Here is a 55,874-nt window from a genome sequence, read left to right as displayed (position 1 = left end):
AGCTTTCACGACCTGGCGGCCTGCACCGCGCCGCTGCCCGACACGCCGCTGCAAAGCACCGACCTGCTGCAGATCGTCTACACCAGCGGCACCGAGTCGAGCCCGAAAGGCGCCATGCTGACGCACGACGCCGTGCTGTGGCAGTACGTCAGCTGCTGCATCAACGCTGAGGTCGCCGAAAAAGACGTGGCCCTGCACGCGCTGCCGCTGTACCACTGCGCGCAGCTCGACGTGTTCTTCGGCCCCGCCATCTACATCGGCAGCGAGAACCACATCACCGCCAAACCCACGCCCGACAACCTGCTGGCCATGATGGCGGCGCACGGCATCACCAGCTTCTTCGCCCCGCCCACGGTGTGGATCGCCCTGCTGCGCTCGCCGCTGTTCGACCAGACCGATCTGTCGAAGCTGGCCAAGGGCTACTACGGCGCCTCCATCATGCCGGTGGAGGTGATGAAGGAGATCGCCCGCCGCCTGCCGAATGTGCGCCTGTGGAACCTGTACGGCCAGACCGAAATCGCCCCGCTGGCGACGATGCTCGGCCCCGAGGATCAGCTGCGCAAACCCGGCTCGGCCGGCCGCGCGGTCATCAACGTCGAGACGCGCGTGGTCGACGACCAGATGCGCGACGTGGCCGTGGGCGAAGTCGGCGAGATCGTGCACCGCTCGCCGCACCTGATGCAGGGCTACTTCCACGACGACGAGCGGACGAAGGCCGCCTTCGAGGGCGACTGGTTCCACTCGGGCGACCTCGGCACCATCGACGACGAGGGCTACATCAGCGTGGTCGACCGCAAGAAGGACATGATCAAGTCCGGCGGCGAGAACGTCGCCAGCCGCGAGGTCGAGGAAATGATCTACCGCCTGCCCCAGGTCAGCGAAGTCGCGGTGATCGGCCTGCCCGATCCGAAGTGGGTGGAGGCGGTGACGGCGGTGATCGTGGTCAAGCAGGGGCAGGACTTGACTGAAGCGCAGGTCATCGAGCACTGCAACGCGCACATGGCGCATTTCAAGAGCCCGAAGCGCGTGGTGTTTGTCGATGCGCTGCCGAAAAATCCGAGTGGGAAGCTGTTGAAGCGGGAGTTGCGGAAAACGATTGGGGTGGATTGAGGCGCGGAGATTTTCATCCGACCTATTTATCCTCCATTTACACTTTTATTCACCACGGAAAATGTTCAAAATAATTAAAATTATTTCTTTATCACTTACTCTGGGCGCAAGCATTCCTGAAGGATACTGCTCGGTGCCTGACGAAATTCAATTACAGTGGCCACGAGTTCCTAGTCCGTACTACTCAGTTTCACAGAACGGCCAGACATTTGGCATCTTGCGGCAAGGAGGCGGAAAAACATTTGTCAGATTTCAAGATCAAACTGTGGAGCTACCAGCAATCCCCGAAGCCGAGACGAGTAATGCCCACCCAGCTCAAGATTGGGAGCACGTACATATCAATCCAGATGGGAAATACATCATAAACATAATTAAGGGTGAGCTTGTTATTCGCAACCTTCCAACAGGAGAAACCATATGGCGCGGAGTGCTTGAGGGCATTGAACGTCCATCCTATGGAATTGCTTACAGCTTCGATTCCGCAGCCAAGCAGTTTTTATTGGTTCTCGGCCACAGATTGTTTAAATTCAAGATTGACAACAATGGGATGGCAAAAAAGTCGAGTGACACGCCGATCTCTTTCGTCCCTGAAGGGCACAGCAAATGGGGCAACTTCGTTCATTCGGCAACGTTTTCCGCGGATGGCCGATTTTTGTTCATCGGCAACATGGATGGAGAAGTTCTCTCCATACGTTTAGACAGTGAGCCACCAACATTGCAATGGCGAGTACCGGTCTTCGGCCAAATCAAGGCTGGCGGTTTTGACGACGAGGCCAGTCGCTACGTTAAAAATCTTGCTTGTGCAGACAGTTGCGGTACCCTGTTGGCAACCGCCACCAGAGGGCATCAAGTGGCTCTACTTGATGCTGCAACGGGAAAAATAATCACCAAGAAAAGTGGCAATGAAAGATATCGTGTATTTAGCGTTGGCCAAGGGCATTTTTTTATGTCAGTTATTAGCGCCGATCGTCGTACAGAAACACGCACCATTGCTGACTCAGCGTTTCGTCCCGTGATGCCCATACCCCTTAGCAGCATGAGCGATGCTGTGATTTTTGGCTTTAAAGATGGTTTCGCTTCGATCGCAAAAGTGGCAAAACAAGAAAAGCAGTCAATACGGTTTACATACGTAGCGGAGCTGCTGGACAAGCATAGACAGAGGTTGGCAGCACAGCAACGTCTCCAAGCCCAATTGCCAGATTTTCGCCGCAAGCTACGTAGCGGCGATGACAGCCATTGTGGTCTTGTCATCGAGCGCAAAGGTAATATCGCCCTAGTCGAAACCATCATCGGGCAAAAATGGCTGAAAATTTCCCAGCTTCATCAACCCGGTGCCAGATCTTGCACCTTCTTCAATAACGTGCTGCAAGACTGATGGGAGGAATCGAGAGGCCGGGAATTGGCACAGGGAAATCGGAGCGAAATCGGGGTCAGGGGAAATCGGAGGGAAATCGGAGGGAAATCGGAGGGAAATCGGGGTCAGAGCCTGAGGTTTCCCCACAACTTTCGCTAGGGAATCGGGGTCAGATCACGATTACGCCGCCGCCCGCTCCAGCTTGAAGTCCACGTGGACCGTCGCGAACGGGCAGATCACGCCGCCGCCTTCGGTGCGCTCCAGCAGGCCAAGGTCGGCCAGCACCACCACGTCGTCGTGCACACGACGCACGTCGCGCGCCACCAGCCGCGCCAGTTCGCGCACCGGCAGCACCCCCCGGCCCTGCGCCGCGCGCACCAGTTCCCAGCGCTTTTCGGTGAGCTGGCCGAAGAACTGCGCCGGGCTCTCGAAGTTCAGCACTTCGCCGGCATAACGCCCGCGCGTTGCCGCCTTGCCGGCGGCGCGCAGGCCGGCGCGCCAGTCGGGCGTCTGTGTGATGGTCAATGTCCGTTCGGTCATGTCTTTCTCCTTGCGTCGATGGCGGCAATGAAGTCTTCCACCAGTTGCCCAGGCCCTTTGAACGTGTAGTCCGCCTCGTGCCCGTCGATGTGGCAATGGTCGCCCTTGCCGCGCTCGTTGTCGAAGCCGATCACCCGCTTGCCGCCCACCACGTAGGCCGCCCGGTACTTGTAGCCGTGCGTTGATGGCGGCACCGGCGAGGGCACCTTCCAGACGATCAGCTCGATCACGTCTCCCTCTGGGGTGACATCCTTGAAGTGGGTGATCAGCTGGGCGCGCATGTTGTCAATTCTGACAACAAACCACAGTTGATGTCAATCGCGACAACGGCCACCCACGAGGCAACTTTTGATTGGTATTGATCGAGGGATGGGGAAAACTTTGGGGCCATCAGGGTCAGCAAGACCTTGTCCGCGCCACCGCCTCGGCTGGCCGATACGAGGCGCTGTTTTTTTGTGGGAGCGGGCTTGCCCGCGATGGGGCGCATCGCCCAAAAGTAACGCCCATCGCGGGCAAGCCCGCTCCCACAACCCGGTGTGCCGCGTGCGCCAGTCAGGGGGCGAAGCGAAGTCGTGTTTCACTTCAGGCACAGAGCGCCACCGGTGCCAAGACGGTTGGGGCGCTCTAAATTCGTGGAGCAGGCAGCGCAGCCATCGCGGCCAAGGCCGCTCCTAAACATCCGAATTACCCCCGCAACATGCCATGGCGGCAGGCTCAATGCGCCGGCGCCCGCGTACCACCGCCGCGCAGCTTCTTGATCAGCGTGACCACGCCCACCACGATGGCGCCGGTGACGATGCCGACGACGGCGTTGGCCAGCATGCCGACCAGCCAGCCCAGGCCGCCGGCGGCAGCGCTCCATTGCTCGATGAGCGCGTAGAGCGGCCCGATGCCGTGGGCGATGATGCCGCCACCCACCAAAAACATGGCCGCCGTGCCGGCCACCGACAGGAACTTCATCAGCCACGGCGCCAGCCACAAAATGCCGCGGCCGATGGCCTGGGCGGCGCTGCTGGCCTTCTGGCTCAGCCACAGCCCCAGGTCGTCCAGCTTGACGATGCCGCCGACCAGGCCGTAGACGCCCACGGTCATCAGCAGGGCGATGCCGACCAGCACGGCCAGCTGGGTCCAGAAGTCCTGCCCGGCCACGGTGCCCAGGGTGATGGCGATGATCTCGGCCGAGAGGATGAAGTCGGTGCGGATGGCGCCCTTGACCTTGTCCTTTTCCATCTGCGCCATGTCCACGCCGGGGTCGGCCAGCGCGGCTTCGAGTTCGGCCCGGTGTGTGGCGGCCTCTTCCTTGTGCAGGACCTTGTGCGCCACTTTCTCGAAGCCCTCGAACGCCAGGAAGGCGCCGCCCACCATGAGCAGCGGCGTGACCAGCCAGGGCATGAAGGCGCTGATGGCCAGCGCGGCGGGCACCAGGATGGCCTTGTTGAGCATCGAGCCCTTGGCCACCTGCCATACCACCGGGATTTCGCGGTTGGCCGACACGCCGGTGACCTGCTGCGCGTTCAGCGCCAGGTCGTCGCCCAGCACGCCGGCGGTTTTCTGCGCCGATACCTTGGTGAGCACGGCCACGTCGTCGGCCATGGCCGCGCTTTTGCGCGCGGCCATCTTGGACATGACGGCCACGTCGTCGAGCACGGCGGCGATGTCGTCGAGCAGCAGAAGCAGGCTGGAGGCCACGGTGAATTTCCTTCAGGTAGAACGGTTGTTGATATTTTTCAAGCCTTTTCGGGCTGCAGCGCTGTACTGGCCGGCGCCGGCAGCTCCTGAATTCGAAGCACCCAGGCGCTGATGGCGTCCGGGTCGTTCACGGCGCGCAGGGCGTCGAAGGCCTGCTGGGCCTCGGGGTAGGCCACGCGCAGGTAGTTCAGCCACTGCTTCAGGCGCCCGGCGCGGTGGCGGCGCTCGACGCGGCCGCACACGTCAGCCCAGAAGTCGGCCAGCAGGGGCACGACGCGGCGCCATGGTAGGGCCGCCACGGCGGCGTCGCTGTAGGACGCCGTCATCTCGCGCGGCGCCGCAGCGGGCTGGCCGGCAGCGCGGATGGCCAGCGCCAGGCCGGGGCGGCGCACCATGCCGCGGCCCAGCATCAGGGTGCTGCAGCCGGTCACCTGGCGGCAGCGTTCGGCGTCGTCGGCGCTCCAGATCTCGCCGTTGGCGATGACGGGCAGGCGCACGGCCTCGCGCACGGCGGCGATCGACTCCCAGTAGGCCGGTGGCCGGTAGCCGTGCGCCTTGGTGCGCGCGTGCACGGCCAGCTCGCTGGCGCCGGCGCTGTCGATGGCGTGGGCGCAGTCGAGCAGGCGGGCGTCGTCGGCATTGCCCAGGCGCATCTTGGCCGAGACGGCGATGGGCGCCGGCACGGCGCGGCGCACGGCGGCGACGATGGCGTGGATCAGCTCCGGCTCGTCCAGCAGCACGGCGCCGCCGCGGTGGCGGTTCACGGTCTTGGCCGGGCAGCCGAAGTTCAGGTCGATGCCGGCCGGGGCCAGCTCGGCCAGGCGCGCGGCGTTCTCGGCCAGGCACACCGGGTCGCTGCCCAGCAGTTGCGGGCGCACCGGCACGCCAGCCGGGGTGCGGCTGCCGTGCTTCAGCTCGGGCACCACGCGCACGAAGCTGCGCGAGGGCAGCAACTGGTCGGTGATGCGGATGAACTCCGACACGCAACGGTCGACCCCGCCCACGCGCGTGAGGATGTCGCGCAGGCCGTGGTCGAGCAGGCCTTCCATCGGGGCGAGCACCAGGGTCGGGGTCAAGGGGGTCTTTCGGTCCAAATAGGCCCGTCGCCGGGCGGTGGCAGGGGCCGATTGTCGCTGCGCCGCGGGCGATCCGCGTTAGGATCAAGTGTTCAGGGGCCGCAGGCCCCGTGTGATTTTTCCAACGGAGTTCTCCATGCGCTTCGATATCCACAAGGCTCCGCGCTGGCTGGCGTGCCTGTCGCTGTGCCTGGCCGCGCAGGCCTGGGCGCAGCAGCCGGCCGCGCCGGTTGCCGCACCGGCCCCTGCCCCCGCCCCGGCCGCCATGCCGCAGCCCACGGGCGATGCGCGCGAAGGCACCTTCAAGGCCGTGCAGGGCGAGGTCACCGTGGTGCGCGGCAACGCCCGCAGCGCCGCCGTGGTGGGCGCCGGCGTGCAGACCACCGACCGCATCGTCACCGGGCCGAAGAGCGCCGCCTCGCTGACGCTGAAGGACGGCACCGTGCTGGCCGTGGGCCCCGACAGCGTGATGGACCTGTCCGAATTCGCCTTCAACAGCACCACGCAGGAAGGCAGCATGCTGGTCAATTTGGTGCGCGGCAGCCTGCGCATGGCCACGGGGCTGATCGCCAAGCTGAAGCCCGAGCAGGTGAAGGTGACCACGCCCACCACCGTGATCGGCGTGCGCGGCACCGATTTCATCGTGGAGGAAAACCCATGAGCCGGCGCCTGATCGCCCTGCTGGCACCCGCGCTGCTGGCGCTGGCCGCCTGCGCGCCGGCCACGCGCGTGGTGCTGCTGCCGCAGGAAGGCGTGCCGACCGCAGCCGTGACCGTGCAGGCCCGGCAAGGCCAGGTGGTGCTGGCCCAGCCCTATGCCGTGGCCGAGGTGGCTTCCAGCGGCAGCGTCGACACCGCGCAGACCGATGCGCAGCAGGTTGAAAAGCGCTACGGCCAACTGCTGTCGGTGCAGCCAGCGGCCGAGCAGCGCTTCACGCTGCTGTTCATGCCGGGCGGCGCGCAACTCACGCCCGAATCCAGCGCCGAGCTGGCCGACGTGCTGGCGCGCGCCACCGAGCGGCCGGGCGGCGAGGTCATCATCATCGGCCACACCGACCGCGTGGGCAGCGTCGAATCGAACGACACGCTGTCGCTGCAGCGCGCGCAGGCGGTGCGCCAGCTCGTCATCGATCGTGGCTTCGACCCGAACCGGGTGGAGGCCGTGGGCCGCGGCGAGCGCGAGCCGGTGGTGCAAACCGCCGACGAAGTCGAGGAACCGAAGAACCGCCGTGCCGAAATCGTTGTGCGGTGATCGTTGGCGGCGGCGGCTGGGCGCACTGCTGGGCGCGCTGCTGCTGGCCGGCGCCGCGCAGGCCGCCAGGCCGTTCGAGGACAGCATGGCCCAGCGCACGCTGGCCTGCACCGCCTGCCATGGCGAGCAGGGCCGCGCCGGGCCTGATGGCTATTACCCGCGCCTGGCCGGCAAGCCGGCGGGCTACCTGTACAACCAGCTGCTCAACTTCCGCGACGGCCGGCGCCATTACGGCCTGATGACGCGCATGGTCGACGTGCTGAGCGACGAGTACCTGATGGACATCGCGCGCCACTTCGCCGCCATGCAGGCGCCCTACCCGCCGCCCGCGCCGCTGGCCAGCCCGCCGCCGCCCGCCGTGCTGGCGCGCGGGCGCGATCTGGCGCTGAACGGCGATGCCGCCCAGCGCCTGCCGGCCTGCGTCCAGTGCCATGGCCCGGCGCTGATGGGCGCCCTGCCCGACACGCCCGGCCTGCTGGGCCTGCCGGCGGACTATCTGATGGCGCAGCTGGGCGGCTGGCGCACCGGGCAGCGCCGCGCGCACGCGCCCGACTGCATGGCCAGCATCGTGCAGCGCCTGTCCGATCGCGACGCCTACGCCGTCGTCAGCTGGCTGGCCAGCCAGCCGGTGCCGGCCGATGCGCGCCCCGCCGCCGCTCGCGGCGCCCTGCCCGGCGACGCCGCCGACCTGAAGTGCGGCACCGCGCCCGCGCCGGGAGCCGCGCGTTGAGGCTGCTTCGCCGCGCCCTGCTTGCGCTGGTGCTGCTGGCGGGGTTGGCCACGGGCGTGCTCTGGCACCTGAACTACAACGACGGCGTGGACATCGACGCCGCCGAGCCCATGGCCGCCGATGCCGCGGTGCTGGCGCGCGGCGCCTACCTGGCGCGCGCCGGCAATTGCCTGGCCTGCCACACCGCGCGTGGCGGCGTTCCAGCGGCCGGCGGCAAGCCCATCGCCACGCCCTTCGGCACGCTGTACGCCGGCAATCTGACGCCCGACCCCGACACCGGCATCGGCCGCTGGAGCGCCGCCGCCTTCTGGCGCGCGCTGCACCATGGCCGCTCGGCCGACGGGCGGCTGCTGTACCCGGCCTTCCCGTACACCCACACCACGCTGCTCACGCGCGCCGACAGCGATGCGCTGTTCGCCTACTTCCGCAGCCTGCCGTCGACGCGCACGCAGGTGCCGGCGCACGAACTGCGCTGGCCCTACAGCACGCAGGCGGCGCTGGCGGTGTGGCGGGCGCTGTACTTCCGCCCCGGCGATGCGCCGGCCGACAACGTGCACGCCGATCCGCAGCGCCGCGGCGCCTACCTGGTGCACGCCGTGGCCCACTGCTCGGCCTGTCATGCGCCGCGCGACCGCCTGGGCGGCGCCGACTGGCAGCGGCTGGACGGCGGCCTGATGCCGGCCCAAGGCTGGTATGCGCCCTCGCTCACCGCGCCGCACGAGGCCGGCCTGGGCCAGTGGCCGGTGGAGGACATCGTGCAACTGCTCAAGACCGGCCACTCGGCCCGCGGCCACGCCAGCGGGCCGATGGCGGAAGTGGTGTTCCACGGCACGCAGTACCTGAACGACGCCGACCTGCAGGCCATGGCCGGCTACCTGAAAGCACTGTCGCCGGCCCCATCGGCCCCCGCTGCCGCGCCCGCCGCCACGCCCACGCGCCTGGCCCAGGCGGGCGAAAAGCTGTACGGCCAGCACTGCGCCAGCTGCCATGGCGAACAGGGCGAGGGCGTGCCCGGCGCCTACCCGGCGCTGGCCGGCAACCGCGCCGTCACCATGCCGCACACGCAGAACCTGCTGCAGGTGATGCTGCACGGCGGCTTCGGCCCGGCCACGGCGGGGCGCCCGCGCCCCTATGGCATGCCGCCGTTCACGCTGACGCTGAACGACACCGAGATCGCCGCCGTCATCAGCCACATCCGCAACGCCTGGGGCCAGCACGCGCCCGAGGTGACGCCGCTGGAAGTGCTGCAGATGCGCCAGGCCAGCAGCAGCAGCCTGCGGCCCTGAGCGCCTGCACCGGCACCCATACCCCCGCCCCCACCCGACGACCGGCGGCGCGCGGCGCCCCGGCGGTCACGCGCTGCCTATGTGGCGCCCCTATACTGTTTTGCACGCGCCTGCCCTGGCAGCCACGCCGGGCCGCGCCACCGAAACAACAGCAAGCACGGGAGCGGCACATGGCTTTCAACTGGTTCACCCCCAAACCGGGCGCGCGCCGCCGCGAGGCGGGTGACACGGCATCCGCCGACCACGCGGCGGCGCCCCTTGCGGGCGGCGGCGGCAACCTGTCCTGGCCCGACGTGGTGCGCCAGCTGGGCCAGGAAGTGGCCATGTCGCTCAACGCCGCCAGCGAGCAGCTCGAGCGCCTGAACCGCATGGAGCCCAGCCTGGTGCGCAGCCTGATCCCCGTGACCGAATCGGTCGAGCGCGCGCGCCAGGCCGGCATGGCCGCGCAGCACGTGCTGCGGCTGTGCGAAGACCCGCCACCGCAGCAGCGCGAAGTGCTCAACCTGGCCGACGTGGTGCGCGCCGTGCTGACGGCCCGCGCCGACTGGCTGGCGCGCCGCCAGATCGGCGTGCGCCAGGGCCTGGCCCACACCCGCGTGTACGCCGACTCCAGCATGCTCTACATGCTGGTCGACGAACTGGTGCAGTGGGCCGGCCAGATGGCGGCCAGCGTCACCATCACCGTCGACAAATCCGGCCGCACCAGCCGCCCGCGCCTGCGCGTGGCCGCCTGGTGCAACCCGGCCGAGGTGCCCGAGCCGGTGTGGCGCAGCATCCGCTGGACGCTGTGGCACCAGCTGGCGCACGCGGTGGGCGCGGTGTCGCAACTCGACACGCGCGATGACCACGTGCGCGTCACGCTCGACCTGGCGCAGGTGTCGGAGGACCAGCTGGCCAGCGCCGTCGAGACCTCGGTCGGCCCGTCCAGCGTGTCGGCCGTCATCCAGGGCTGCCGCGTGCTGCTGGTCACCGGCCACGCGCAGCGGCGCGCGCAGTGCCTGCAGGCGCTGGCCGGCTACGGGCTGATCCTGGACGCCGCCGAGGACATGCGCCAGGCCGAGCGCCTGGCCACCCAGCACCTGCCGGATGCCGTGATCTACGACGGCTCGGTCCACGCCGGCGCCATCGAGCGCCTGCGCGAAGACCTGCAGCGCCGCGCCGCCACGCCCACCGCCTTCGTCGAGATCCACGACCAGGCGGGCGCGCCCGAATTCCAGGCCTCGACCGTCGGCGCCGTCTCCACCGGCCACGTGGCGGCCGGCGCGCTGAACCAGTCGCTGGGGCCGGCGCTGGTGTTCGAGTTGTGCAAAGTCATGTGAACACCCCCCTGAGCGGCTGACGCCGCTTCCCCCCTCTCCTGCAGGAGGGGGGACGCCGCCAGCGGCCGGCGCAAGTCCGGCCGCGGCGGCCGCTGGCCTGGCCTGCTCCGCGGCCACTCGACATGGCTGAGGCGCTGCTTTTTTGGAAGCCGTGCGACGGATGAACTGGCACGGCTCTTTGTGGGAGCGGGCTTGCCCGCGATGGACGGCCTCGCCGGCAGAGATCGATCAGATACTCCCCAACACCCTATCCGAAAGCGCCCATCAATCAAGCGCTAACGACTCATACTCCCCATACCCCGCCTGCACACTGGGCTTGAAAGCCCGGCGCCGTCGATGCCGCCGCCGGCTCGGCGAATGCTACAGTCCACGCGGCGTTGCGGCCAGCCCGCTTCCCTTCAGCTCCACACCATGACCACCCCGCACCTGCCCCGCCTCGGCCTCGCACTGCGCGCGCTGCTGCAGGCGCGGCGCCACGCGGCGCTGGGCACGCTGGACGCGCAGGGCGGCGGCGCCTTCGTGTCGATGGTGCCCTACGCCATCGACACCGCCACGCAGCAGCTGGTGCTGCACGTCAGCGGGCTGGCGGCGCACACCGCCAACATGGCGGCCGAGCCGCGCGTGTCGCTGCTGGTCACCGCCGCCGATGCCGACGACGCGCCGGTGCACGACCTGGCCCGCGTCACGCTGCAGGGGCTGGCCAGCACGCCGGCGCCCGGCTCGGCCGACTGGGTCACGGCGCGCAGGGCCTACCTGGCGCGCTTTCCGGATGTCGAGCCGATGACGGCGCTACCCGATTTCCGCTTCGTCACGCTGCAGCTCACCGGCGCGCGGCAGGTGGCCGGCTTCGGCGCCGCGCGCAGCGTGGGGCCTGACGAACTGGCGCAGGCGCTGGCCGCTTGAACCCGCCAGACGCTCCTGAAAACGCAGCAGCCGGCGCCCAGCCGGCGGCGCCTGTCGCAGCCGTGGACGATGTCGAGGTGCTGCACGAGGACGCGCACCTGCTGGCCCTGGTCAAGCCGGCTGGCCTGCTGTCGGTGCCGGGCCGCGGGCCGCAGAACGCCGACTGCCTGAGCACCCGCGCGCAACGGCGCTGGCCCGGTGCATTGATCGTGCACCGGCTCGACCAGGCCACCAGCGGCCTGCTGCTGATGGCGCGCAGCGCCGCCGTGCAGCGCGCGCTCAGCAGCGCCTTTGCCGAGCGCCGCGTGCACAAGCGCTACGAGGCGCTGGTGCACGGCCGGCCCAGCGCCGCCACGGATGCGGACGGCTGGGCCGAGATCGACCTGCCCCTGATCGTCGACTGGCCGAACCGCCCGCGCAGCAAGGTCGACCACGCCAGCGGCAAGCCCAGCCGCACGCGCTGGCGCCTGCTGGCGCACAATGCCGCCACCGACACCGCGCGCCTGGCGCTGGAGCCCGTCACCGGCCGTTCGCACCAGCTGCGCGTGCACCTGCTGGCACTCGGCCACCCCATCGTCGGCGATGCGCTGTACGGCGCCCCCGACACGGCCCCACGGCTGATGCTGCACGCCTGCGCCTTGCGGCTTGAGCATCCGGTGAGCGGACACACTCTCGACCTGCGGAGCGACGTGCCTTTCTAAGCGTTTTCGGCCTGCAGCGCAGGCGGGGCAAGCGCCGGCAGCTATCAAAATTGATTTCTCATGACGCGCGCACCGCTTTCGCTGTGTGGGAGCGGGCTTGCCCGCGATGAGGCGCCTCGCCGCTACCAACGCTTGATCGCGGGCAAGCCCGCTCCTAAAACGCTGTTGGAGACTGGGTGCGACGCAAGCAAGACCGCACCCATCAGCCACCGCGCAGGAACTTGCCTGGCGGCGCGCGACTCGCACCCTGCACCGACCGGAAGCCGCCCATGACCACCCACCCGCGCCCGCCCCTCACCCGCCGCCACGCCGCGGCCGCGCTGCTGGCCGCGCCCTGGGTGTGGCGCGGCGCCATCGCCCAGCCGGCCGAGCGCCTGCGCCCCACGCCGCAGCAGACCGAAGGCCCGTTCTACCCCGTCGAGCTGCCCACCGACAGCGACCACGACCTGCTGCGCAACGGCGCGCAGCGGTACACGCAGGGCACGCCGGCGCAGGTCGAAGGGCGCGTGCTGGACGTCGACGGCCGGCCGGTGAGCGGCGCGCAGGTGGAAATCTGGCAGTGCGACCAGCAGGGCCGCTACCACCATCCGCGCGACGGCGGGCGGGCCGACGCGGCGTTCCAGGGCTTTGGCCGCGTCACCGTGGGCGCCGATGGCGCCTGGCGCTTTCGCACCATCCGCCCCGCGCCCTACAGCGGGCGCACGCCGCACATCCACGTGAAGGTGCGGCTGGGCCGGCACGAGCTGCTGACGACGCAGCTGTACGTCGAAGGCGATCCGGGCAACGCGCGCGACTTCCTGTGGCGCCGGCTCGACGAACCGGGCCGCCGCGCCCTCACCCGCCCCTACTCGCCCGGCCCCGACGGCCTGCACGCCGACTACACGCTGGTGGTGCTGGCCTAACGCCGCTGCGCCGCACGCGCTGGCGCGCCCCGCACAACGCCCTGGCGCCGGTTGCCACAAGGTCGCGGGCTGCTGTCCTACGCCTCGGCCGCGGCGCGCGCTCTACAGTTTGCACGTCGTCAATCTGACTCACGAAACAAAGGACACACCTCATGAAAAACTTCAACCTGCGCAGCATCGGCCTGGCCACTGCCCTGGGCCTGGGCAGCATCGCGCTGATCGGCTGCACCACCACCACCAAGGACAGCCAGGCCACCCCGGCCGTCAGCCGCGCGTCGATGGAGACCTCGGTCAACGAAACCCTGTCGCGCCTGTACAGCACCGTGCCGGGCACGCGTGAAATGGTGTCCAAGGCCGCGGGCGTGCTGGTGTTCCCGGCCGTCGTGGGCGGCTCGTTCGTCGTCGGCGCCGAACACGGCCGCGGCGCGCTGCGCGTGGGCGGCCAGACGGTGAACTACTACAGCACCACCAGCGGCTCCATCGGCTTCCAGGCCGGCGGCCAGTCCAAATCGGTCATCTACGTGTTCAACACGGCCGACGCGCTGCAGAAGTTCCGCGCCAGCAAGGGCTGGACGGCTGATGCCGACGCCACCGTCGCCGTGGGCACCGTGGGCGCCAACGGCCACGTCGACACCAAGACCCTGCAGCAGCCCATCACCAGCTTCACGCTGACCAACGTGGGCCTGGAAGCCGGCGTTTCGGTGGGTGGCAGCAAGATCACGCCGATCTCCCTGCCCTGACCCCCGCCACGGCCACGCGGGGCGCTGTGAACACCGCCCCGCCTGACCCGACCCAGGGTGCTGCATAGATTGCAGCACCCTTTTCTTTTTTCCCTGCAAGACTTCAACGCCATGACCGCCGCCACCACCCGCCACCTGTTCATCCTCACCGGCGCCTCGCGCGGCATGGGCCACGCCATGGCCGGGCAGCTGCTGGCGCCCGGCCACACCGTGCTGACGCTGGCGCGCCGGCCCGACGAGGCGCTGGCCAGCCGCGCCGCCGCCGCGGGTGCCACGCTGACGCAATGGTCCGCCGACCTGGCCGACGCCGCCCCCGTGGCCGCGCGCCTGGCCGACTGGCTGGCCGCGCACGACGGCGCCGCCTTCGCCAGCAGCGCGCTGATCAACAACGCCGGCGTCATCCCCGCCATCGTGCCGCTGCGCGACGCCGCGCCGGCCGATCTGGCCAACGCCCTGCGCGTGGGGCTGGAGGCGCCGATGCAGCTGACCGCCGCCTTTCTGCACGCCACGCGCGCCTGGCCGGGCGTGCGCAAGGTGCTCAACATCTCGTCCGGCCTGGGCCGGCGCGCCATGGCCTCGCAGGCCGCCTACTGCGCGGCCAAGGCGGGCATGGACCACTTCACCCGCTGCCTGGCGCTGGACGAGGCGCTGGTGCCCAACGGTGCCAAGGTGTGCTCGCTGGCGCCGGGCGTGATCGACACCGACATGCAGGTGCAATTGCGCGGCGCCGATGCGGCGGCCTTTCCCGATCGCGGCAGCTTCGAGCAGCTGAAGCGCGGCGGCCAGCTCACCAGCGCGGACGACGCGGCGCGGCGCGTGCTGGCCTACCTGGCGCGCGCCGACTTCGGTGCCGAGCCGGTGGCAGATGTCCGCACGGCGTGATGCGGCTTCGAATCACCAGATACTCCCCATATAGTCAGCCTGCAGCGCCCGTCATTCTGGCGCTGACAACCGATACTCCCCATGATCCTGTAGGAGCGGCGGAAGCCGCGAAGCGCCGCAGCCCCGCTGGCAGCGCCGCCCCTTCGCGCCTGCGGGCTCATTCCATGTCCAGATCGAAACCACATGAATCCCGTCATTCCGGCGCAAGCCGGAACCCAGACGACGCACGTGCGGAACGCATGGATCCCGGCTTTCGCCGGGATGACGATGGTTGACGCCTTGAGGTGAAAACGGAATCACCCAGCCAGCCGCAGCACGGCTCAAACCCCCACGGCCGCCAGCGCCGCCAGCGGCCCGGCCGCCTTCAGCGCGGCCAGCTTGTCGGCCTCCTGCGCGTAGAAGGTGCCGCCGAAGGCCAGCGCGTTGACCGAGACGCCCTCGAAATGCTCGCGGCTGCGCGGCACCAGCAGCAGCCAGCCGTCGGCGATCAGCAGGTTGGAGGGCGGCAGCAGGCCGCTGCCGTTGGGCGCCAGCCCGAGCTGCGCCAGCGCCCGCGTGTAGCCGGCGTGCAGGCTGTCGGCCAACGCCTCGACCGACACGCCCGGCCCGCCGGCGATGCGCACGAAGCAGTGCCGCACGGCCAGTTGCGGGTGCTGCGCCGTGGCCAGCGGCGCCGCGTCGGCCGGCAGGCCGGGCCACCACAGGTCGAGGCTGGCGTTGCCTTCGGCGCGCGGAATCCACTGCAGGTGCTTGTGGCGCTGGCTGGCGCCCGCGGCCGTGCCGCCGTTGTGAAAGCCCAGCCCGCCGGCAGCCACCAGCACGCGCGCCAGCGCGGCGAAGTCGCTGCGGTCCAGCGGTTCGAGTTGCTCGCTGAACGTCTTCGTCGCGATGACGAGGTGGCGCGCCGAGATCGGAAACTTGTTCAGGATCGCCGTGTGCGCATCGCCCAGCGGCCCCACGGTGAGCGCCGGATCGGGCGAGAGAAAAGGGTTGAAGTTCGGATCACGCGGGCCGCCGGGAATCAGCGTGCGCTTGCCCGCCAGCGTAGACACCGAGCGCGCCAGAAAGCGCAGGCCGCCATCGACCAGCTCGGTCTGTTCGGTGACCAGGGGTTGCAGGTCGCCCGAGGCCAGGGCGCCCTGGGCGCGTTCGTCGACCTGTTGCAGGAAATCGCTCGTCATGGGGTGCCCTCGGAAATCGGAACCATGAAACACGGCCGCGGCGCCCACGGGTGGTGTGGCGCCCGGCCCCTTCCGGCGCATCCTACCCAAGCCCGGGGCAGGCCTGCAGGCGCGCGGCCAAAGCCGCGCGGTGCGGCGGGTCAGAACACCTGCGGCACGATCATGCTGTCGGGCACCGGGTGGCGCACGTAGTCCTCGTGGCGCACGCGCGGCGGCAGCACGACTTCGGGGCGCTCCACTTCCTGATACGGCAGTTGGCTCAGCAGGTGCGTGATGCAGTTCAGCCGCGCCTTCTTCTTGTCGTCGGCCGGCACCACCCACCACGGCGCCTCGGGGATGTGCGTGCGCTGCAGCATGTCCTCTTTGGCCTTGGTGTAGTCCTCCCAGCGGCGGCGGCTTTCCAGGTCCATGGGGCTGAGCTTCCACTGCTTCAGCGGGTCGTGGATGCGGCCGAGGAAGCGCAGGTTCTGCTCCTCGTCGCTGATGCTGAACCAGTACTTGATCAGCACGATGCCAGAGCGCACCAGCATCTTCTCGAACTCGGGCACGGTGCGGAAGAACTCCTCCAGCTCGTCGTCGGTGCAAAAGCCCATCACGCGCTCGACGCCGGCGCGGTTGTACCAGCTGCGGTCGAACAGCACCAGCTCGCCACCTGCCGGCAGGTGCGGCACGTAGCGCTGGAAGTACCACTGCGTCTTCTCGCGGTCGTTGGGCGCCGGCAGCGCCACCACGCGGGCCACGCGCGGGTTCAGCCGCTGGGTGATGCGCTTGATCACGCCGCCCTTGCCGGCCGCGTCGCGCCCCTCGAACACGATCACCACCTTGCGCTTGGTGGTGGCCACCCAGTCCTGCAGCTTCACCAGTTCGCCCTGCAGGCGGAACAGCTCGCGGAAATACTGCTGGCGCGCCGCCTTGTAGTCGGCCGAATCGGTCAGCACGCCGGCCACCGCGTCGATGTTGCGGTCTTCCAGCTCCATCTCCAGCTCTTCGTCAAAGCCGTCCAGCAGGTCGCCGCGCAGGCGGCGCATCAGTTCTTCTTCGCTCACGGTCGGTGCTCCAGGCGATTCATCGCAACCCTTCACGATATTCTCAGATTGTGATGATTTGATGACTGTCACATTCGGCGCGGCGCTGTCAGCGGCCCGCAGCCGGATGGCGGCATACTGTGGGGGCAAGACCCTTACAACCCCACCCCGAGAACCAACCAGGAGAACCAAGTCATGGCACGTGAAGTCGTCGTCGTCAGCGGTGTGCGCACCGCCATCGGAACCTTTGGCGGCAGCCTGAAGGACACCCCCACCGTCGATCTGGGCGCGCTCGTCGTCAAGGAGGCGCTGGCGCGCGCTGCCGTCGAGGGCAAGGACGTGGGCCACGTGGTCTTCGGCCACGTCGTCAACACCGAACCGCGCGACATGTACCTGTCGCGCGTGGCGGCCATCAACGGCGGCTGCCCCAAGGAGACGCCGGCCATGAACGTGAACCGCCTGTGCGGCTCGGGCCTGCAGGCCATCGTGTCGGCCAGCCAGGGCATCCTGCTGGGCGACTACGACGTCGCCATCGGCGGCGGCGCCGAGAACATGAGCCGCGCGCCCTATGCCAGCCTGGCCACGCGCTTCGGCGCGCGCATGGGCGACACCAAGATGATCGACATGATGGTCGGCGCGCTGCACGACCCGTTCCACACCATCCACATGGGTGTGACGGCCGAGAACGTGGCGGCCGAGCACGGCATCACGCGCGAGGACCAGGACGCGCTGGCACTGGAAAGCCACCAGCGCGCCGAAAAGGCCTGGGCCGAGGGCCGCTTCAAGGACCAGATCGTCCCCGTGGTCAGCAAGGGCCGCAAGGGCGACGTCACCTTCGACAAGGACGAGCATTTCCGCGCCGGCGCCAAGCTGGAGGACTTCCAGAAGATGAAGCCGGTGTTCGTGAAGGAGAACGGCACCGTCACGGCCGCCAACGCCAGCGGCATCAACGACGCCGCCGCCGCCGTGGTGCTGATGGAAGCCGGCGCCGCCAAGGCGCGCGGTGCCAAGCCGCTGGCCCGCCTGGTGGGCTACGCGCACGCCGGCGTCGAGCCCAAGACCATGGGCATCGGCCCCGTGCCGGCCACGCAGATGCTGTTGAAGAAGCTGGGCATGAAGATCGACCAGATGGACGTGATCGAGGCCAACGAGGCCTTCGCCGCGCAGGCCTGCGCCGTCACCAAGGGCCTGGGCGCCGACCCGGCCAAGGTCAACCCCAACGGCTCGGGCATCTCGCTGGGCCACCCCATCGGCGCCACCGGCGCGCTGATCACCGTGAAGGCGCTGTACGAGTTGCAGCGCATCCAGGGCCAATACGCGCTGGTCACCATGTGCATTGGCGGCGGCCAGGGCATTGCGGCGATCTTCGAGCGCATGTAATCCGCTATCCGGCAGATAGCTGCCCACGCCCGCTGGACCGGCGCCAGCGGGCGTTTTTCATGGTCAACCGCCGCGGCAGGGTCAGCGCCTGCGCAAGACCCCGCAGCGCGCTAACATTGCCCATCCAGTTTCACTTCTTACAGAAAGCCCGCCCCAGATGTTCCGCCCAATCGCCTCTGCCCTGGCCATCGGCCTGATCGCCTCCGCCGCCCACGCCCAGACCTACCCGACCAAGAACATCCGCATGGTCATCCCCTTCCCGCCCGGTGGCGGCACCGACATCCTGGGCCGGCTGGTGGCGCAGAAGCTGACCGAGGCCAACCAGTGGACCATCGTGCCCGATAACAAGGCCGGCGCCGGCGGCACGCTGGGCATCACCGAAGCGGCCAAGGGCAAGCCCGACGGCTACGACATGGTGATGGGCCAGAAGGACAACCTGGTCGTCGGCCCCTGGCTGTACAAGAGCCTGCCGTGGAACCCGGTGAAGGACTTCACGCCCGTGGCGCACGTGGCCTGGTCGCCCGTGATCATCGCCACCAGTATGAACAGCAAATACAAGACGCTGGCCGACGTGGTGGCCGCCGCCAAGGCCGCGCCCGACACCGTGACCTACGGCTCGCCCGGCAACGGCACCACCATCCACCTGGCGGGCGACCAGTTCGAGAAGGCCGCGGGCATCAAGCTGCGCCACGTGCCCTACAAGGGCTCCAACCCGGCGCTGATGGACGCGCTGGCCGGCAACGTGGACCTGCTGGTGTCGTCGGTGCCGTCGGCCATGGCGCAGGTCAAGGCGGGCAAGCTGCGCCCGCTGGCCGTCACCTCGGCCAAGCGCAGCACCAGCCTGCCCGACGTGCCCACCGTGGCCGAAAGCGGCTACGCCGGCTTCGACATGAGCACCTGGTACGGCCTGCTGATGCCGGCCGGTGCGCCCGCCCCCATCGTGGCGCAGATGAACGGCGCGGTGAACAAGCTGCTGGCCACGCCCGAGATGCAGAAGGCCATCCACGACCAGGGCGCCGAGCCGCTGGCGATGACGCCCGAAGCCTTCACCCAGCAGTTGCAGCGCGACTACCAGGGCATGGAGAAGATCGTGCGCGATGCGGGCGTAAAGATTGAGTGACACCCCCCTGAGGCGCTGACGCGCCTTCCCCCCTCTGCTGCGCGAGGGGGGACGCAGCCAGTGCCCGGCGCAGGTCCGGGCACGGCTGCCGCTGGCATGGCCTGCTCCGCTGCCTTTCGATGACGCGTGGAGTGGCTGCTTTTGTGCGGGAGCGGGTTCGCCCGCGATGGGGTGCATCCGCCTGATCCATCGCCACATCGCGGCCAAGGCCGCTCCTTCAGTGGAGCTTTTCTTCCTTATACTCTCCCTATAGATACTCGGTAGCGCCCGCCAGACAAGCGCAAAAACCATATACCCCCTATCATTCTTGAGGCAGCCGCGTGAAACGGCTGAAAAAAACGCCCGCATCTGCGGGCGTTTTTCATGGCGCAGACGGCGCCGCTCAGGTCGAGCTGCGGTCCTTGATCGGGCAGGTGTTCATGCCCAGCAGCGTGTACGCGGGGCAGAAGCGGAACAGGCCGGTGGCCAGCGGGATCACGCCCAGCCAGCCCCACCAGCCCACGGTGCCGGTGACGGCCAGGGCGATCAGCACCAGACCGACGACGATGCGCAGGATGCGGTCGATGCCGCCGACGTTGAGTTTCATAACAAGCTCCTTTGGTTTGCAGGACGAAGAATAACCGTCAGACGAGCGACGGGCGCTGGCGCGACTTGCGCAGCCAGGTCAGCAGCGGCCACGCGAACAGCGTGCCGGCGGCAGCCCAGGCCACGGCGATGCCGATCAGGTTGGCCCAGTCGACCCAGTATTTCATTTCGCCCAGGCCAGACTTGCTCCACAGCGGGGTGACGAAGAAGATCACCACGCCCAGCAGCGCGCCCAGGGCCACGGCCTTGGGCAGGCAGGCGCGCCAGTCGGCGCCGCGGCCGCCGCGCGCCATGGCCAGCAGCACCAGCCACAGCACGGCCAGCGCCAGCAGCCAGGGCCAGATGGACAGGGCCAGTTCCCACACGATGTTCAGCATCAGCCAGATTTCATACATGGTTCGTGTCTCCTTGGTTCAGTGCGTGGTCACACGCGGCCCTTCATGACCGCGATGTAGGCGGGCTTGAGCAGGCGGTACTTCATGAACCAGGCCATGAAGCTCTCCTGCAGCGGCTCGATCATCGGCAGCGAGGGCGTGAGCTTGCCCTCGTAGTCGAACTCGATCAGCATGGCCGAGCCTTCGCGCACGATCATCGGGCACGAGGTGTAGCCGTCGAAGATCTGGTCGGCCGGCTGCCCCGCGATCACGCGCGCCAGGTTGTGCGCCACCAGCGGCGCGCTCTTCTTGACGGTGGCCGCCGTCTTGCCGCGCGGCGTGCCGTTGATGTCGCCCACGCCGAACACGTTGGGGTAGCGCAGGTGCTGCAGCGTGTCCTTGCTCACCTCCAGCCAGCCGCCGCCGGCCATGGGGCCCTGCTTGGCCGACAGGTCGCTGTTCTTCACCACGTCGGGCGCGCGCATGGGCGGCACCACGTGCAGGAAGTCGTAGTCGACGCTGGTGCGCTCGCCCTCGGGCGAGGTGAAGACGGCCTTGCGCGCGCCCAGGTCCACCGCCACCAGCTTCTGCAGGTAGTGGGTGTTGATGCCCAGCGCCTTCCAGCGCGCCAGCACGTTGTCGTTGACGGCCTTGACGCCGAACACGGTGTCGTCGGCCAGCGCGCTGTAGAAGTCCACCTTCGACTGGCCCATGGTGCCGGCCTGGCGCAGGCGGTCGGCGATCATGAAGGTCATCTTCAGCGGCGCGCCGGCGCATTTCAGCGCGCCGGGCGGCAGCGTCATCACGGCCTGGCCGCCCTTGGCGCGGTAGGCGTCCATGGCCTGCCAGGTGGCCAGCGCGGCCTGCGGGCTGGCGTAAACGCTGCCCATGCCGTTCTGGCCGATGGCGGCCACGTCCATGCCTTCGATCTGCGCATAGTCGAGGTGCAGGCCGGTGGCGACGACGAGGTAGTCGTAGCCGATCTTCTGGCCGCTGGTGGTGGTCAGGCTGTTGCTGGCGGGGTCGAACGCGGCCACCATCTCCTGCACCCATTCCACGCCGGCAGGGATGAAGTCGGCGTTGCGGTCGCGCACCTTCTCGATCGGCCACACGCCGCTGGCCACCAGGGTGTAGCCGGGCTGGTAGTTGTGCTCCTGCTTGGCGTCGACGATGGTGATCTTCGCCTGCGGCAGCAGCGCGCGCAGGCGGCTGGCCACGGCAATGCCGCCCAGGCCGCTGCCGGCGATCACGATGTGCGCCTTGCTGTTGCTGGTCTGCGCCTGCGCGACAGGGGCGGCCTGCAGGGCGCCGACGGCGATGGGCGCGGCGCCCATGGCGCGCAGCATGTCGCGGCGGGATGGCGGGCGCGTGGGCCCGCGGTGGGAGCGTTCGGTCATGGTGTCTCCTTGGTGGTGGGTTGATTCAAATCGACTGGCACGGCACGGCCTTCATTGGTAGTGCCTCAGGTAGCGCCGCTCGAAGCTGCGCTTGGCCCAGTGCATCAGGCGGTTGGGCGGCAGCACGATCTGCTGCTGCTCGGTGCGGTAGACCAGCGTGCCCTGGTCGATGGCGTCGATGATGCAGACCAGTTCGACCTTGAAGCCGCGCTCGCCCCGCCCGCCCGCCAGCTCGGCCAGCAGGTTGTGCGCCGCGGCCTCGGCCTGCAGATCGGCCATGTGGGCCTGCTTGGGCATCCAGTCGGGGCCGGGAAAGCTGCCGCTGTCGCCGACCACGTAGACGCGCTCGAAGCCGGCCACGCGGCACTGCGCATCGGCCGCCACCATGCCGCCGGGCGAACGCGGCAGCGCGGAGTGCTCCAGCCAGGCCGGCCCGGTGAGCCCCGGCATGAACAGGATCAGATCGGCCGCGAACTCGCCGCCCTCGGTGACCACCTTGTCGGCCTCGAAGCGCAGCATCTTGTGGCCCAGGTGCGTCTCGATGCCCTGGCGCTGCATGCGCGCCAGCAGTTGCGCCACCGTCTTCTCGCCCAGGCGGATGCCGGGCTTGGGCGAGGGGTTGAAGAACACCAGCTTGAACTGCTCGCGCCGGCCCTCGCGGCGCAACTGGCGCTCGATGCCAAACAGGAACTCGAACATCGGCCCACCGCGCACGGCGCTTGGCTCGTGGGGGTTGGCGCCGAAGCCGATGGCGATGGTGCCGCCGTCCATGGCGCGCAAACGGTCGCGCACGCGCTCGGCGGCGTCGATGCCTTCGCAGGGCACGACGGCGTGCTCGATGCCCGGCAGCTTGCGGATGAAGCGCGCACCGCTGGCAATGACCAGCGCGTGGTTGGCCACATCGCCCGCCGTGGTGTGCACCACGCGCCCGTCATCCGACAGGCCGGTGACGCTGGCCTGATGGTGCTGCACGTTCATGCGCTGGAAGAAGTTGCCCAGCGGCACCACCAGGTCGGCGCGCGTGCGCAGGCCGCTGGGAATCCAGATGGTGCCCGGCAGGTAATGCAGTTCTGCACGCGGGCCGATCATCGTGATCGGATCGGTGCAGCCGCCCGCGCGCAGCGCGCGCACGGTGGACAGCGCACCGAAGCCGGTGCCGAGCACGACGATGGGGGCGTGGGTGGCGGCGGTCATTTGCGGTCCTTGCGCGGCGCACGCGCGGGGGTGGCTGCCGGCACGACGGCAGCGGGCGGCGCTGGCGGCGCCGCCGCTGGCACGGGTGCCAGCGCAGCGCTGAGCTTCGCCATCAGGGGCTCGTCCAGCCGGTCGGCCAGCGCGGCCAGGCGCAGGCGCTGCTGCATCTGCCCGGTGCGCGCCTCGGCCAGCGCCAGCGTGGCGCGGGCATGGTCGTTCTCGGCGTTCAGCACGTCCATCAGCGTGCGGTCGCCCAGCTCGCGTCCTGTGCGGGTGGCGTCGAGCCGCGCGGCGCTGGCCTTCAGGCCGTCCTGCAGTGCGGCCACGCGGGCCTCGCCCGCCTGCCAACCCAGCCAGGCAGCGCGCACCTGCTCGGCCACCTGCTCGCGGGCCTGTTCCAGCTGTGCCTGGGCCTTGTCCAGCAGGCGTGCGCCTTCGCTGGCCTGGGCGCGGCTCATGCCGCCGTCGTACAGGGGGATGTTGACCTGCACGCCGACCATGGCATTGGCGTTGCGGTTGCTGGCCGAGCCGAATTCGCCCCGGCCGCCCAGCCGGTCGAAGCCGGCCTGTGCGACCAAGTCCACCGACACGCTGTCGCCTGCGCGGCGCTTGCGCAGTTCCTGCTCGGCCATGCGCACACCATGCGCGGCCAGCTGCACCTGCGGGTTGGCCGCCTGCGCGGCGTCGATCCAGGCTTGCAGCGATTCGCCCAGTGCCTGGGTTTGCGCGGGCAGTTGCGCCACGGGCAGCGGCAGGCCGGTGCTGTCGGCCAGCGACTGGCGCGTCAGGTCGCGCTGCAGGCGCGCCGCCTCGACCTGCGCACGCACGCCGGCGAGAGCCGCATCGGCCTCATGCGTGTCGGTCACGGGCACGTCGCCCAGTTCAAAACGGTCGTGCGCCTCGGTGGTGGCGCGCGCCACCGATTCGGCCTGGCGCTCGGTCACGCGCAACTGCTCCTGCGCCACGGCCAGGGCGAAGTAGCGCTCGGCGGTGCGCAGCAACAGCTCGTTGCGGGCGGCGCGCCAGGCGGTGTCGCCCATCTCGGCGCCCAGTTCCAGCTGTGCGCGGGCAGCCTCGCGGCCACGGTTGACCAGCGGCTGCTGCGCGATCAGGTTGGCGCGCGTGGCCAGCCCGGCATGCACCGAGGTGGCGAAGTCCACGCCCTCGGACGTGCCGAAGCCGGGCGCCGAGAACTGCGCGCCCTTCATGCGCGTGTCGCTGGCGCCCAGGCCGGCGCCCAGGCCCAGCATCACGTTGGGGCGCCACAGCGCCTCGGCCTGTTCGCGCTTGGTCTGCGCCGCCGCGTGCTCGGCACGGGCCACGGCCAGCGTGCGGTCGTGCTGCTCGGCAGCGCGCCACACGGTGAGCAGGTCCTGCGCGGTGGCGGGCAGCGCGCCCAGCCCCAGCAGGCCGATGCCCAGACCATGGCGCAACCAGGCGCGGCGCATGCTCATGTGGCCTTCTCGCCGCCGAACTCCTCGTAGGCGGCAATGGCCGCGGCGGCGTACATCAGCGACGGGCCGCCACCCATGTAGACGCACATACCCAGCATCTCATCCAGTTCGGCGCGTGTGGCGCCCAGCTTGACCAGCGCCTTGGCGTGGTAGCCCACGCACGGGTCGCAGCGCGCGGCCACCGACAGCGCCATGGCGATCAGTTCCTTGGTTTTGGCGTCCAGCACGCCGTCCTTGCCGGCAGCGCCCGCCATGGCGTTGAAGCCCTGCATGACATCGGGGATGCCCTTGCGCAGCTTGGCGGTGTTGGCGGATACGGAAGCGATCAGTTCCTTGTAGTTTTCAACCATGGGTTTCTCCTTGAATCAAGATGCACGGGCGCCGATCTTGCGCATGATGGTTTCCATCAGGCACCAGTTGGTGATGCCACTTTGCAGGAAGTTGGCGCCGACGAAGGCGGTGAACCACAGCCAGTTCGTCGAATGGAAGATGGGGCTGCTGGGCACGCCCAGCGCCAGCGAAAGCAGGATGAAGGTACCGCCGATGAGGCGGGTAAGTTGCCACGATGTCATTCTGTTTGCTCCTTTTCAAGTAGCTGCTTGCGCAGGCGGGACGGGCGCTGGAGCCTGATTTGACTCATGACTCCGGCAGTAGGCGACGTAGTAGAGGATGGGGATGACCACCAGCGTGAGCACGGTGGACACCAGGATGCCGAAGATCAGCGCAATGGCCAGGCCGTTGAAGATCGGGTCGTCGAGGATGAACAGCGCGCCGATCATGGCGGCCAGCGCGGTCAGCGCAATCGGCTGGGCGCGCGTGATGGCGCTCTGCACGATGGCGCGCTTGAAACTTATCCCCCCACGCTCCCCCGCTGCGCGTGGTGCGCTGCCCCCCGAGGGGGCTGCTTCGGCTTGGGAGCGGCCCCGCGCCGAATCGGGCACGCCCTCGGCGAGCTGCAGGTGGATGAAGTCGACCAGCAGGATCGAGTTGCGCACGATGATGCCGGCCAGCGCGATCATGCCGATCATGCTGGTGGCGGTGAACTGCGCGCCCAGCAGCGCGTGCCCCGGCATGACGCCGATGACGGTGAGCGGAATCGGCGCCATGATGATCAGCGGCATGAGGTACGAGCCGAAGTGCGCCACCACCAGCAGGTAGATCAGGATCAGGCCGACGGCGTAGGCGGCGCCCATGTCGCGGAAGGTCTCGTAGGTGATCTGCCACTCGCCGTCCCACTTGAGCGCGTAGCCGGCGTAGGGGTTGGAGGGCTGCTGGATGAAGTACTCGTCGATCGGGCCGCCATCGGGGCCTTGGAGTTCGGCAATCTTCGAGCGCATCTGGAACATGCCGTAGAGCGGGCTGTCCATGTCGCCCTTCTTGGTGCCCGCCATGTCACCGACGACGAAGACGACCGGCAGCAGGTCCTTGCGGTAGATCGGCTGCTCGCGCACCGTGTCGCTCACCGTCACCAGCTCGCGGATTGGCACCGCCGCGCCGCTCTGGCTGCGCACCGTCAGTTGCAGCAGCGCATCCAGGCTGCCATGCAGCTCGGGCGGCAGCTGAATCAGCGCCGGCACGGCGTAGCGGCTGGCATCGTGCAGGTAGGTGGCGGCGTCGCCCGACAGGCCCATGCGCAGCGTGCTGGCGATGGCCTGCTGCGTCACGCCCAGTTGCGCGGCCTTGGTGCGGTCGACCAGCAGCAGCGTCTTGGGCGCGGCGGTGATGGTGGAATCGTCCACATCGACCACGCCCGGCGTGGCCTCGAACACCGCGCGCACGGCCTTGGCCACGTCGCGACGGCCCGCCTCCTCCGGCCCGTAGATTTCGGCCACGATGGGTGCCAGCACCGGCGGGCCGGGCGGCACTTCGACCACCTTCACGTTGGCGCCGAAGCGGCGGCCGATCTCGTGCAGCGCGGGGCGCACGCGCATGGCGATCAGGTGGCTCTGGTCCTTGCGGTGCGCCTTGTCCACCAGGTTGACCTGGATGTCGCCCACTTCGCCGCCGGCGCGCAGGTCGTACTGGCGCACCAGGCCGTTGAAGTTGATGGGCGAGGCGGTACCGGCATAGGCCTGGTAGTTCAATACCTCGGGGACGGTGGCCAGATGAGCGCCAAGCGCTCTCAAAACAGCAGCATTCTTCTCGACCGGCGTGCCCGCGGGCATGTCGACGATGACCTGGAACTCGCTCTTGTTGTCGAACGGCAGCATCTTCAGCACCACCAGCCCGACCACCGGCAGCGCCACCGACAGCGCGATCAGGCCCGCCACCACCAGCCCCAGCAGGCCGCGGTTTCGGCCACCGCGCCGGTCGTCGAGCAGTGGGCGGAAGATGCGCTCGAACAGCGGCGCCAATCGGCCCGCCAATCCGTGCCCAGCCGCCTTGCCGTCGTCGTGCTGGTGCGTCGCCTTCATCCACAGCCGCGCCAGCCAGGGCGTGACGACGAAGGCGATGATCAGCGATAGCACCATGCCCAGGCTGGCGTTGATGGGGATGGGGCTCATGTACGGCCCCATCAGCCCGCTGACGAAGGCCATGGGCAGCAGCGCGGCGATGACGGTGAAGGTGGCCAGAATGGTCGGGCCACCCACTTCATCGACCGCGCCGGGGATGATCTCGCGCAAGCTGCGCCCCGGGAACAGTTGCTGGTGGCGGTGGATGTTCTCGACCACCACGATGGCATCGTCCACCAGGATGCCGATGGAGAAGATCAGCGCGAACAGCGACACCCGGTTGAGCGTGAAGCCCCAGGCCCATGATGCGAACAGCGTCACCGTCAGCGTCAGGATCACCGCCGTGCCGACGATGGCGGCCTCGCGCCGGCCGAGGGCGAAGAACACCAGCGCCACCACCGCGAAGGTGGCGAACAGCAGCTTCTTGATCAGCGTGGTGGCCTTGTCGTTGGCGGTCTCGCCGTAGTTGCGCGTGGTGCTGACCTGCACATCATGGGGAATCACCGTATCGTGCAGCTCGCTCACGCGCTGCATCACCGCATTGGCCACGTCGATGGCGTTCTCGCCCGGCTTCTTGGTGATGGCGAGCGTGACGGCGGGCGTTTCAACCGCGCGCGCTTCACCTTCGCCGCGCTGCACCTGGCCGTGCCACACGTAGCGTTCGGCCGGGGGCGCGCCTTCGCGCACGCTGGCGACTTCGCGCAGATAGACCGGCTTGCGGCCGCGACTGGCCAGCACCAGTTCGGCCACGTCCTGGGCGCTGTGCAGGTAGGGGCCGGTCTCGATGGCGATGGCCTGGTTGCCCTGCAGCACGTCACCCACCGGCAGGCCCATGTTGGCCGACTGCAGAGCGCCGCGCACCTCGTGGAGCGTCAGGCCGACAGCGGCCAGGCGCGTGGGATCGACCTCGACCATCACCGCGCGGCCGGGGCCGCCCACGGTCTTCACCTCGCGCGTGCCGGGCACGCGCTTGATCTCGGCCTCGACGCTGCGCGCCACGCGCTCCAGGTCGAAGGCGCCGGTATCGGCGCGCGTGCTGTGCAGCGTCAGCGCGACGATGGGCACGTCGTCAACGCCCTTCGGCTTGATGATGGGTTGCAGCACGCCCAGGCCCTTGGGCAGCCAGTCGGCGTTGGCGCCCACGGTGTCGTACAGCCGCACCACCGCCGCCTGGCGCGGCACGCCGACCTTGAACTGCACCGTGACCACCGCCACGCCCGGACGCGACATGCTCATCACATGCTCCACGCCCGTCATCTGCGACAGCACCTGCTCGGCCGGCGTGGCCACCATGGCCTCCACGTCCTTCGCGCTCGCGCCGGGGAACGGCACGATCACGTTGGCCATGGTCACGTCGATCTGGGGCTCTTCCTCGCGCGGCGTCACCAACACGGCGAACAGGCCGAGCAGAAAGGCGACCAGCGCCAGCAGCGGCGTGATCTGCGCGCTCTGGAAGTAGGCCGCGATGCGGCCCGAAATGCCCATGCGATGTTCCTGCATGTCAGTAGCCCTCGGCACCGCAAGTCATGACCGTCCCTGACGGCGCACGACCTCGGCCTGCGGCCGTCGATGACGCGCCCTGCGGGCGCATGACCCAAGATGAGTCATGGCGCGCCAGCGCCGTCATCAATGGCGAAGCCGAAATCATTGAGCGAAGCGAAGTCATGGAATCAACGCCCCCCGGCCACAACGCGCGTGGCTGCCTGCGGGTCGGTGATCAGCTGCTCGCCCGCGTCCAGGCCCGACAGCACCTCGACCTGATCGCCCTGCACCGGGCCCAGGCGCAGCTGGCGCAGTTGCGGGCGCTTGTCGGCGCCCATCACGTAGACCGCCGTCACCTCGGCGCGGCGCACCACGGCCGAGGCCGGCACGAACAGGCGCTTGGCCGCCGCCGCATCGACGGCCGCGCCAGCCAGTTGCAGCCTTGCAAACTGGCCCGGCGCCGCCGCCGTGCCCGCCGGCAGATCGACGCGCACCTGCTGCGTCAGCGATTGCGGATCGACCGTGGGCAGCACCTGCACGCGGGCCGGCGCCACCGCGGCATCGCTGCCCGACAGCAGCACCTGCGCGCCGCTGGCGCCGCCCTGGAGGGCACTGGCCGGCACGTGCGCCGTCACGCGCAGCGCGCCGGGGTCGTACACCGTCATCAAGGGGCGGCCCGGCATGGCCATGTCGCCGCGCTCCACGGTGAGCTGCGCCACGATGCCGTCGAACGGCGCGCGCACCACGTGAAAGCCGGTCTGCGTGCGCGCCGCGCTGGCCTGCGCCGACTGCGCGTTGACCTGCGCCTGGGCGGCGCGATACTGGCTCTCGGCCTGTTCCAGCGCGCCCTTGCTGATGTAGTTCTTCTGCGCCAGCGCGCGCTTGCGGGCCAGCTCGGTGGCGGCCACATCCAGCGCGGCGCGGGCCGCGGCCACCTGCGCACTGCTGGCGGCGGCGCTCTGCTCGGCAGCGCGCGCGTCGATGCGCAGCAGCACCTGGCCGGCACGCACCGCATCGCCGGCGCGCACGTTCAACTCCAGCACGCTGCCGGGCACCTGCGCGGCGATGACGGCCTGGCGCAATGCCTCGACTTGGCCGTCGTAGGTGGCCATCTGCGCCCGCTGGGCAGACTGCACCGCCACCACCGGCAACTCGGCCGACTGCGCCTGCCCGGCCAGCACCGACAGGGCGAGCGCCAGGCCCACCGCGCGCAGCGGCGTCGCGGCGGAACGATGACCGAGGGCTAACACGAAGCACTTGCTTTTCAGGTTCATTGCGTTATTATTTGCGCAATCATGCAAATACGCAATAGCGTAACCACAGGTTTCCCTCAGGCACCCGCTAGACTGCCGTCCAGCCCTGCTGTACCGGAGTGCCCGTTCGTGAACACCCTGAACCAACTGCCCCCTGCCGCCCTGGAGCACGTGGCGCGCTATTTCCGCACGCTGTCGGAGCCGACGCGGCTGCGCATCCTCAACGTGCTGGGCACGGGCGAGATGAGCGTGGGCGACATCGCCGTGCAGGTGGATTCGAGCATCGCCAACGTGTCGCGCCACCTGACGCAGATGGCGCAGTACGGCCTGGTGGCGCGCGAGCACCGGGGCAACAGCGTGCTCTACCGCATTGCCGATCCGGCCGTGCACGAGTTGTGCGATCTGGTGTGCGGCAGCATCGGGCGCCGGCTGGAGGCCACGGTGGCCGAGCGCGCCGCCTTCAACCCGGCGCCGGCCAAGGCGGCGGGCGGGCGGCCAGCGCGCCGCTGAACGCGCTGCTCGGCGCCCAGGTCAAAGGGCCGCTGATTTCAAGCCAAATCAGGCTGCAGCGCCCGCCACACAAGCGCTGACAGCTATCTATTCAGAAGCAAGTCCAAGCGCGCCGCTCATTCCATTTCCCATTCAATGCGTCCATCACCGTCATCCCGGCGAAGGCCGGGATCCATGTTTCTCCGCACACGCCGTCTGGATTCCGGCTTGCGCCGGAATGACGAGCTATGGCAGCTTTGATCTGGAATTGGAATCAATCGGCGCCGCGCACCACCAGCGTATTGATCCTGGTGTGCGACAGCACGCTTTGCGCCACGCTGCCCAGCACCAGCTTCTCCAGCCCGCGGCGGCCGTGCGAGCCCATCACGATCAGGTCGGCGCCCGCGGCGTCGGCAGCTTCCAGCACGCCGCGCCACACGGCGTGCGATTCGACCACCTTGGTCTCGGCATCGACGCCCGCCTGCTTCAGGCGCGCGGCGGCATTCTCGATGGCGGCACCGGCCTCGGCCTTGGCAGCGTTCAGGTACTGGTCCTGCCCGTAGGCGAAGTCGGCGCCGACGCCGGTGAACGGGTACGGGTCGATGACGAAGATGGCCGTCACCTGGGCGCCGAACGCCTTGGCCAGGCCGGCCGCCTTGTCGATGGCCGCCAGCGACGTGTCGGAACCGTCGACGGGCACCAGGATGTGCTTGAACATGCGTCGCTCCTTGCGCGTCAGTGAAGATTCATTCTCAGGGGGCACCTTGCCGCGCGGTTTGATGCGCGTCAAGCGCAGGGGTCAAGAAAGCCGCCGGCGCGCAGTGTCACCACCAGCGTGTCGCGGTGGCCGTGGCCGCCTTCCTCGGCGGGCTGGATCGGCGTCGATTCGTGGATCACGCGCGCGTCCTGCAGCAGCAGCACCGACCAGGGTTCTTCCAGCGTGAAGCGCTGGCCCTTGGGGCCGTCGAGTTCGAACACGCGCGTTTCGCCACCCTTGATGGCGTGGCGCGCGACCAGGAACACCGCCACCAGATCGACGCCATCGCGGTGCGCGCCCTCGGGCGTGGGGCGGCCGATGCCATCGGTGGTGTCGATGCGGAACTGGTGCGTTTCGACAAACCAGGGCTGCGCACCGTGCAATGCGTCGGCCACGTCAGCCAACCACGCCAGCAACAGCACCCAGTCGGGCCGCGATTGGGTGGCTGGCAAGACGGGCTCGAACCAACGTTCCATGCCCCCATGCAGCGCGTTGTAGTCCAGCGGCTGCCAGTGCGGCCGATAAGGCACATCGCGCACCTCCCCACCCTGCACGACGAACGAGGCATGCCGGCGCTGGCGGTAGCGGCCGCCGTCCTTCAGGTACTCGTCGGGGGCAAGCTGGTCCCAGTCAGGCGCCAGCGCCGCCAGGCCGGTGGCACCGGCGCCCGACAGCGCACGCACGGCCGTCGCCGGCAACACGGCAAAGCCGCGCTGCGCCAGATCGCGCAGGTACTGGTCGGGGGTAGAGAACGGCGGCAGGAACATGACGGTGGCGCGCGGGGCAAAGCCGTGAGCATAGTCCTCTGCCGCGACACCCTTTCCGCCTGACCTGCGTCAAGGTCGCAGTCAGGGCCAGCCGATAGGCTCGCCGCAACCTCTGGAGAACACCCCGATGCCCACCCTGCTCTGGTCCGACGAACTCGCCCTTGGCGTGGCCGCAATGGACGCCACCCACCAGGAATTCGTCACCCTGCTGGCCGACGTGGAAGCCGCCGACGACGCTGGCGTGCTGGCGGCCTGGCACGCGCTGGTCGAGCACACGCAGCAGCACTTCGACGCCGAAGACCGCTACATGCTGGCCACCCGCTTTGCCGCCGGCAACTGCCACACCACGCACCACAGGATGGTGCTGGACGTGCTGCGCCAGGGCCTGGCCCTGGGCCAGGCGGGCGATCTGGCGCCGATACGGCAGATGGCGCAGGAGCTGGCCGTGTAGTTCCCCCAGCACGCCGACAGCATGGACGCGGCGCTGGCCATGCACCTGCAGCGCGTCGGCTTCGACCCGGCCACCGGCACCATGGCCCACGCCGACGCCCTGCCGGCCGAGGCGATCCACGGCTGTGGCGGCGTGACCTGCACGCCGCAGGACGCGACCGACCGCGAAGCCACCGCCGCCTGAGCCCGACAGCGCGCCGCCCACGCCGCGCGCCCCGCCATGCCCGCCCCCGAATCGCTGGCCCACCGCCCCTACGAGGACGTGCAGGGCCTGCTCACCGGCACGCTGTTCATCGCGCTCGGCACGCTGATGTTCAGCCAGGCCAAGCTGCTGACCGGCGGCACCGCCGGCATTGCGCTGCTCATCAGCTACCTCACCGGCTGGCCGTTCGGCCCGGTGTTCTTCGCCGTCAACCTGCCGTTCTACCTGTTCGCCTGGAAGCAGATGGGCAAGGGCTTCACCCTGCGCACCGCGGCGGCGGTGAGCCTGATGTCGCTGTTCGCCTGGGCCTTGCCCTGGGGCCTGGCGTTCGAGCGCCTGTCGCCCGCGCTGGCCGCGGTGCTGGGCGGGCTGCTGGTGGGCGCGGGGCTGCTGATGCTGTTCCGGCACCGCGCCAGCCTGGGCGGCATCAACGTCGTCGCCCTGTTCCTGCAGGAGCGCCTGGGCTGGCGCGCCGGGCAGGTGCAGATGGTGCTGGACGTGCTGATCCTGCTGGCGGCGTTCGGCGTGACCGACGCGTGGCGCGTGGCGCTGTCGGTGCTGGGCGCCGTGGTGCTGAACCTGGCGCTGGCGATCAACCACCGGCCGGGGAGGTACATGGCGGTGTAGCGGGGGAAACCTTTGTGCTTTTGTTTTGATAGTGGCTTGCGCTTGATCTGCAAGGATTTCAAGAGAAAATATTCTGAACTCAGCTTTAAACGGGCGCAGGCAGCTATCTTTTTTGAGCTGGGTGGCCCTCACCCCAGCCCTCTCCCGCCCGCGGGAGAGGGAGTAAAACAGCACGCCGCGCGAAGCAGCGGCCTGACCCAGCCAAGGCCGAGCGCAGCGATGGCCCGAGTGGACTTCCCCTCCCCTCTGGCCGTGCCGAGAAGCGCAGGGCGTGGGGCGGGCGCGGCAGCGCAGCATGCCGCGCTTCGTGCTCTGACTCGCTGCGGTTGTCTGAGCGAAGTGAACGCAGTGAACGAAGCGAGTTCCGCAGCGCCGCCCCGCGACCGAGCATCGCAGGTTGCCCGCAGCGAAGCGAAGGGACACGGCCAGTGGGGTCGCCTTTTTCTTTGGTTACTTTCTTTTTGGCGAGACAAGAAGAAGTGACTGCGCCGCCGGGCGCACATCCCGGCCAACAGCGCCACCAACACCCCAGTAAAGCGCGACAATCCCCGAACGGCTCCCGCAGGAACCCCTTCTCCGCATGGAACTGCTCGCCCCCCTCCTCGTCTTCACCGCCCTCGCCATCGCCCTAAGCTTCAAGCCCTGGCGCCTGCTGGCGAACACCGCGCTGATCTCGCCCCTGCTGGCCGCGCTCGTCATCACCCCCTGGCTGTGGGCGCTGCCCTGGCTGCACCGCATGCCCATCCAGCTGCAGCTGTCGGGCGCCTGCCTCATCGGCCTGGTGCTCGGCTGGCCGCTGGCCGTGCCGGTGCTGTGCATCGTGGCACTCACCACCGGGCTCATCGCCCCCGTGCCCTGGCAGCAGCAGATCGACATGGCGCTGTGGCTGGGCATCGTGCCCGCCACGCTGTCCTTCCTGCTGGGCATGGCGCTGCGCCGCTGGGTGTGGAAGAACCTGTTCGTCTACATCCTGGGCCGCGCCTTCCTGGGCACCGCCATCTGCCTGTTCGTCAGCGGCGCGCTGGCGCAATGGTCGGGCCAGATACTGACCGTGACCGTGGAGCCCGACCTGGCCATGGTGGCGCGCTGGCTGCTGGCCTGGGGCGATGCGGTGGTGACCGGCATGATGGTGGCGGTGTTCGTCGCCTTCCGGCCGCAGTGGCTGGCCACCTGGTCCGACAGCCTCTACGTGCCGCCACCGGTGAAATGAACACCCCCTGAGCCGCTGCGCGCCTTCCCCCTGAAAGGGGGACAACGCCAGCGGCCGAGCCAAGCCCGCTCCACGGCGTTCCCGCATGGCCTGCTCCGCGGCCATCGGTTCAGCTATAGGTGCTGAGGCCCTGAACGCCAACATCGCCACCGCGCAGGTGACGCGGGCACAATGGCGCCCGACCATGACCACACGCCCCCGCTTCCACCCGCTGCGCCCGCTGCTCACCGGCATGCTGGCGCTGCTGCCGCTGACGGCGACGCTGGTGCTGCTGTTCTGGGCCCTGCAGCTGGTGGCGCAGTGGCTCGGGCCGGGCAGCACCTTCGGCACGCTGCTAACGCGCATCGGCCTGGGCGTGGCGGCCCATTCGCCGCTGCTGGGTTACCTGATGGGCGTGCTGCTGCTGCTGACGCTGGTGTACGGCACCGGCCTGCTGGTCGAGGCCGGTCTGCAGCGCGGGCTCGACCGCATGGTCAAGGCGCTGATGCAGCGCATTCCGGTGGTGCGCACGGTGTACGACGTGGCGCACCGGCTGGTGGGCCTGCTCAGCACGCCGAAGGACGAGGGCCTGAAGTCGATGAGCCCGGTGTGGCTGTACTTCGGCGGCCCCCCGGCCGAGGGCGAGGCCGCCAGCAGCACGGTGGTGCTGGGCCTGCTGACCACGCAAGCGCCGGTGATGCTGGGCGGCCAGCCGTTTCACGGCGTGCTGGTGCCCACAGCGCCGGTGCCGGTGGGCGGTGGCCTGCTGTTCGTGCCGGCGGCCTGGGTGGTGCCGGCCGACGTGGGCATCGAGGGCGTGACCAGCATCTACGTGTCGATGGGTGTCACGGCCGGCGAATACCTGGGCGGCACGCGGCCCCCGCGCCGCAGCACATAGCCCCTGACCCGCTGCGAACATTGAGCCGGATCAAGACACGCCGGTACCATACAGGCCACACTCGCCGCATGGCTATTCGCTTGAAAGGAAAACAACGATGAAACTCTGGCAAGACCTCTTCGGCACCGACTATGGCCTCATGAGCATCGCCGGCATCATCTTCATGATCTTCATGGGGATCTGGTTCGTGCGTTTCTTCATCCGCAAGGCGTCCGAGCCGCCGCGCGACCAGTAAGCAGCTTTTGGGCCGCCAGCGCAATCTGGGTCTGCGCTGGCAGCTATCAAAACTACATCACGCCAGTCTTCGCCTCGGCCTCCTGCAGGCTGCGCCACATCACCTTGCCCGAGCCGCTCTTGGGCAGTGCGTCGGCAAACTCCACCACGCGTGGCACCTTGTACACCGCCATGTGGTCGCGGCACCAGTCGATGATCTCCTGCTCGCTCACCTGGCCCTGGTGGCTGGGCCGCAGCACCACCACCGCCTTCACCGATTCGCCGCGATAAGCGTCCTTGGTGGCGATGATGCAGGCCTCCTGGATCGCCGGGTGCTTGAACATCAGCGCCTCCACCTCGGCCGGCCACACCTTGAAGCCGCTGGCGTTGATCATGCGCTTGAGGCGGTCGGTGATGAAGAAGTAGCCGTCCTCGTCCACCCGGCCCAGGTCGCCCGAGCGGAAGAAGCGCTTGCCGTCCAGCTCGAAGAACGCGGCCTCGGTGGCCTCGGGCCGCTTCCAGTAGCCCTGGAACACTTCCGGCCCGTGGATCACGATCTCGCCCTGCTCGCCCTGCGGCACTTCCTTCAGAGTTTCCGGGTCGACCACGCGCGCGTCGGTGCTCATGAACGGGATACCCAGGCACTGCTGCTTGGTGTGGTCCACCGGGTTCTGGTGCGAAGGCGCGGCGGTCTCGGTCAGGCCGTAGCCCTCGGCGTAGCGCAGGCCGTAGGCGTCGAACAGGCGCTGCGCCACCGCCTGCGGCATGGCCGCACCGCCGCCGCTGATGGTCTTCAGGCTGGTCAGGTCGAAGCTGGCGAAGTTGGGGCTGGCCAGCAGGTCGATGATCATGGTGGGGATGTTGGTGAAGTTGGTCACCTTCCAGCGCGAGATCAGGCGCCCGGCCAGTTCGCGGTCCCAGCGCGGCATCAGGATCATGGTGGCACCCGCATACACCGAGGCGTGCATCACCGCCACCATGCCGGTGATGTGGAACATCGGCACCACCACCAGGCCCACGGTTTCGGCGGTGGCCACGCTCCACAGCGCGCAGGCCACGGCGTTGTGCATGATCGAGGCGTGCGTGTGCATGCAGCCCTTGGGCAGGCCGGTGGTGCCGCTGGTGTAGGGCAGCACGCTCAGGTCCTGCGGGCCGGCGGTGGCCTCGGCCAGCGGGCCGTCGAAGGCCAGCGCATCCTTCCACGCATGCACCTGGCCGCCGGCCAGCGCCGGCAGCGCGTGGTGCGTCAGCAGCCAGTCGCGCCAGGTTTCGGGCGGGGCGTCGTTGCCTTCCACGTTGCCGTCGAAGGCGTCGGTGAACTGGGTGACGATCAGGTGCTGCAGGCGCTGGCCTTCGGGCAGCGCGTCGCTGGCGCGGGCCAGCTCGCCGGCCAGGTCGGCGGTGGTGATGGCCACCTTGGCGTCCGGGTCGGTGATGTAGTGCTTCAGCTCCTCGGCGCGGTTCATCGGGTTCACCGGCACCACCACCGCGTCGGCGCGCAGGATGGCGAAGTGCGCCACCACCAGCTGCGGCGAGTTCTGCATGTTCAGCACCACACGGTCGCCCTTTTGCACACCCAGCGATTGCAGGTAGGCCGCCAGGCGCTCGGCGGCGGCCTTCAGCTGCGCCCAGGTCATCACCGTGCCGAAGAACACGATGGCCGGCTTGTCGGGGTAGCGCAGCGCGCTGATGGCCAGGTTCTGCCACAGCGAGGTGGCGGGCGGGGTGATGGCGTGCGGCAGGCGGGGCGGCCAGAACTTGTGGTGCGGGCGCATGGGCGAAAGGTCTCCTTTGAATCTGTGGATTCAATCCTAGCGCGGGCACCGCGGGGGGCGATACGCTGCTTTGTCGCGGCGGCGACGCGGGCACGCGCCAGCCAGCGCACGCAGGCGCGCAGGGCCCTGCCGAAGCGCCATGAAAAAAGCGCCTGCCCCACCGGGGTTCAGGCGCTTTTTCAAGCCTTTTCGGCCTTCAGCCGGCGCCAGTCAAGCGCCGGCAGCTATCGAATCAAAAGCAAGCCGCGGAGCCATCAGGCCAGCTTGCAGCCGGCACCCGAATCCTCCAGCGCCTTGGCGGCCACGCCGATGATGCGGTTCTCGCCGTTGGCCACGGTGCGCAGGTAGATGTCCTGCACCGGGTTGTGCGCCTTGCCCATGCGCCACTGGCCGCGCGGGCTGTCGATGACGGCCGCCTCCATGGCACCGTAGAGCTGCTCGCGCTTGCCCGTGTCGCCCTGTACCGCCTCCAGGCCTTGGCGCAGCAGCAGGCCGCTGTCGTAGCCCTGCATGGCGTACACGTCGGGCTCGCTGCGGAAGGTGCGCGAATAGGTGTAGCGGAACTCGCCATTGCGCACCGACGGCAGCAGGTTGCTGTAGTGCAGCGTGGTCAAGATGCCTTCGGCCGCGGTGCCGGTGTCGCCCAGCACGCCCTCGGTCAGAAAGCCCGAGCCGTACAGCGGAATGCGGTGGCGCAACCCGGCCTTCTCGTAGTCCTGCATGAACTTGACCGCACCGCCGCCGGCGAAGAAGCAGGCAACGGCGTCGGGCTTGAGCTGCGCGATCTCGGCCAGCACGGCGCTGAAGTCGGTGCTGGGGAACGGCACCTTCAGCTCCTTCACGATGCTGCCGCCGGCCTTGACGTAGCCCTCGCGGAAGCCCTCCAGCGAGTCGGCGCCGGCCGGATAGTCCCACGTGACCCACACGGCGCGGCGCGCCTTGCGCTCGATCATGGCCTGGCCCAGCGCCACCGTGGGCTGCCCCATCGTGAACGAGGTGCGGAACACGTTGGGCAGGCAGGCGTTGCGCGTCACCGCGTGCACGCCGGCGTTGGGGATGATGCTGAGCGTGCCGCTCTCGGCCACCACCTTCTGGATCGCCATCTGCACGCCCGAGTGCACGGTGCCGACGATGACATCCACCTTGTCCTGCTGCACCAGGCGGCGCGCGTTGGCATCGGCCTTCTTGGGTTCGGATTCGTCGTCCAGCTTGATCCACTCCACCTCGCGCCCGGCCAGGCGCCCGCCCTTCTCGGCCACGGCCATGCGCATGCCGTTCTCGATGGCCTCGCCCAGCTTGGCGTAGGTGCCGCTGTAGGGCAGCATCAGGCCCACCTTGAACCTGGCCGGCGCGGCCGCCGGCGCCGCCTGCGCCAGCACATGGCCCGCCCCCAGCACGCCCGAGGCGGCCCCGACCACCGACACACCGCGCGCCAACACCTGGCGGCGCGACAACTTCTCGAAACCCTTGCGCATCACAATCCCACTGCTTCTGTACAAAAAAAGTTCAGGTTACATCCTGTGTATGCACAGCATTCTAGGAAATTGGTTCTCAAATCCTGACGCCAAGATGACGCAAAGTCGCGGTCGCACCACGGCGGCGCGTCAAATAAATCACGCTGGCCCGCTTCGGCGCCAGCCCGCCACGGCCGGGCGCCACCCCAAAAGCAAAAGGGTTCGCCGGCCAAGCCAGAGCGAACCCTTGCGGTGACGCTGCGCCGCCGGCGGGCGGCGCGTGGGGGGCGCGGATCAGATCGCCGCGTCGTCCTCTTCGCCGGTGCGGATGCGCACCACGCGCTCGACCGGAGTGACGAAGATCTTGCCGTCGCCGATCTTGCCGGTGCGCGCGGCCTTGACGATGGCCTCGACGCAGCGGTCCACGTCGCCGTCGCCCACCACCACCTCGATCATCACCTTGGGCAGGAAGTCGACCACGTACTCGGCGCCGCGGTACAGCTCGGTGTGGCCCTTCTGGCGGCCGAAACCCTTGACTTCGGTCACGGTGAGGCCGGTGACGCCGACGTCGGCCAGCCCCTCGCGCACTTCCTCCAGCTTGAAGGGTTTGATGATGGCGGTGATCTGCTTCATGCGTTGCTCCTGAAATCCTAGGCTCGGAATCTGTTGGTCATAGGATAACGCCAGTCCTTGCCGAATCCGCGGTGCGTCACGCGCGTGCCCTCGGCCGACTGGCGGCGTTTGTATTCATTGATCTTGATCAGACGCGTGACCAGCTCCACGTCCTCGGGCCGGAAGCCCTCGGCCACCAGCTCGGCCACGCCCAGGTCGTTCTCCATGTAGCGCTCGATGATCGCGTCCAGCACCTCGTAGGGCGGCAGGCTGTCCTGGTCGGTCTGGCCCTCGCGCAGCTCGGCGCTGGGCGGGCGGGTGATGATGCGCTCGGGGATCGGGTTGGCCACCGTGCCGAAGGGGTTGTGCGCGTTGCGCCAGCGCGCCAGGCGGAACACCGCCGTCTTCACCACGTCCTTGATCGGCGCGAAGCCGCCGCACATGTCGCCGTACAGCGTGCTGTAGCCCACGGCGTATTCGCTCTTGTTGCCGCAGGCCAGCACCAGGTGGCCGTGCTTGTTCGACAGCGCCATCAGCATCACGCCGCGGATGCGCGCCTGGATGTTCTCCTCGGTCGTGTCCTCGGGCTTGCCGGCAAACAGCGGCTGAAGCGACGCCTTGAAGCTCTCGAACTCGGGCCGGATCGAGATCTCGGCATAGTGCACGCCCACGCGCCGCGCCATCTCGCGCGCGTCCTCCACGCTGATGCCGGCCGTGTAGGGGCTGGGCATCATCACCGCGTGCACGTTGCCCGCGCCCAGCGCGTCCACCGCCAGGGCCAGCACCAGCGCCGAATCGATGCCGCCCGACAGGCCCAGCGCCGCCGTCCTGAAGCCGTTCTTGCCCATGTAGTCGCGCAGGCCCATCACCAGCGCATCCCACAGGTCGGCGTCGTGGTCGCGCGCGGGCGCCTTGGATGCTTTCAATTCAATAGCTGCCGGCGCCCGCTGCGCCTGCACAAACCACAGTTTTTCTTCAAAACTCGGGGCGCGGCCGGCCAGTTGCGCATCGGGGCCGACGGCGAACGAGTGGCCTTCGAACACCACCTCGTCCTGCCCGCCCACCAGGTGCGCATACACCAGCGGCAGGCCCACGGCCTTCACGCGCTCGATCATCATCGCCTCGCGCTCGTAGCCCTTGCCGACGTGGAAGGGCGAGGCGTTGATCACGGCCAGCAGCTCGGCCCCCGCCTCTTTCGCCAGTTGCGCCGGCTCGTCGAACCACGCGTCCTCGCAGATCAGCAGGCCCACGCTCACGCCGCCGGCCTGAAACACGCAGGTGCCCTGCCCCGGCACGAAGTAGCGACGCTCGTCGAACACCTGGTAGTTGGGCAGCAGGCGCTTGGCATAGGTCTCGATCACGCGGCCATCGCGGATCACGCTGGCCGAGTTGGTGCGCTGGCTCACGGTGATGCTCTTGCCGCGCTGGCCCTTGCCCACCGGGTGGCCGACCACGATGGCCATGTCGGTCAGCCCCGCGGTTTCGCGCGCCACCGTCTTCACCGCCTCGTCGCAGGCGGCGATGAACGAGGGGCGCAGGAACAGGTCTTCGCAGATGTAGGCGCAGATCGACAGCTCGGGCGTCAGCAGCAGGCGCGCGCCCTGGGCGTAGGCCGTTCTGGCCGCGTCGATGATCTTCTGCGCGTTGCCCGGCATGTCGCCGACGACGAAATTGAGCTGGGCGACGGCGATCTGCAAGGTCATGGCGGGCTGGGGCAACAACAATGGCCCGCATCGTAACCGGGCGGCCACCCATGGGCCGGCCGAGCAGGCTGGCCGGCCTTGCCGGTTGGATTGCAAAATGTTACATTGGCCCGCTCTGTCATTCGAGGACGCCTACATGCACCCGTCAGCCGTCAGCCGTCAGCCGTCAGCCGTCAGCCGTCAGCCGTCAGCCGTCAGCCGTCAGCCGTCAGTCGTCAGCCGTCAACCGTTGTTCGCCTGAAAGGGCTTTGGGGCCGCGCGCTCGCGGCGCTGGCGCCCTTGGGCCTGGCGCTGGGCCTGGCCGCCGCACCCGCTGGGGCGCAGGCCGCCGTCATCACGTTTGATGATCTGACCTGCAGTGCTTGGGGCACGCTCATCCCCAACGGCTACGCCGGGCTGAACTGGAGCAATTTCGACTGCATTGATGGTGCAACGGCGTGGGACGGCAACTCCGGCTACAACGCCGGCCGCGTCTCGGGCAGCCATGTGGCGTACAACGGGGGCGGTTTCCCCGCCGAATTCACCGTCACCGCCCCCGGCGGCACCAAGTTCAACTTCAATAGCGTGTACCTCACGGGCGCGTGGAACGACGACCTGATTGTCACCATCGTCGCCTACCGTGAAGGCGCGGCGGTGTCGACCACCACGCACACGCTGTCGGCCACCGCCCCCACGCTGGTGACCTTGAACCTGAGCCAGATCGACCGCGTGAACATGTCAGCGGCGGGCGGCACAAGCCACGGCTATCCGACTGGGGGCGGGGTGGGCTGGGTGCACTTCGCCATGGACAACCTCGACATCAGCTTCAACCTGCCGCCCACCGGCGTGACCGCCACGGCCGGCAATGCCCAGGCCACCGTGGCCTTCACGCCACCCCCGCCCGATGCGGCAAACCCGGTCACGGGCTACCAGGCCAGCTGCACCCCGCAGGGCGGCGGCACCGCCGTCAGCGCCAATGGCGCCGGCAGCCCCATCGTGGTTCCCGGCCTGACCAACGGCACCCTCTACGACTGCACCGTGACCACGCTCTACGCCGCCGGCGGCAGCGTGCCTTCGGCGCCGGCGGCGGTGACACCGATGGCCACCGTGCCGGCCGCGCCCACGGGCGTGACCGCCACCGCAGCGCCCACCCAGGCCAGCCTGGCCTTCACCGCACCCGCCGACACCGGCGGCAGCCCCATCACCGGCTACCAGGCCAGCTGCACCCCGCAGGGCGGCGGCACCGCCGTCACCGCCACCGGCGCGGCCAGCCCCATCGTGGTTGCCGGCCTGACCAACGGCACCACCTACGACTGCACCGTGGCCGCCGTCAACGCCGTGGGCACGGGCGCTGCATCAGCCCCCGTGGCCGTCACGCCGCAGGCTGCCCCGGTTGCGGCCGTGACCGCCGTGCCCACGCTGTGGCAATGGGGCTTGATGCTGCTGGGCCTGGCCGCCGCCGGGCTGGGCGCGCGGCGCCTGCGCCGGGGCTGAGCGGCGGCTGCGAGCGCAGGGCGCCCTGGCGGCACCCTGCCCGGCGGTACGCTGGAGTCTGGAAGCCGCACGGCCTGGGCGCCATGCGGTGCGGACACACGCACGACGAACCCGCCGCAGTGCTCGGCCCCCAGCGTGCCGCGCAGGGGTGATTCCATTTCCAATGCAATGCGTCAATCACCGTCATTGCGGCGAAGGCCGGGATCCATGTTGCTCCGCACATGCCGTCTGGATTGCGGCTGCGTGTCGCGGTACGGGGCAGGCTTTGCGCCGGAATGACGAGATATGGCAGCTTTCATCTGGAATGTGAACGAGCCCATGGACCGGAGCTGGCCGTGCCGTTGCATCGATGGCCGTGCACCCGCGCGTTCGGGCTGCTGACGCGCAGCACCCTGCCCTCGCTCAGGTCAGGGCTGTCATGGCCGCACGGGATGGCCGGCCCGCCGGGGTAAGCTGGCGGCCATGCATCGCCTGGCACCCCACCCACACTTCGGCCTGGTGGCGCTGGCCGCCGCCGTGCTCGCGGCCTGCCAGACGCCGCCCACGCCCGAGCCACCGCCACCCGAGCCGCGGCCCATGGCATCGCAGACCTGCCCGCCTGTGCGGTATCCGGCCACCGCCATGCGCATCGGCCTGCAGGGCCAGGTGCGCGTGCAGCTCACGGTCGATCTGCAGGGCCACGTGACGCAGGCGCGGTTGGTCGAGCCTTCGCAGTTGACCATCCATTCCGAGCGCGATCCCGACCCGCCAGCCGCGCAGCGCCGTGCCGCCACGCTGGCGCTGGAACGCGCCGCGCTGGCCATCGCGCGCCGCTGCACGCTGCCGCCGGTAGTGGGCAACTACGCGCCCGCCACCGCCGTGCTGCCGTTTCACTTCGACCTGGAGTAAGCCACGATGCGCGTGCAGTGGGTGGACGACCCGCGGCGGATCGACGCCGATTCATGGAACGCGCTGCTGGCCACCCAGGCCACGCCCACGCCCTTCATCCGCCACGCCTACCTGGCCGCCCTGCACGACAGCGGCAGCGCGGTGCCGGGCACGGGCTGGGCGCCGCGCTTCTTGCTGCTGTGGGACGGCGCCGAACTGGCCGCCGCCTGCCCGCTGTACGTCAAGGCGCATTCGTATGGCGAATACGTGTTCGACTGGGCCTGGGCCAACGCCTATGCCGAGCACGGCCTGCGCTACTACCCCAAGGCGCTGGTGGCGGTGCCGTTCACGCCGGTGCCGGGCAGCCGCCTGCTGGCGCGCGATGCGGCAACGCGCGCGGCGCTGGTGCGGGCGCTGGTGGACTGGTGCGAGGCGCAAGGGCTGTCGTCGCTGCACGTGCTGTATGGCGATGCGGCCGACCACGCGGCGTGCGAGGCCGCGGGCCTGATGCAGCGCCAGCAGGTGCAGTTTCACTGGAAGAACCGCCACCCGGCCGAGGCGCGCCCCTTCACCAGCTTCGACGACTTCCTCGCCTCGCTGTCGCAGGACAAGCGCAAGAAGATCCGCCAGGAGCGGCGCAAGGTGGCCGAGGCGGGCGTGCGCTTTCACTGGGCGCGCGGCGCCGACATCGCGCCGGCGGACTGGGCCTTCTTCTATCGCTGCTACGAGCGCACCTACCTGGAGCACGGCAACGCGCCGTACCTGACGCCGGCCTTCTTCGACGCCATGGCGCGCGACATGGCCGATGCGTGGGTGTTGTTCATCGCCGAACGCGAGGGGGCGCCGATTGCTTCCAGTTTGATAGCTGTTGGCGCTGATTCGGCGGGCGCTGGGGGCGCAATGGGAGCTGATTTTTCGCGGCTTCCGCCGCTCCTACAAGGGATGGCGCGGCCCCGGGCCGGGGTAGGAGCGGCGGAAGCCGCGAACGAACAGCATGAAGCGCCGGCGACCGGCGCGGGCACGCCGCCGCCCGCCCCACCCGCCTTGGCCGCCGCGCCCGCTGCCCCCATCGCCTACGGCCGCTACTGGGGCGCGCTGGAGCGCGTGGACTGCCTGCATTTCGAGGCCTGCTACTACCAGCCGATCGACTGGTGCATCCGCCACGGCGTGGCGCGCTTCGAGGGCGGCGCGCAGGGCGAGCACAAGATGGCGCGTGCGCTGATGCCGGTGCCCACGGCCAGCCACCACTGGCTGGCGCACCCGGCCTTCGCCGACGCGGTGGGGCGCTTTCTGGCGCGCGAAGCCGAGGGTATCGACGGCTACATGGAACATCTGGAAAATCGATCACCCTTCAGGCGCTGACCGCCGCGGCGCCTGAGAACCCGAAAAGCAAGAAAGGACATCGGCATGGAAATCGAACTGAACGGCTACTACACCATGATCCTGGCCACCCTGGTGCTGCTGCTGGGCCGCTTTCTGGTGGTCAAGGTCAGGTTCCTGTCGGACTTCAACATCCCCGAGCCGGTGGCGGGCGGGCTGGTGGCGGGCGTCATCGTGTTCCTGCTCAACGTGTTCTTCGGGCTCACCTTCAAGTTCCAGACACAGTTGCAGACGGCTTTCATGCTGATGTTCTTCTCGTCCATCGGCCTCAGCGCCGACTTCACGCGCCTGAGGGCCGGCGGCAAGCCGCTGGCGGTGTTCTTGATGGTGGTGGCCGTGTTCATCGTGGTGCAGAACACGGTGGGCGTGGGCCTGGCGGCGGCGCTGGGGCTCGATCCGCTGATCGGGCTGGTCACCGGCTCCATCACGCTCACCGGCGGCCACGGCACGGCCGGCGCCTGGGGGCCGGTGCTGGAGAGCAAGTACGGCATCACCGGCGCCACCACGCTGGGCATCGCCACGGCCACCTTCGGCCTGGTGGCGGGCGGGCTGATCGGCGGGCCGGTGGCCAAGCACCTGATCAAGCGCATTGGCCACAGCAAGCTGGCCCCGCCCACGCGGCAGACCGAGGTGGAGGCCGTGGCCGCGGCGCAGTCGCTGTACAGCACGCGCCACACCGAGGCCGGCGACGAACCCGACGCCGCCATGTTCGACAAGCCGGACGAGATCCGGCTGATCACCGCCTCGTCCACCATCGAGACGCTGGCCTTGTTTGCCGCCTGCATGGCCTTTGCCGGCGTGATGACCACGGTGGCCAAGGGCACGGTGTTCGAGCTGCCGACCTTCGTGTGGGCGCTGGGCGGCGGCGTGGTGATCCGCAACGTGCTCACGCACTTCTTCAACTTCGACATGTTCGACCGCGCCATCGACGTGTTCGGCAACGCCTCGCTGTCGCTGTTTCTGGCCATGGCGCTGCTGTCGCTGCGGCTGTGGGAGCTGACCGACCTGGCGCTGCCGGTGATGGTGATCCTGTTCGCGCAGGTCGGCGTGATGATGCTGTACGCCGCCTTCGTGACCTTCAAGGTGATGGGCAGCGACTACGACTCGGCCGTGCTGGCCGCCGGGCACTGCGGCTTCGGCATGGGCGCCACGCCCACGGCGATTGCCAACATGCAGGCCATCACCGACCGCTATGGCGCGTCGTACAAGGCCTTTTTGATCGTGCCGATGGTGGGCGCGTTCTTCGTCGATCTGGTGAACGCGGCGGTGCTGCAGTTCTTTACGCAGCTGCCGTTCCTGCAGTGAGGCGATGGCCTGAATTGGGGAGTATGTGTCTTCAGCGCTTGTCCAGCGGGCGCTGCGAGCCATGTGTATGGGGAGTATATGGCGCAGGCGATGAAAAAAGCCGGGGGCTCTTGCTGGCCCCCGGCTTGCCTGGTGCGGGATGCGGCGCGCGTGCCGTGCCTTACTCGCGGTCGCGGCGCGGTGCCCGCTGGCCCGCGCGCACGCGCTGGGCGCGGCCTTCGCGGTACACCACCTGCGTGGGCTTGAGGTCGTAATACGGGTCGGCGTCGGGGCCGCAGTTGGCATCGGCAATGCCGAACACCATGGTGGCGCCCTTGCCGTACTTGTAAGGCACGGTCTGGTGCAGCTGGTACGACATGTCGACCGGCGGGGTCGAGGTCTCCGACAGGATCTGGCCCTTGGGCCCCATCACCGTGTAGCAGGCGGCCTGCGCGCCGGCGGCCAGCAGCAGGGCGGAAACGAAGGTGGCGGTCTTTTTCATGGCGTTATTTTGCACTTGCTTACAGATGTGCCCTTGAGTCTGCCGCGCTGGGCGCGCTTGTCAAGCGGACGGCGCCGACAGGCGGCGGCATGCGTGCAGCCGGCGGCACAGGGTGTATCGCCCAGCCCACATCGGCCAGCGCGCCTACCAATTCGCTTTCAAGAATGACGAATGACAAATGACTTCGCTGCGCTTCAATGACAAAGAGGCCATTCGTCATGGGTCATGCGGCGCCAGCCGCGGTCATTCGTCATTGTTGAAACGGCATCAGGCCGCGGCAACCTCGAAGCGCTGGTCCAACTCGCGCGCCACTTCGGATTCGAGCGCCTGCCGGTCGGTGCTGCCGGCCGCGCGGCGGCCGTCGCCGCGCTCCCACTCGGGGTGGCCGCGCGCCGTGCCCAGCGCCCGCACCACGCCGCGCAGCCCTTCGTCCACGCGCTCGTCGGTCACGCGCAGCTTGTCCTGCGCGGCATGGCCGCGCTGCTCCAGCGCGCGGGCCAGGTCCAGCAGGTGGTCGGCCAGCAGCAGCAGCACCGGATCTTCCACCGTCAGCTCCTGCACGCCGGCCAGGCGGTTCTCGAGCTTGCGCCACAGCGGCCGCCAGCCGCCGCTGGCCGCGCCGCCAATGGTGGCGCCCAGCGTGGTGGCGGCGCCCAGCGACAGGCCGGCCATGGCCACGTCGGCCACCACGCCCAGCCCCGCGCCGATCATGGCGCCCAGGCCCAGGCGCTTGCCGGCTTCTTTCAGCAGCTCGGGGTTGAACAGATCATCCTCCCAGCGGCCGCCCAGCTGCGGCATCTCGGCCAGCTCGGCGTCGTCGGGGCGAAAGGCGAACACGGCCAGCAGCTCGTCGACGGCGCGCCGCGCGTGGCGCCGCACGTCGTCCTGGAAGGCACGCACGAAGGCCTTCTGGCGCACTTCGTCTTCAAATTCCTCGGCCGGCAGCGCGCGCCGCATGGCGGCCACGTCGATCAGCGTGGACGCCACCACGCGGCAGGCGGCCAGGCGCCGCTCACGCGCCTGCAGCGTCAGCGCGTCGACGATGCCGTTCAGCTGCTGGCGCCGCGCCGGCAGCAGCGTGGCCAGGTCGCTGTAGAGCTGGCGCTCGGAGCCGTTGAACGGCGCCACCACGTCGAACTCGACCCGCGCGTGCAGGCCGCTTTCCAGCAGCACCTGGTGCCAGTCGTCCAGCCGCGTGTTCAGGTAGCGCACGAAGTTCAGCACCGGCATGATGGGCTTGGCGCACCAGCTCAGGATCTCGATCTCGGCGCGGTACTTGGGCAGCACCGGCTCGCGCGTGTCGATCACGATCATGGCCGCGTCGGCCTGTTCGATCAGCGCGCGCAGCACCTTGGCCTCCTGCTCGAAGCTGCGGCTGGCCTCGGGGCCGCGCAGGAAGGCGCGCACGCGCTCGGGGCGCGAATCGGCCTCCAGCGTGTTCAGGTATTCAAGCAGCGCGACCGAATCCTCCAGCCCCGGCGTGTCGATGAAGCGCACGGCCACGGCACCGTCCAGGCGCAGGTCAATGGCCTCGGCGTGGCGCGTGCTGCCGGGGCGGTCGGACACCTCGCCGAAATCCACCTGGCGCGTCAGCGTGCGCAGCAGCGAGGTCTTGCCGGCGTTGGTGTGGCCGACGATGGCGATGCGGAGCGGCTCAGTCATGGTCATGGAATTACCCCCTCTCCCGCTGGCGGGAGAGGGTCGGGGTGAGGGTGAACGACGGCGGCGATAGGCGCGCCAGCCCCTCACCCCCACCCTCTCCCCGGAGGGGCGAGGGAGTTTCGAGCCATGCGACAGGGCTCGGGCATGAGAAGCAGTCGCCCAATTCAGTCATGCGAACTCGCTGCCCAATCCATAGCTGCCTGCGCAGATTCCACGGGCGCCAGGGCCTCGAAACCCTCTGCATCCAGCCACGCACGCCAGCGCTGCACCGCCGCCTCTGGCAGCGCTGCGCCACCCTCGCCCGCCAGCAACAGCGCCGTCCGCCCGGCCTGCGCCGCCGCCTCGCGCACGAAGCGCGCGGTGCCGCGGTCGGGGCTGGCCGTGGCGTGCACCACCAGCAGCAGCGATTCGGGCCGCGCCTGCGCCAGCCGCGTGGTGACCGCCTGCCGCTCGCGCGCGCTGCCGGCGATGCGCTCGGGCGGCAGCGTGCCGGTGGGCAGGCCGTCGATGGGCCAGGCCATCTCGGGTGGCAGCTCGAAGCCAACCACGGCCAGCGAGCCCGGCGCACCCGGCGGCGCGCTGGAAGGCGTGGGTTGGTCCAGATCGGTGGCGCGGTGCTCGGGGTCGATGACTTGGGGCGGCGGCTCCAGCGCGTCCAGCCGCGCGACGATGCGGCGCACGTACAGGTCGGCCATGTCCACGGCGCCCAGCCGCCGCGCGCCGGCACGCCAGCGCAGCAGGCTCAGCACCATCAACCCCAGGCGCGGCAGCAGGCCGTACACCACCACGCAGCCCATCAGCCACCAGGCCCATTCGCGCTGGCTGGTGGCGTCGACCCAGGCGCGCACGCCTGCGTTGCCCACCGTCTGCACCGCAGCCGCATCCGGCACCGGAAAGCCCAGCAGCGCCGGCAGCGCGCCGGTGACGTGCACGAAGCGCTGGAAGAACGTGGCGCTGAGGATCGTGGTCTCCCACGTCAGCGTGTAGGCGTGAAAGGCGAAGCCGAAGGCCAGCACCGCCAGCATGATGAGGAAGGCCAGCGTCCAGATTCCGTGGCTCAGCGCGCCGGTCAGCCAGGCCAGCAGGCGCTGGCGCTGCAGCACGGCGGTGACGGCTTGCAGCATGGTCAGGGCGTGCGGCCCGCGGTCCAGCGGCAGGCGCGCCGTCAGCCACAGCGCCAGCCGCCCCAGCGACGGGCCGGCCCAGCGGCCTTGCGTGAACAGCAGCCCGAGCAGCCACACCGCCAGCATCACGGCATGCAGCCCCAGCAGGCTGACGAAGGCCGCCACGGCGTTGATGCTGCGCCCCTCGCCCAGCACGGCGCGCGCCGTGCCCAGGCCCGTAAAGGCCATCGCCACGGCGAGCGCTGCCACCACCCACCAGCCCAGGTGGCGCCAGCGCGCCAGCTCGGCCGGCAGGCCCAGGCGCTGGCCCAGCAGCCAGCCGCGCTCGGCCACCTGCGCGGCGCGCGTGGGCCGGGTGCGGAAGGCCTGCTGCAGCGCGGCCTGGTCGTCCAGCAGGCCGGCGGCCTCGATGCGCTGCACGGCCTCCAGCACCACGGCGGTGGCCAGTGGCGTGCGGTCGGCGGTGGGGGCGGCGGCGTCGGTCATGCGGTGCGGGGGCAACGCTGGCGATTATCGGCGGGCGATGGGCGCGATCTGGATGGGCGCGAATTGCTACGCTATCAATAGCTACCTGCGCTTATGCAGCATGCGCTGAAGCCCGATTTTCCTTGATGCCCAGGAAGTTTCAGAAACCGCTTGTGGGAGCGGGCTCGCCCGGGAGACTTGTTGCTGATCGCAGGCGATTGCTCTGAGGCACGACACAAGACCCCGCCGCCGCCACGCCCCCGGCTCAGCGCTCCCACGGCGGCACGGGCTCGAACTCGGCCACCAGCATCTCCAGCAGCGCGCGCACCTTGGGCGTACGGCGGCGGCTGGGGGTGTAGCAGGCGTACAGGTGGCGGCCGAAGGGGGTGTTGGGTTCCAGCTCGGGCAGCACGCGCTGCAGGCGGCCGGCGGCCAGGTGCGGCACGGCCAGGTAGCTGGGCAGGATGGCCAGGCCCTGGCCGGCCAGCGCGGCGTCGAGCAGGCAGTCGCCGCTGTTGAAGCGCACGCGCGCCGTGGCGGCGTGTACCAGTTCGTCGCCGTCCGGCGTCAGCAGGTACCAGCGATGGTCCTCGGTCATCAGGTAGCTCAGCGTCTGGTGGCGGTTCAGCTCGGCCGCGCTGGCGGGCACGCCGTGCGCGCGCAGGTAATCCGGCGCGGCGTAGATGCCGCGCGTGAGGCTGGCGAGCCGCCGCGCCACGGCGTCCTGCGGCGGGGTGCGGGTCATGCGCAGGGCCAGGTCGATGCCGCCGGCCTCCAGGTCGACCAGCTGGTCGGTCAGGATCAGTTCGCAGGTCAGGCGCGGGTGCTGCGCGGCCAGGCGCGGCAGCAGCGGCGCCACGTACAGGCGGCCGAAGGTGTGGGTGGCGCTGACGCGCAGCACGCCGTGCGGCTCACCGCCCAGGTTGCCCACGGCCAGATGCGTGGCGGCCACGCTCTCCAGCGCGGCCAGTGCGTGCTGGTGAAACACCTGCCCCGCCGGCGTCAGCGCCAGGCGGCGCGTGCTGCGCTCCAGCAGGGTGGCGCCAAAGGCGGCCTCCAGCTCGGCCACCTGCCGACTGACCTGGGCGCGCGTGCAGCCCAGCAGGCGCGCGGCGCCGGCCATGCTGCCGGCCTCGACCACCCTGACGAAGGCCTGCCACGCGGGCAGCCAGGGCATGGGCCGGTCCATGGCGGCCAGACCGGTGGGCGGGCCGGAACCGCGCACGCGCGAGGCTGGAAGGCGCTTCATTGTCAATGATTCGTTGACATATTGGCCATGATTATCGAGCCATTGGCACCCGATGTGGGCACTATGATCGCCGTCTCCGTGCGCCGCATGGGCGGCGCGCGCACCCACCGACTTCCAACATGTTCAAGACACTCAAAGGCCCCGGCGTGATGGGCATCACGCTGGCGGCGGCCGGCATCCTGATGGTGACCATGGGCGCGCGCCAGTCGCTGGGGCTGTTCGTGGGGCCGCTGAACACCTCCACGGGGCTGGGCATCGTGGCCATCAGCTTTGCGCTGGCGGTAGGGCAGTTCGCCTGGGGCGCGGTGCAGCCGCTGGCCGGCGCGGCGGCCGACCGCTGGGGGCCGCGGCCGGTGCTGCTGGCGGGCATCGTGCTGCTGGCCATCGGCAGCGCCATCACGCCGTTCATGACCAGCGCCTGGGGGCTGACCTTCGCCATCGGGCTGGTCTCGGCCATGGGCGCGGGTGCGGGCAGCTTCTCGGTGCTGATCGGCGCGGCGGCGCAGCGCATGCCGGCCGAGGCGCGCGGCGCAGCGTCGGGCGTGATCAACGCGGGCGGTTCGCTGGGGCAGTTCATCTTCGCGCCGCTGCTGCAGAAGCTGATCCAGCTGATGGGCTGGATGGGGGCCATGTATTCGCTGGCGGCCATGACGCTGCTGGCGCTGCCGCTGGTGGGCCGCGTGACCAAGGGCAGCACGCCGCACACCACCGCCGCGGCCGGCAACGCCGACGGCGGCCTGCGCACGGCGCTGAAGACGGCGCTGGGCGACCGCAGCTACTTGCTGCTGCACGCGGGCTTCTTCACCTGCGGCTTTCACATCGCGTTCCTGGTCACGCACCTGCCGACCGAGGTGGACCTGTGCGGGCTGCCGCCGTCGGTGGCCAGCTGGTCGCTGGCGCTGATCGGGCTGGCCAACATCGTGGGCAGCCTGGCGGTGGGGCATCTGGTGAGCCAGTACCGCAGCAAGATGATTCTGGCGCTGATGTACGCCAGCCGCGCGGTGCTGATCGTGTGGTACCTGGCGATGCCGCGCGAGGCGTGGGTGTTCTACGTCTTCGCCGTCGGCCTGGGGCTGACCTGGCTGGCCACGGTGCCGCCCACGGCCGGGCTGTGCGCCAAGCTGTTCGGGGTGCGCTACCTGGGCACGCTGTTCGGGCTGACGCTGCTGACGCACCAGATCGGCGGCTTTCTGGGCGCGTGGCTGGGCGGGCTGGCGATCACGCAGTTCGGCGACTACACGTGGATGTGGTGGGCCGACATCGCGCTGGCGCTGCTGGCGGCGGTGCTGAACCTGCCGATCCGCGAGGCGCGGGTGCGGCAGGTGGCGGGGGCGTGAATGCTGCGCCTGATATCAATAAGATAGCTTCTTGCGCTTGCCAATAAACGATTTCAGATGTTTTTTTCTTGAAATCAAGACTGGACAAGCGCCAACCACTATCAATTCAGAAGCATTGGACTTCAACGCAAGTACCCCCTCTCCCGCTGGCGGGAGAGGGTTGGGATGAGGGTGGTTGGGGCGCTTCTTGCGCCACCTGCGGCGGCGCCCCCCTCACCCCTGCCCTCTCCCCCCTGCGGGTGGCGACGGAGAGTCACGCGGTGGCGCAACTTCATTGAGCACCGTGCGCGAGACGCCCCAGCTTGTCAAAGCGCCACGCGGCAGGCCTTGCCGCTGCGCCCGCGCGGCACATCGCAGCCGGGCTCGCCCAGCACGCGGATGGGCTCGGCGCCCTGCAGCAGCGCGAAGTGCTGCAGCGCGTCGCGGCAGCGGCCGATGGCGGCTTCGGCGGCCTCGCCGCGCAGGGGAATGCGCAGCACCAGCGTGCTCGGCCCCTGCTGCTGCAGCTGGAAGTCGAACAGGCCGCACTCTTCCTCCACCACGGTGCACAGCGCCAGTGGCAACAGGCTCACCTTCTGGCCCTTGCGCTGGCTGGGCACCTGCATCACGTCGTCGCTGCGGCCTTCCACCTCGATCACCGGCAGGGCCGAGCCGCAGGCGCAGCGCTGGCCGGTGAAGGTGACCTGGTCGCCCAGGTCGTAGCGGATCAGCGGCTGCACCAGGTTGGCCAGGTTGGTGAGCAGCACGCTGTGCGATCGCACGCCGGCGGGCAGCGGCCGCAGCTTCTCGTCCACCGGCTCCAGCAGCGCCCAGTCCTCGTTCACGTGCAGGTGGCCGTGTGCGCACTCCCAGGCCAGCGGCAGGAACTCCGACGCGCCATAGCTGTTGCGCACTTGGCAGCCCGCCACCTGGGCGATGCGCTGGCGCACCGCCTTGCCCAGGGTTTCGCCCCCGGTCACCACGCAGCGCGGGCTGATGCGCAGGCGGCCGGCCTCGGCCTCGTCGGCCAGCAGCGCCGCCGCCGTGGGGTAGGTGGCCAGCACGCTGGGCTGAAAGTCGTTGAGCGCCGCCACCAGTTCATCGACCGGCTGCAGCAGGCTGAAGCTGCGCGACGCCGCGCCCAGCCAGGGGTTGATGCGGCGCAGCCGCTCGAAGCTGACCACGCTCGCGAAGTGCCCGCCGGTGGCCGTCACCAGCGCCGTGCGGTCGCTGGCGCCCATCACGTCGAAGGCGGCGAAGGCGGCAAACAGCCCGCGCCCGCCGCGCGCCGGCAGGCGGTGGCGCACGGCCTCCAGCGCGTCGTACACGGCCATGGCGTGCGCGTCCTGCACGAAGATGCCCGGCTGCCCGCTGGTGCCCGAGCTTTCCCACACCACGTAGCGGTCCAGGTACGGCTCGGCGGCGCGCGCCGGATCGGACACGAAGTCGCGCAACTCGTCCAGCTTCAGTTCGGGCTGGGTCACCCACTCGTCGAAGCGGTCCATCAGCTCGCGCTTGGCCACCGGCGCCATGCGCGAGAGATCGGACGAGCGCAGGCGGCCGTTGCCCAGCCGCTCGCGGTACACCGGCACGGCGCGCGCGGCCTCGAGCAGGCGCACCAGGCGCTGCTGCTGGCGCTCGCCGATCAGCCGCGGCGTGGCATGGCTGGCGGCCACCACGTCCAACATGGCGGCCTGCAGGCTCAGGGCGTCGAACACCGCGTTCATCAGCGGCCTGGGGACGACCCGGCGTGCCTGCACGGCCGCCGAAGTGCGAAGGGGTACGGCATGTCTGTCTCCTGTTTCTGATCGGCCGCGCGCGATGCCGCGCGGAGCCTTGTCGTGCCGGCATGGGACTTTGGTCACATCATGCCCACTTTTTGGACTGATGTTGCCCGCTCAGGGAAGTTCCGCCTTGACGCGAGTCAAAGAATGGGCGATGTGGTGGGTTATTCTGCTTGTCAAAGCCCGGTGTGACCGCACCTGTCACGGTATTGCCATGACGGCGACACAGCATTCATACACCACCCCCCGATCACCTGAGAAAAAGCCCATGGACCGCCACGACCCCTCCATTGCCCGCGCCGCCCGCCGCCGTGCCCGCGCGGCCCAGAACGAGTCCCGCGTCGAGGCCTTCGACGCCGGCGTGAGCGACGAAACGCCCACCCAGAAGCTCGACCGCCTGATCCAGACCGCCGTGGCGCCCGTGGCCGGCAACCTGTCGCCCATCGCGCTCAGCCTGGCGTTTGCCGACTGGGCCTGGCACCTGGCCGCCTCGCCCGGCCGCCAGATGGAACTGGCCGTGCTGGCCAACCAACTGGCAACCGATACCGCCCAGATGCGCGACGGCAGCAGCCAGGGCGAAGGGCTGAAGGACGACGACCCGCGCTTTCGCGCCGAGGAATGGTCGCAATGGCCGTTCAGCCAGTGGCGCACCGGCTTCCGCAACGCCGAGGCCTTCTGGCGCGAGGCCGCCAAGGTGCCGGGCGTGACCGAGCACCACACGGCGCTGGTCGACTTCTTCGCCCGCCAGTACCTCGACATGATGTCGCCCGCCAACCGCTTGGCCACCAACCCGGTGGTGCTGAAGAACGCCATTGAAAGCGGCGGCGGCGCGCTGGCCAAGGGCTGGCAGAACTGGCTGGCCGACTTCACGCGCGTGCCCACAGCCGAGGACGTGGCCAACCAGGGCCGCTTCGTGGTGGGCGGCAACGTGGCCACCACGCCGGGCAAGGTGGTGTTCCGCAACCACCTGATCGAGCTGATCCGCTACGCGCCGCAGACCGACACCGTGCACCCCGAGCCGGTGCTGATCGTGCCGTCGTGGATCATGAAGTTCTACATCCTCGATCTGTCGCCGCACAACTCGATGGTGCGCTACCTGGTCGAGCAGGGCCACACCGTGTACATGATCTCGTGGCGCAACCCCGACGAGTCGGACCGCGAGCTGAGCATGGACGACTACCTGGAGATGGGCGTGCTCGACGCCATCGGCGCCGTCGGCCACGACGCCCGCGCGCCGCAGATCCACGCCATGGGCTACTGCCTGGGCGGCACGCTGCTGGCCATGGCCGCCGCGGCCCTGGCGCGCGATGGCGGCGTGGAGGGCTACGAGCAGCTGCCGGCGCTGAAGACCCTCAGCCTGCTGGCCGCGCAGGTCGACTTCTCCGAGCCGGGCGAACTGGGCCTGTTCATCGACGAGAGCCAGGTCAACCTGCTGGACCACCTGACCAAGGGCCAGGGCTTCCTCACCGGCAAGCAGATGGCCGGCTCGTTCCAGTTCCTGCACTCGCGCGACCTGGTGTGGACGCGCCGCATGCGCGAATACCTGATGGGCGAGCGCGACCAGGGCAACGACCTGATGGCCTGGAACGCCGACACCACGCGCCTGCCGGCGCGCATGCACCACGAATACCTGGTGGCGCTGTACCTGAAGAACGCCTTCGCCCACGGCCGCTACGAGGTCGGCGGCAAGCCGGTGTCGCTGAACGACCTGCGCATGCCGGTGTTCGCCGTGGGCACCGAGCGCGACCACGTCTCGCCCTGGCGCTCGGTCTACAAGCTGCACCTGCTGACCGACGTGGAAATCACCTTCGTGCTCACCAGCGGCGGCCACAACGCCGGCATCGTGTCGCAGCCCGGCCACCCGCGCCGCAACTACCGCATCGCCACCCGCCCCGAGCGCGGCGAATGGCGCAGCGCCGACGAATGGCTGCAGACCGCCGAGCGCGGCGAAAGCTCGTGGTGGCCCGCCTGGCAGGGCTGGCTGGCCGGGCATTCGTCGGCACCGGTCAAGGCCAAGCCCATCCCCGCCAGCCGCGCGCTGGCCGATGCGCCGGGCACCTATGTGATGCAGCGCTACCCGGGCGAATAAGCGGTCGATTCGCTGATCCAGCGGCGCGGACAGCTATCGCAAAGATAGCTGCCCGCGCTTTTTGGGTGGGCGCTGCGAGCCGATTTCGCCTCAGAACCGCCGTGCCACCGACCGTGCGACGCCCGCCAGCAACGCCTTGTGGGAGCGGGCTTGCCCGCGATG

At 69.3% G+C, this 55,874-nt stretch carries 51 protein-coding genes and 1 pseudogene (1 of these 52 cut by a window edge); 26 read left to right on the top strand and 26 right to left on the bottom strand.

Annotated elements, in window-relative coordinates:
- Both ACFSCU_RS09890 and ACFSCU_RS09885 read left to right on the top strand, forming a co-directional pair.
- Positions 1–1,110, top strand: partial view of an acyl-CoA synthetase gene (locus ACFSCU_RS09890; RefSeq protein WP_180551111.1) — the 3' portion only. It extends 444 nt beyond the left edge of the window; 1,110 of the gene's 1,554 nt are visible here — the last part of the coding sequence; its start codon lies off the left edge, out of view; it ends in the stop codon at positions 1,108–1,110.
- 133 nt (positions 1,111–1,243) lie between these two features.
- On the top strand, positions 1,244–2,485 hold the full coding sequence (locus tag ACFSCU_RS09885) for a WD40 repeat domain-containing protein (RefSeq protein ID WP_377560578.1): 1,242 nt from the start codon (positions 1,244–1,246) through the stop codon (positions 2,483–2,485).
- Between the two features lie 159 nt (positions 2,486–2,644).
- Here ACFSCU_RS09885 and ACFSCU_RS09880 read toward each other — a convergent pair whose 3' ends face one another.
- The 4 genes from ACFSCU_RS09880 to ACFSCU_RS09865 form a co-directional block, all read right to left on the bottom strand.
- On the bottom strand, positions 2,645–3,004 hold the full coding sequence (locus ACFSCU_RS09880; protein WP_377560577.1) for an HVO_A0114 family putative DNA-binding protein: 360 nt from the start codon (positions 3,002–3,004) through the stop codon (positions 2,645–2,647).
- Positions 3,001–3,285 carry a toxin-antitoxin system TumE family protein gene (locus ACFSCU_RS09875; RefSeq protein ID WP_377560576.1) on the bottom strand — a complete coding sequence of 95 codons (285 nt, stop codon included), beginning with the start codon at positions 3,283–3,285 and terminating at the stop codon, positions 3,001–3,003. The genes ACFSCU_RS09880 and ACFSCU_RS09875 overlap by 4 nt, the downstream gene beginning before the upstream one ends.
- 433 nt (positions 3,286–3,718) lie before the next feature.
- Positions 3,719–4,693: a DUF808 domain-containing protein gene (locus tag ACFSCU_RS09870; RefSeq protein ID WP_377560574.1), complete on the bottom strand. Its 975-nt coding sequence runs from the start codon at positions 4,691–4,693 to the stop codon at positions 3,719–3,721.
- Positions 4,694–4,731: 38 nt separating this feature from the next.
- A complete protein-coding gene (locus ACFSCU_RS09865; RefSeq protein WP_377560914.1) occupies positions 4,732–5,742 on the bottom strand; it encodes a tRNA-dihydrouridine synthase in 1,011 nt (336 codons plus the stop codon).
- A 163-nt stretch (positions 5,743–5,905) separates the two neighbouring features.
- On the opposite strand from ACFSCU_RS09865, the gene ACFSCU_RS09860 reads away from it, so the two are divergent.
- The 10 genes from ACFSCU_RS09860 to ACFSCU_RS09815 all read left to right on the top strand — a co-directional run bounded on the left by ACFSCU_RS09860 (position 5,906) and on the right by ACFSCU_RS09815 (position 14,483).
- Positions 5,906–6,430: a FecR family protein gene (locus ACFSCU_RS09860; protein WP_180551107.1), complete on the top strand. Its 525-nt coding sequence runs from the start codon at positions 5,906–5,908 to the stop codon at positions 6,428–6,430.
- Entirely contained in the window at positions 6,427–7,020 is a 594-nt protein-coding gene (locus tag ACFSCU_RS09855) for an OmpA family protein (RefSeq protein WP_180551106.1), read from the top strand. The genes ACFSCU_RS09860 and ACFSCU_RS09855 overlap by 4 nt, the downstream gene beginning before the upstream one ends.
- Complete coding sequence (locus ACFSCU_RS09850; protein ID WP_377560572.1) at positions 6,998–7,750, top strand: c-type cytochrome; 753 nt, start codon at positions 6,998–7,000, stop codon at positions 7,748–7,750. Before ACFSCU_RS09855 ends, ACFSCU_RS09850 begins: the two co-directional genes overlap by 23 nt.
- On the top strand, positions 7,747–9,036 hold the full coding sequence (locus ACFSCU_RS09845) for a c-type cytochrome (RefSeq protein WP_180551105.1): 1,290 nt from the start codon (positions 7,747–7,749) through the stop codon (positions 9,034–9,036). Before ACFSCU_RS09850 ends, ACFSCU_RS09845 begins: the two co-directional genes overlap by 4 nt.
- A 170-nt stretch (positions 9,037–9,206) precedes the next feature.
- The gene (locus ACFSCU_RS09840; protein ID WP_180551104.1) at positions 9,207–10,355 is read left to right on the top strand and encodes a hypothetical protein; all 1,149 of its coding nucleotides are present in this window, start codon (positions 9,207–9,209) and stop codon (positions 10,353–10,355) included.
- 411 nt (positions 10,356–10,766) lie between these two features.
- The gene (locus ACFSCU_RS09835) at positions 10,767–11,258 is read left to right on the top strand and encodes a pyridoxamine 5'-phosphate oxidase family protein (RefSeq protein WP_180551103.1); all 492 of its coding nucleotides are present in this window, start codon (positions 10,767–10,769) and stop codon (positions 11,256–11,258) included.
- A 62-nt stretch (positions 11,259–11,320) separates the two neighbouring features.
- A complete protein-coding gene (locus ACFSCU_RS09830) occupies positions 11,321–11,959 on the top strand; it encodes an RluA family pseudouridine synthase (protein WP_377560913.1) in 639 nt (212 codons plus the stop codon).
- 269 nt (positions 11,960–12,228) lie between these two features.
- A complete protein-coding gene (locus ACFSCU_RS09825) occupies positions 12,229–12,861 on the top strand; it encodes a dioxygenase family protein (RefSeq protein WP_377560571.1) in 633 nt (210 codons plus the stop codon).
- Positions 12,862–13,013: 152 nt separating this feature from the next.
- The gene (locus tag ACFSCU_RS09820) at positions 13,014–13,601 is read left to right on the top strand and encodes a BPSL1445 family SYLF domain-containing lipoprotein (RefSeq protein ID WP_333705503.1); all 588 of its coding nucleotides are present in this window, start codon (positions 13,014–13,016) and stop codon (positions 13,599–13,601) included.
- A 111-nt stretch (positions 13,602–13,712) separates the two neighbouring features.
- Entirely contained in the window at positions 13,713–14,483 is a 771-nt protein-coding gene (locus ACFSCU_RS09815; protein WP_377560569.1) for an SDR family NAD(P)-dependent oxidoreductase, read from the top strand.
- Positions 14,484–14,803: 320 nt separating this feature from the next.
- Here the strand turns inward: ACFSCU_RS09815 and ACFSCU_RS09810 are convergent, their stop codons facing one another.
- Both ACFSCU_RS09810 and ppk2 read right to left on the bottom strand, forming a co-directional pair.
- Positions 14,804–15,664, bottom strand: a complete 861-nt coding sequence (locus ACFSCU_RS09810) for an ATP adenylyltransferase family protein (protein ID WP_180551099.1) — start codon at positions 15,662–15,664, stop codon at positions 14,804–14,806.
- Positions 15,665–15,804: 140 nt separating this feature from the next.
- Positions 15,805–16,692, bottom strand: coding sequence for a polyphosphate kinase 2 (gene ppk2 / locus ACFSCU_RS09805; protein ID WP_377560912.1), 888 nt, complete (start codon positions 16,690–16,692; stop codon positions 15,805–15,807).
- Positions 16,693–16,884: 192 nt separating this feature from the next.
- Here ppk2 and bktB point away from each other — a divergent pair, with 192 nt between their 5' ends.
- A complete protein-coding gene (gene bktB, locus ACFSCU_RS09800; protein ID WP_180551098.1) occupies positions 16,885–18,069 on the top strand; it encodes a beta-ketothiolase BktB in 1,185 nt (394 codons plus the stop codon).
- A 157-nt stretch (positions 18,070–18,226) separates the two neighbouring features.
- Positions 18,227–19,189 carry a Bug family tripartite tricarboxylate transporter substrate binding protein gene (locus ACFSCU_RS09795; RefSeq protein ID WP_180551097.1) on the top strand — a complete coding sequence of 321 codons (963 nt, stop codon included), beginning with the start codon at positions 18,227–18,229 and terminating at the stop codon, positions 19,187–19,189.
- A 382-nt stretch (positions 19,190–19,571) separates the two neighbouring features.
- Here ACFSCU_RS09795 and ACFSCU_RS09790 read toward each other — a convergent pair whose 3' ends face one another.
- The 9 genes from ACFSCU_RS09790 to ACFSCU_RS09750 form a co-directional block, all read right to left on the bottom strand.
- Positions 19,572–19,775 carry a YgaP family membrane protein gene (locus tag ACFSCU_RS09790; protein ID WP_180551096.1) on the bottom strand — a complete coding sequence of 68 codons (204 nt, stop codon included), beginning with the start codon at positions 19,773–19,775 and terminating at the stop codon, positions 19,572–19,574.
- A gap of 37 nt (positions 19,776–19,812) precedes the next feature.
- On the bottom strand, positions 19,813–20,169 hold the full coding sequence (locus ACFSCU_RS09785) for a hypothetical protein (protein WP_180551095.1): 357 nt from the start codon (positions 20,167–20,169) through the stop codon (positions 19,813–19,815).
- Between the two features lie 29 nt (positions 20,170–20,198).
- Positions 20,199–21,545, bottom strand: a complete 1,347-nt coding sequence (locus tag ACFSCU_RS09780; protein ID WP_257645828.1) for an NAD(P)/FAD-dependent oxidoreductase — start codon at positions 21,543–21,545, stop codon at positions 20,199–20,201.
- 51 nt (positions 21,546–21,596) lie between these two features.
- Positions 21,597–22,739 (bottom strand): NAD(P)/FAD-dependent oxidoreductase, encoded by a 1,143-nt coding sequence (locus ACFSCU_RS09775; protein ID WP_377560567.1) that lies wholly within the window; start codon positions 22,737–22,739, stop codon positions 21,597–21,599.
- Positions 22,736–24,193 carry a TolC family protein gene (locus tag ACFSCU_RS09770; RefSeq protein ID WP_377560565.1) on the bottom strand — a complete coding sequence of 486 codons (1,458 nt, stop codon included), beginning with the start codon at positions 24,191–24,193 and terminating at the stop codon, positions 22,736–22,738. The genes ACFSCU_RS09775 and ACFSCU_RS09770 overlap by 4 nt, the downstream gene beginning before the upstream one ends.
- Complete coding sequence (locus tag ACFSCU_RS09765; RefSeq protein WP_180551094.1) at positions 24,190–24,543, bottom strand: carboxymuconolactone decarboxylase family protein; 354 nt, start codon at positions 24,541–24,543, stop codon at positions 24,190–24,192. The genes ACFSCU_RS09770 and ACFSCU_RS09765 overlap by 4 nt, the downstream gene beginning before the upstream one ends.
- Positions 24,544–24,558: 15 nt before the next feature.
- Complete coding sequence (locus ACFSCU_RS09760) at positions 24,559–24,765, bottom strand: YgaP family membrane protein (RefSeq protein WP_180551093.1); 207 nt, start codon at positions 24,763–24,765, stop codon at positions 24,559–24,561.
- Between the two features lie 15 nt (positions 24,766–24,780).
- Positions 24,781–28,146, bottom strand: a complete 3,366-nt coding sequence (locus tag ACFSCU_RS09755; protein WP_377560563.1) for an efflux RND transporter permease subunit — start codon at positions 28,144–28,146, stop codon at positions 24,781–24,783.
- 170 nt (positions 28,147–28,316) lie between these two features.
- On the bottom strand, positions 28,317–29,402 hold the full coding sequence (locus tag ACFSCU_RS09750) for an efflux RND transporter periplasmic adaptor subunit (RefSeq protein WP_377560562.1): 1,086 nt from the start codon (positions 29,400–29,402) through the stop codon (positions 28,317–28,319).
- A 108-nt stretch (positions 29,403–29,510) separates the two neighbouring features.
- On the opposite strand from ACFSCU_RS09750, the gene ACFSCU_RS09745 reads away from it, so the two are divergent.
- Positions 29,511–29,891 carry an ArsR/SmtB family transcription factor gene (locus ACFSCU_RS09745; protein ID WP_308645869.1) on the top strand — a complete coding sequence of 127 codons (381 nt, stop codon included), beginning with the start codon at positions 29,511–29,513 and terminating at the stop codon, positions 29,889–29,891.
- A gap of 253 nt (positions 29,892–30,144) precedes the next feature.
- Here ACFSCU_RS09745 and ACFSCU_RS09740 read toward each other — a convergent pair whose 3' ends face one another.
- Positions 30,145–30,588 carry a universal stress protein gene (locus ACFSCU_RS09740; protein ID WP_180551091.1) on the bottom strand — a complete coding sequence of 148 codons (444 nt, stop codon included), beginning with the start codon at positions 30,586–30,588 and terminating at the stop codon, positions 30,145–30,147.
- Between the two features lie 68 nt (positions 30,589–30,656).
- Positions 30,657–31,394 carry a 2OG-Fe dioxygenase family protein gene (locus ACFSCU_RS09735; RefSeq protein WP_180551090.1) on the bottom strand — a complete coding sequence of 246 codons (738 nt, stop codon included), beginning with the start codon at positions 31,392–31,394 and terminating at the stop codon, positions 30,657–30,659.
- Between the two features lie 127 nt (positions 31,395–31,521).
- Here ACFSCU_RS09735 and ACFSCU_RS09730 point away from each other — a divergent pair.
- The 5 genes and pseudogenes from ACFSCU_RS09730 (at position 31,522) to ACFSCU_RS09710 (ending at position 34,995) form a co-directional block, all read left to right on the top strand.
- Positions 31,522–32,028: pseudogene (locus ACFSCU_RS09730) on the top strand (hemerythrin domain-containing protein).
- A gap of 36 nt (positions 32,029–32,064) precedes the next feature.
- Entirely contained in the window at positions 32,065–32,673 is a 609-nt protein-coding gene (locus tag ACFSCU_RS09725) for a YitT family protein (RefSeq protein ID WP_180551089.1), read from the top strand.
- Positions 32,674–33,253: 580 nt separating this feature from the next.
- Positions 33,254–33,883 (top strand): hypothetical protein, encoded by a 630-nt coding sequence (locus tag ACFSCU_RS09720; protein WP_333707482.1) that lies wholly within the window; start codon positions 33,254–33,256, stop codon positions 33,881–33,883.
- A 184-nt stretch (positions 33,884–34,067) separates the two neighbouring features.
- Complete coding sequence (locus ACFSCU_RS09715) at positions 34,068–34,760, top strand: DUF502 domain-containing protein (RefSeq protein ID WP_377560561.1); 693 nt, start codon at positions 34,068–34,070, stop codon at positions 34,758–34,760.
- 97 nt (positions 34,761–34,857) lie between these two features.
- Entirely contained in the window at positions 34,858–34,995 is a 138-nt protein-coding gene (locus ACFSCU_RS09710; protein WP_180551086.1) for a DUF3149 domain-containing protein, read from the top strand.
- A gap of 52 nt (positions 34,996–35,047) precedes the next feature.
- Here the strand turns inward: ACFSCU_RS09710 and ACFSCU_RS09705 are convergent, their stop codons facing one another.
- From ACFSCU_RS09705 to ACFSCU_RS09690, 4 genes are all read right to left on the bottom strand, one after another.
- Positions 35,048–36,748 carry a long-chain fatty acid--CoA ligase gene (locus tag ACFSCU_RS09705; RefSeq protein ID WP_180551085.1) on the bottom strand — a complete coding sequence of 567 codons (1,701 nt, stop codon included), beginning with the start codon at positions 36,746–36,748 and terminating at the stop codon, positions 35,048–35,050.
- Between the two features lie 254 nt (positions 36,749–37,002).
- Entirely contained in the window at positions 37,003–38,223 is a 1,221-nt protein-coding gene (locus tag ACFSCU_RS09700; protein ID WP_180551084.1) for an ABC transporter substrate-binding protein, read from the bottom strand.
- 273 nt (positions 38,224–38,496) lie between these two features.
- A complete protein-coding gene (locus ACFSCU_RS09695; RefSeq protein WP_180551083.1) occupies positions 38,497–38,835 on the bottom strand; it encodes a P-II family nitrogen regulator in 339 nt (112 codons plus the stop codon).
- A 17-nt stretch (positions 38,836–38,852) separates the two neighbouring features.
- Positions 38,853–40,517 (bottom strand): NAD+ synthase, encoded by a 1,665-nt coding sequence (locus tag ACFSCU_RS09690; protein WP_180551082.1) that lies wholly within the window; start codon positions 40,515–40,517, stop codon positions 38,853–38,855.
- Positions 40,518–40,796: 279 nt separating this feature from the next.
- Between ACFSCU_RS09690 and ACFSCU_RS09685 the strand changes: the two genes are divergently transcribed.
- The 4 genes from ACFSCU_RS09685 to gltS all read left to right on the top strand — a co-directional run bounded on the left by ACFSCU_RS09685 (position 40,797) and on the right by gltS (position 45,542).
- Positions 40,797–41,990, top strand: a complete 1,194-nt coding sequence (locus ACFSCU_RS09685; protein WP_377560560.1) for an IPTL-CTERM sorting domain-containing protein — start codon at positions 40,797–40,799, stop codon at positions 41,988–41,990.
- Positions 41,991–42,452: 462 nt separating this feature from the next.
- Positions 42,453–42,878 carry an energy transducer TonB gene (locus ACFSCU_RS09680; protein ID WP_180551078.1) on the top strand — a complete coding sequence of 142 codons (426 nt, stop codon included), beginning with the start codon at positions 42,453–42,455 and terminating at the stop codon, positions 42,876–42,878.
- Positions 42,879–42,884: 6 nt separating this feature from the next.
- Complete coding sequence (locus tag ACFSCU_RS09675; protein ID WP_377560559.1) at positions 42,885–44,219, top strand: GNAT family N-acetyltransferase; 1,335 nt, start codon at positions 42,885–42,887, stop codon at positions 44,217–44,219.
- Positions 44,220–44,264: 45 nt separating this feature from the next.
- Positions 44,265–45,542 (top strand): sodium/glutamate symporter, encoded by a 1,278-nt coding sequence (gene gltS, locus ACFSCU_RS09670; RefSeq protein ID WP_180551077.1) that lies wholly within the window; start codon positions 44,265–44,267, stop codon positions 45,540–45,542.
- A gap of 160 nt (positions 45,543–45,702) precedes the next feature.
- Here the strand turns inward: gltS and ACFSCU_RS09665 are convergent, their stop codons facing one another.
- The 4 genes from ACFSCU_RS09665 to ACFSCU_RS09650 form a co-directional block, all read right to left on the bottom strand.
- On the bottom strand, positions 45,703–46,023 hold the full coding sequence (locus tag ACFSCU_RS09665; protein WP_180551076.1) for a hypothetical protein: 321 nt from the start codon (positions 46,021–46,023) through the stop codon (positions 45,703–45,705).
- A 267-nt stretch (positions 46,024–46,290) separates the two neighbouring features.
- The gene (locus ACFSCU_RS09660) at positions 46,291–47,685 is read right to left on the bottom strand and encodes a GTPase/DUF3482 domain-containing protein (RefSeq protein WP_180551075.1); all 1,395 of its coding nucleotides are present in this window, start codon (positions 47,683–47,685) and stop codon (positions 46,291–46,293) included.
- Positions 47,686–47,849: 164 nt separating this feature from the next.
- Positions 47,850–49,295, bottom strand: coding sequence for a DUF2868 domain-containing protein (locus ACFSCU_RS09655; protein WP_377560557.1), 1,446 nt, complete (start codon positions 49,293–49,295; stop codon positions 47,850–47,852).
- 244 nt (positions 49,296–49,539) lie between these two features.
- Positions 49,540–50,523 (bottom strand): LysR family transcriptional regulator, encoded by a 984-nt coding sequence (locus ACFSCU_RS09650; RefSeq protein ID WP_377560556.1) that lies wholly within the window; start codon positions 50,521–50,523, stop codon positions 49,540–49,542.
- Positions 50,524–50,642: 119 nt separating this feature from the next.
- Between ACFSCU_RS09650 and ACFSCU_RS09645 the strand changes: the two genes are divergently transcribed.
- Positions 50,643–51,860: an MFS transporter gene (locus tag ACFSCU_RS09645; RefSeq protein WP_180551073.1), complete on the top strand. Its 1,218-nt coding sequence runs from the start codon at positions 50,643–50,645 to the stop codon at positions 51,858–51,860.
- A 305-nt stretch (positions 51,861–52,165) separates the two neighbouring features.
- On the opposite strand, the gene ACFSCU_RS09640 is transcribed toward ACFSCU_RS09645, so the two are convergent.
- Positions 52,166–53,566: a phenylacetate--CoA ligase family protein gene (locus ACFSCU_RS09640; RefSeq protein WP_377560553.1), complete on the bottom strand. Its 1,401-nt coding sequence runs from the start codon at positions 53,564–53,566 to the stop codon at positions 52,166–52,168.
- 325 nt (positions 53,567–53,891) lie between these two features.
- Here ACFSCU_RS09640 and ACFSCU_RS09635 point away from each other — a divergent pair, with 325 nt between their 5' ends.
- Positions 53,892–55,712 carry a PHA/PHB synthase family protein gene (locus tag ACFSCU_RS09635; protein ID WP_377560552.1) on the top strand — a complete coding sequence of 607 codons (1,821 nt, stop codon included), beginning with the start codon at positions 53,892–53,894 and terminating at the stop codon, positions 55,710–55,712.
- The last annotated feature ends 162 nt before the right edge of the window (positions 55,713–55,874 follow it).

It is taken from the genome of Ottowia beijingensis, from assembly GCF_042680925.1.
Taxonomy (GTDB): Bacteria; Pseudomonadota; Gammaproteobacteria; order Burkholderiales; family Burkholderiaceae_C; genus Ottowia; species Ottowia beijingensis.
This window is presented reverse-complemented; position numbering and strand designations above follow the sequence as displayed.

Excerpts from the sequence above, each read along its gene's own strand:
- ACFSCU_RS09675 (WP_377560559.1), top strand. The coding sequence starts at position 42,885 with ATGCGCGTGCAGTGGGTGGACGACCCGCGGCGGATCGACGCCGATTCA.
- ppk2 (WP_377560912.1), bottom strand. The coding sequence starts at position 16,692 with ATGCGCCGCCTGCGCGGCGACCTGCTGGACGGCTTTGACGAAGAGCTG.
- ACFSCU_RS09865 (WP_377560914.1), bottom strand. The coding sequence starts at position 5,742 with ATGGAAGGCCTGCTCGACCACGGCCTGCGCGACATCCTCACGCGCGTG.
- ACFSCU_RS09795 (WP_180551097.1), top strand. The coding sequence starts at position 18,227 with ATGTTCCGCCCAATCGCCTCTGCCCTGGCCATCGGCCTGATCGCCTCC.
- ACFSCU_RS09715 (WP_377560561.1), top strand. The coding sequence starts at position 34,068 with ATGACCACACGCCCCCGCTTCCACCCGCTGCGCCCGCTGCTCACCGGC.
- ACFSCU_RS09790 (WP_180551096.1), bottom strand. The coding sequence starts at position 19,775 with ATGAAACTCAACGTCGGCGGCATCGACCGCATCCTGCGCATCGTCGTC.
- ACFSCU_RS09760 (WP_180551093.1), bottom strand. The coding sequence starts at position 24,765 with ATGACATCGTGGCAACTTACCCGCCTCATCGGCGGTACCTTCATCCTG.
- ACFSCU_RS09725 (WP_180551089.1), top strand. The coding sequence starts at position 32,065 with ATGCCCGCCCCCGAATCGCTGGCCCACCGCCCCTACGAGGACGTGCAG.
- ACFSCU_RS09655 (WP_377560557.1), bottom strand. The coding sequence starts at position 49,295 with ATGACCGACGCCGCCGCCCCCACCGCCGACCGCACGCCACTGGCCACC.
- ACFSCU_RS09880 (WP_377560577.1), bottom strand. The coding sequence starts at position 3,004 with ATGACCGAACGGACATTGACCATCACACAGACGCCCGACTGGCGCGCC.
- ACFSCU_RS09860 (WP_180551107.1), top strand. The coding sequence starts at position 5,906 with ATGCGCTTCGATATCCACAAGGCTCCGCGCTGGCTGGCGTGCCTGTCG.
- gltS (WP_180551077.1), top strand. The coding sequence starts at position 44,265 with ATGGAAATCGAACTGAACGGCTACTACACCATGATCCTGGCCACCCTG.
- ACFSCU_RS09840 (WP_180551104.1), top strand. The coding sequence starts at position 9,207 with ATGGCTTTCAACTGGTTCACCCCCAAACCGGGCGCGCGCCGCCGCGAG.
- ACFSCU_RS09665 (WP_180551076.1), bottom strand. The coding sequence starts at position 46,023 with ATGAAAAAGACCGCCACCTTCGTTTCCGCCCTGCTGCTGGCCGCCGGC.
- ACFSCU_RS09815 (WP_377560569.1), top strand. The coding sequence starts at position 13,713 with ATGACCGCCGCCACCACCCGCCACCTGTTCATCCTCACCGGCGCCTCG.
- ACFSCU_RS09770 (WP_377560565.1), bottom strand. The coding sequence starts at position 24,193 with ATGAGCATGCGCCGCGCCTGGTTGCGCCATGGTCTGGGCATCGGCCTG.
- ACFSCU_RS09780 (WP_257645828.1), bottom strand. The coding sequence starts at position 21,545 with ATGACCGAACGCTCCCACCGCGGGCCCACGCGCCCGCCATCCCGCCGC.
- ACFSCU_RS09785 (WP_180551095.1), bottom strand. The coding sequence starts at position 20,169 with ATGTATGAAATCTGGCTGATGCTGAACATCGTGTGGGAACTGGCCCTG.
- ACFSCU_RS09660 (WP_180551075.1), bottom strand. The coding sequence starts at position 47,685 with ATGACTGAGCCGCTCCGCATCGCCATCGTCGGCCACACCAACGCCGGC.
- ACFSCU_RS09810 (WP_180551099.1), bottom strand. The coding sequence starts at position 15,664 with ATGACGAGCGATTTCCTGCAACAGGTCGACGAACGCGCCCAGGGCGCC.
- ACFSCU_RS09645 (WP_180551073.1), top strand. The coding sequence starts at position 50,643 with ATGTTCAAGACACTCAAAGGCCCCGGCGTGATGGGCATCACGCTGGCG.
- ACFSCU_RS09650 (WP_377560556.1), bottom strand. The coding sequence starts at position 50,523 with ATGAAGCGCCTTCCAGCCTCGCGCGTGCGCGGTTCCGGCCCGCCCACC.
- ACFSCU_RS09750 (WP_377560562.1), bottom strand. The coding sequence starts at position 29,402 with ATGAACCTGAAAAGCAAGTGCTTCGTGTTAGCCCTCGGTCATCGTTCC.
- ACFSCU_RS09720 (WP_333707482.1), top strand. The coding sequence starts at position 33,254 with ATGGAACTGCTCGCCCCCCTCCTCGTCTTCACCGCCCTCGCCATCGCC.
- ACFSCU_RS09820 (WP_333705503.1), top strand. The coding sequence starts at position 13,014 with ATGAAAAACTTCAACCTGCGCAGCATCGGCCTGGCCACTGCCCTGGGC.
- ACFSCU_RS09710 (WP_180551086.1), top strand. The coding sequence starts at position 34,858 with ATGAAACTCTGGCAAGACCTCTTCGGCACCGACTATGGCCTCATGAGC.
- ACFSCU_RS09875 (WP_377560576.1), bottom strand. The coding sequence starts at position 3,285 with ATGCGCGCCCAGCTGATCACCCACTTCAAGGATGTCACCCCAGAGGGA.
- ACFSCU_RS09735 (WP_180551090.1), bottom strand. The coding sequence starts at position 31,394 with ATGTTCCTGCCGCCGTTCTCTACCCCCGACCAGTACCTGCGCGATCTG.
- bktB (WP_180551098.1), top strand. The coding sequence starts at position 16,885 with ATGGCACGTGAAGTCGTCGTCGTCAGCGGTGTGCGCACCGCCATCGGA.
- ACFSCU_RS09740 (WP_180551091.1), bottom strand. The coding sequence starts at position 30,588 with ATGTTCAAGCACATCCTGGTGCCCGTCGACGGTTCCGACACGTCGCTG.
- ACFSCU_RS09855 (WP_180551106.1), top strand. The coding sequence starts at position 6,427 with ATGAGCCGGCGCCTGATCGCCCTGCTGGCACCCGCGCTGCTGGCGCTG.
- ACFSCU_RS09825 (WP_377560571.1), top strand. The coding sequence starts at position 12,229 with ATGACCACCCACCCGCGCCCGCCCCTCACCCGCCGCCACGCCGCGGCC.
- ACFSCU_RS09835 (WP_180551103.1), top strand. The coding sequence starts at position 10,767 with ATGACCACCCCGCACCTGCCCCGCCTCGGCCTCGCACTGCGCGCGCTG.
- ACFSCU_RS09765 (WP_180551094.1), bottom strand. The coding sequence starts at position 24,543 with ATGGTTGAAAACTACAAGGAACTGATCGCTTCCGTATCCGCCAACACC.
- ACFSCU_RS09755 (WP_377560563.1), bottom strand. The coding sequence starts at position 28,146 with ATGCAGGAACATCGCATGGGCATTTCGGGCCGCATCGCGGCCTACTTC.
- ACFSCU_RS09705 (WP_180551085.1), bottom strand. The coding sequence starts at position 36,748 with ATGCGCCCGCACCACAAGTTCTGGCCGCCCCGCCTGCCGCACGCCATC.
- ACFSCU_RS09640 (WP_377560553.1), bottom strand. The coding sequence starts at position 53,566 with ATGAACGCGGTGTTCGACGCCCTGAGCCTGCAGGCCGCCATGTTGGAC.
- ACFSCU_RS09700 (WP_180551084.1), bottom strand. The coding sequence starts at position 38,223 with ATGCGCAAGGGTTTCGAGAAGTTGTCGCGCCGCCAGGTGTTGGCGCGC.
- ACFSCU_RS09635 (WP_377560552.1), top strand. The coding sequence starts at position 53,892 with ATGGACCGCCACGACCCCTCCATTGCCCGCGCCGCCCGCCGCCGTGCC.
- ACFSCU_RS09690 (WP_180551082.1), bottom strand. The coding sequence starts at position 40,517 with ATGACCTTGCAGATCGCCGTCGCCCAGCTCAATTTCGTCGTCGGCGAC.
- ACFSCU_RS09680 (WP_180551078.1), top strand. The coding sequence starts at position 42,453 with ATGCATCGCCTGGCACCCCACCCACACTTCGGCCTGGTGGCGCTGGCC.
- ACFSCU_RS09775 (WP_377560567.1), bottom strand. The coding sequence starts at position 22,739 with ATGACCGCCGCCACCCACGCCCCCATCGTCGTGCTCGGCACCGGCTTC.
- ACFSCU_RS09695 (WP_180551083.1), bottom strand. The coding sequence starts at position 38,835 with ATGAAGCAGATCACCGCCATCATCAAACCCTTCAAGCTGGAGGAAGTG.